At 69.1% G+C, this 57,355-nt stretch carries 52 protein-coding genes (1 of these 52 cut by a window edge); 11 read left to right on the top strand and 41 right to left on the bottom strand.

Going from position 1 to position 57,355, the window contains the following annotated elements; translation table 11 throughout:
- The 3 genes from WA967_RS04500 to WA967_RS04490 form a co-directional block, all read left to right on the top strand.
- Positions 1–759, top strand: partial view of a Rieske 2Fe-2S domain-containing protein gene (locus tag WA967_RS04500; RefSeq protein ID WP_424419696.1) — the 3' portion only. The gene continues 318 nt to the left of window position 1, outside the view; 759 of the gene's 1,077 nt are visible here — the last part of the coding sequence; its start codon lies beyond the left edge, outside the window; the stop codon is at positions 757–759.
- Positions 756–2,561, top strand: coding sequence for a cytochrome b (locus tag WA967_RS04495; RefSeq protein WP_424419695.1), 1,806 nt, complete (start codon positions 756–758; stop codon positions 2,559–2,561). The genes WA967_RS04500 and WA967_RS04495 overlap by 4 nt, the downstream gene beginning before the upstream one ends.
- 251 nt (positions 2,562–2,812) lie before the next feature.
- Positions 2,813–3,229, top strand: a complete 417-nt coding sequence (locus WA967_RS04490; protein ID WP_424419694.1) for a rhodanese-like domain-containing protein — start codon at positions 2,813–2,815, stop codon at positions 3,227–3,229.
- A 172-nt stretch (positions 3,230–3,401) separates the two neighbouring features.
- Here the strand turns inward: WA967_RS04490 and WA967_RS04485 are convergent, their stop codons facing one another.
- The 5 genes from WA967_RS04485 to WA967_RS04465 all read right to left on the bottom strand — a co-directional run bounded on the left by WA967_RS04485 (position 3,402) and on the right by WA967_RS04465 (position 8,433).
- On the bottom strand, positions 3,402–3,824 hold the full coding sequence (locus WA967_RS04485; protein ID WP_424419693.1) for a cytochrome c oxidase subunit 4: 423 nt from the start codon (positions 3,822–3,824) through the stop codon (positions 3,402–3,404).
- 4 nt (positions 3,825–3,828) lie between these two features.
- Entirely contained in the window at positions 3,829–5,559 is a 1,731-nt protein-coding gene (gene ctaD, locus WA967_RS04480) for a cytochrome c oxidase subunit I (RefSeq protein WP_424419692.1), read from the bottom strand.
- 3 nt (positions 5,560–5,562) lie between these two features.
- The gene (locus tag WA967_RS04475) at positions 5,563–6,462 is read right to left on the bottom strand and encodes a cytochrome c oxidase subunit II (protein WP_298860898.1); all 900 of its coding nucleotides are present in this window, start codon (positions 6,460–6,462) and stop codon (positions 5,563–5,565) included.
- 90 nt (positions 6,463–6,552) lie between these two features.
- Positions 6,553–6,915, bottom strand: a complete 363-nt coding sequence (gene erpA / locus WA967_RS04470) for an iron-sulfur cluster insertion protein ErpA (RefSeq protein ID WP_424419691.1) — start codon at positions 6,913–6,915, stop codon at positions 6,553–6,555.
- 102 nt (positions 6,916–7,017) lie between these two features.
- Positions 7,018–8,433, bottom strand: a complete 1,416-nt coding sequence (locus WA967_RS04465; RefSeq protein WP_424419690.1) for a dipeptidase — start codon at positions 8,431–8,433, stop codon at positions 7,018–7,020.
- Positions 8,434–8,477: 44 nt separating this feature from the next.
- Here WA967_RS04465 and WA967_RS04460 point away from each other — a divergent pair, with 44 nt between their 5' ends.
- Positions 8,478–9,041 carry a DUF3043 domain-containing protein gene (locus tag WA967_RS04460; protein WP_424419689.1) on the top strand — a complete coding sequence of 188 codons (564 nt, stop codon included), beginning with the start codon at positions 8,478–8,480 and terminating at the stop codon, positions 9,039–9,041.
- A 30-nt stretch (positions 9,042–9,071) separates the two neighbouring features.
- Here WA967_RS04460 and WA967_RS04455 read toward each other — a convergent pair whose 3' ends face one another.
- The 8 genes from WA967_RS04455 to WA967_RS04420 form a co-directional block, all read right to left on the bottom strand.
- A complete protein-coding gene (locus tag WA967_RS04455; protein ID WP_424419688.1) occupies positions 9,072–10,094 on the bottom strand; it encodes a quinone-dependent dihydroorotate dehydrogenase in 1,023 nt (340 codons plus the stop codon).
- A 22-nt stretch (positions 10,095–10,116) separates the two neighbouring features.
- On the bottom strand, positions 10,117–10,581 hold the full coding sequence (gene nrdR, locus WA967_RS04450; RefSeq protein WP_424419687.1) for a transcriptional regulator NrdR: 465 nt from the start codon (positions 10,579–10,581) through the stop codon (positions 10,117–10,119).
- Between the two features lie 11 nt (positions 10,582–10,592).
- Complete coding sequence (gene hisD, locus WA967_RS04445; RefSeq protein WP_424419686.1) at positions 10,593–11,984, bottom strand: histidinol dehydrogenase; 1,392 nt, start codon at positions 11,982–11,984, stop codon at positions 10,593–10,595.
- Positions 11,929–13,362 (bottom strand): hypothetical protein, encoded by a 1,434-nt coding sequence (locus WA967_RS04440; protein WP_424419685.1) that lies wholly within the window; start codon positions 13,360–13,362, stop codon positions 11,929–11,931. The genes hisD and WA967_RS04440 overlap by 56 nt, the downstream gene beginning before the upstream one ends.
- A 100-nt stretch (positions 13,363–13,462) precedes the next feature.
- On the bottom strand, positions 13,463–16,981 hold the full coding sequence (gene dnaE, locus WA967_RS04435; protein ID WP_424419684.1) for a DNA polymerase III subunit alpha: 3,519 nt from the start codon (positions 16,979–16,981) through the stop codon (positions 13,463–13,465).
- Positions 16,982–17,031: 50 nt separating this feature from the next.
- A complete protein-coding gene (locus tag WA967_RS04430) occupies positions 17,032–17,778 on the bottom strand; it encodes a hypothetical protein (RefSeq protein ID WP_424419683.1) in 747 nt (248 codons plus the stop codon).
- Positions 17,775–18,221: a DUF6114 domain-containing protein gene (locus WA967_RS04425; protein ID WP_424419682.1), complete on the bottom strand. Its 447-nt coding sequence runs from the start codon at positions 18,219–18,221 to the stop codon at positions 17,775–17,777. Before WA967_RS04425 ends, WA967_RS04430 begins: the two co-directional genes overlap by 4 nt.
- On the bottom strand, positions 18,212–18,829 hold the full coding sequence (locus tag WA967_RS04420; RefSeq protein ID WP_424419681.1) for a DUF6230 family protein: 618 nt from the start codon (positions 18,827–18,829) through the stop codon (positions 18,212–18,214). The genes WA967_RS04425 and WA967_RS04420 overlap by 10 nt, the downstream gene beginning before the upstream one ends.
- Positions 18,830–18,923: 94 nt before the next feature.
- Between WA967_RS04420 and WA967_RS04415 the strand changes: the two genes are divergently transcribed.
- Complete coding sequence (locus tag WA967_RS04415; protein ID WP_424419680.1) at positions 18,924–19,523, top strand: TetR/AcrR family transcriptional regulator; 600 nt, start codon at positions 18,924–18,926, stop codon at positions 19,521–19,523.
- Between the two features lie 3 nt (positions 19,524–19,526).
- Here the strand turns inward: WA967_RS04415 and WA967_RS04410 are convergent, their stop codons facing one another.
- From WA967_RS04410 to WA967_RS04320, 19 genes are all read right to left on the bottom strand, one after another.
- The gene (locus WA967_RS04410; RefSeq protein WP_424419679.1) at positions 19,527–20,465 is read right to left on the bottom strand and encodes an RluA family pseudouridine synthase; all 939 of its coding nucleotides are present in this window, start codon (positions 20,463–20,465) and stop codon (positions 19,527–19,529) included.
- 2 nt (positions 20,466–20,467) lie between these two features.
- Entirely contained in the window at positions 20,468–20,989 is a 522-nt protein-coding gene (gene lspA, locus WA967_RS04405; RefSeq protein ID WP_424419678.1) for a signal peptidase II, read from the bottom strand.
- A 67-nt stretch (positions 20,990–21,056) separates the two neighbouring features.
- Positions 21,057–21,647: a DivIVA domain-containing protein gene (locus WA967_RS04400; RefSeq protein ID WP_424419677.1), complete on the bottom strand. Its 591-nt coding sequence runs from the start codon at positions 21,645–21,647 to the stop codon at positions 21,057–21,059.
- 147 nt (positions 21,648–21,794) lie between these two features.
- On the bottom strand, positions 21,795–22,091 hold the full coding sequence (locus tag WA967_RS04395; RefSeq protein ID WP_424419676.1) for a YggT family protein: 297 nt from the start codon (positions 22,089–22,091) through the stop codon (positions 21,795–21,797).
- Positions 22,092–22,093: 2 nt separating this feature from the next.
- A complete protein-coding gene (locus WA967_RS04390; RefSeq protein WP_424419675.1) occupies positions 22,094–22,561 on the bottom strand; it encodes a cell division protein SepF in 468 nt (155 codons plus the stop codon).
- A gap of 44 nt (positions 22,562–22,605) precedes the next feature.
- Positions 22,606–23,286, bottom strand: a complete 681-nt coding sequence (locus tag WA967_RS04385; protein WP_424419674.1) for a YggS family pyridoxal phosphate-dependent enzyme — start codon at positions 23,284–23,286, stop codon at positions 22,606–22,608.
- On the bottom strand, positions 23,283–24,434 hold the full coding sequence (gene ftsZ / locus WA967_RS04380) for a cell division protein FtsZ (RefSeq protein WP_424419673.1): 1,152 nt from the start codon (positions 24,432–24,434) through the stop codon (positions 23,283–23,285). The genes WA967_RS04385 and ftsZ overlap by 4 nt, the downstream gene beginning before the upstream one ends.
- 163 nt (positions 24,435–24,597) lie before the next feature.
- The gene (locus tag WA967_RS04375; RefSeq protein ID WP_424419672.1) at positions 24,598–25,446 is read right to left on the bottom strand and encodes an FtsQ-type POTRA domain-containing protein; all 849 of its coding nucleotides are present in this window, start codon (positions 25,444–25,446) and stop codon (positions 24,598–24,600) included.
- Positions 25,447–25,533: 87 nt separating this feature from the next.
- Complete coding sequence (murC, locus tag WA967_RS04370; RefSeq protein WP_424419671.1) at positions 25,534–26,934, bottom strand: UDP-N-acetylmuramate--L-alanine ligase; 1,401 nt, start codon at positions 26,932–26,934, stop codon at positions 25,534–25,536.
- A gap of 12 nt (positions 26,935–26,946) precedes the next feature.
- A complete protein-coding gene (locus tag WA967_RS04365; RefSeq protein WP_424419670.1) occupies positions 26,947–28,020 on the bottom strand; it encodes a UDP-N-acetylglucosamine--N-acetylmuramyl-(pentapeptide) pyrophosphoryl-undecaprenol N-acetylglucosamine transferase in 1,074 nt (357 codons plus the stop codon).
- On the bottom strand, positions 28,017–29,231 hold the full coding sequence (locus WA967_RS04360) for an FtsW/RodA/SpoVE family cell cycle protein (RefSeq protein WP_424419669.1): 1,215 nt from the start codon (positions 29,229–29,231) through the stop codon (positions 28,017–28,019). The genes WA967_RS04365 and WA967_RS04360 overlap by 4 nt, the downstream gene beginning before the upstream one ends.
- On the bottom strand, positions 29,200–30,738 hold the full coding sequence (gene murD, locus WA967_RS04355; protein WP_424419668.1) for a UDP-N-acetylmuramoyl-L-alanine--D-glutamate ligase: 1,539 nt from the start codon (positions 30,736–30,738) through the stop codon (positions 29,200–29,202). Before murD ends, WA967_RS04360 begins: the two co-directional genes overlap by 32 nt.
- A 3-nt stretch (positions 30,739–30,741) precedes the next feature.
- Positions 30,742–31,851 (bottom strand): phospho-N-acetylmuramoyl-pentapeptide-transferase, encoded by a 1,110-nt coding sequence (gene mraY / locus WA967_RS04350; protein ID WP_424419667.1) that lies wholly within the window; start codon positions 31,849–31,851, stop codon positions 30,742–30,744.
- A complete protein-coding gene (locus tag WA967_RS04345; protein ID WP_424419666.1) occupies positions 31,848–33,260 on the bottom strand; it encodes a UDP-N-acetylmuramoyl-tripeptide--D-alanyl-D-alanine ligase in 1,413 nt (470 codons plus the stop codon). The genes mraY and WA967_RS04345 overlap by 4 nt, the downstream gene beginning before the upstream one ends.
- Positions 33,261–33,291: 31 nt before the next feature.
- A complete protein-coding gene (locus tag WA967_RS04340) occupies positions 33,292–35,076 on the bottom strand; it encodes a peptidoglycan D,D-transpeptidase FtsI family protein (protein WP_424419665.1) in 1,785 nt (594 codons plus the stop codon).
- A gap of 24 nt (positions 35,077–35,100) precedes the next feature.
- Positions 35,101–35,697, bottom strand: coding sequence for a hypothetical protein (locus tag WA967_RS04335; RefSeq protein WP_424419664.1), 597 nt, complete (start codon positions 35,695–35,697; stop codon positions 35,101–35,103).
- Positions 35,694–36,632 carry a 16S rRNA (cytosine(1402)-N(4))-methyltransferase RsmH gene (gene rsmH / locus WA967_RS04330; protein WP_424419663.1) on the bottom strand — a complete coding sequence of 313 codons (939 nt, stop codon included), beginning with the start codon at positions 36,630–36,632 and terminating at the stop codon, positions 35,694–35,696. Before rsmH ends, WA967_RS04335 begins: the two co-directional genes overlap by 4 nt.
- Positions 36,633–36,730: 98 nt before the next feature.
- Positions 36,731–37,162, bottom strand: a complete 432-nt coding sequence (mraZ, locus tag WA967_RS04325; RefSeq protein ID WP_424419662.1) for a division/cell wall cluster transcriptional repressor MraZ — start codon at positions 37,160–37,162, stop codon at positions 36,731–36,733.
- Positions 37,163–37,436: 274 nt separating this feature from the next.
- Positions 37,437–37,829 carry a DUF3040 domain-containing protein gene (locus WA967_RS04320; protein WP_424419661.1) on the bottom strand — a complete coding sequence of 131 codons (393 nt, stop codon included), beginning with the start codon at positions 37,827–37,829 and terminating at the stop codon, positions 37,437–37,439.
- Between the two features lie 95 nt (positions 37,830–37,924).
- On the opposite strand from WA967_RS04320, the gene WA967_RS04315 reads away from it, so the two are divergent.
- Positions 37,925–38,998 carry a polyprenyl synthetase family protein gene (locus WA967_RS04315; protein WP_424419660.1) on the top strand — a complete coding sequence of 358 codons (1,074 nt, stop codon included), beginning with the start codon at positions 37,925–37,927 and terminating at the stop codon, positions 38,996–38,998.
- Between the two features lie 2 nt (positions 38,999–39,000).
- Here WA967_RS04315 and WA967_RS04310 read toward each other — a convergent pair whose 3' ends face one another.
- Positions 39,001–39,339, bottom strand: coding sequence for an Rv2175c family DNA-binding protein (locus WA967_RS04310; RefSeq protein WP_424419659.1), 339 nt, complete (start codon positions 39,337–39,339; stop codon positions 39,001–39,003).
- Positions 39,340–39,484: 145 nt separating this feature from the next.
- Between WA967_RS04310 and WA967_RS04305 the strand changes: the two genes are divergently transcribed.
- A complete protein-coding gene (locus WA967_RS04305; RefSeq protein ID WP_424419658.1) occupies positions 39,485–40,645 on the top strand; it encodes a LysM peptidoglycan-binding domain-containing protein in 1,161 nt (386 codons plus the stop codon).
- An 81-nt stretch (positions 40,646–40,726) separates the two neighbouring features.
- Entirely contained in the window at positions 40,727–42,670 is a 1,944-nt protein-coding gene (pknB, locus tag WA967_RS04300; protein ID WP_424419657.1) for a Stk1 family PASTA domain-containing Ser/Thr kinase, read from the top strand.
- Between the two features lie 19 nt (positions 42,671–42,689).
- Here pknB and WA967_RS04295 read toward each other — a convergent pair whose 3' ends face one another.
- Positions 42,690–44,027 (bottom strand): class II 3-deoxy-7-phosphoheptulonate synthase, encoded by a 1,338-nt coding sequence (locus WA967_RS04295; RefSeq protein ID WP_424419656.1) that lies wholly within the window; start codon positions 44,025–44,027, stop codon positions 42,690–42,692.
- 65 nt (positions 44,028–44,092) lie between these two features.
- On the bottom strand, positions 44,093–44,791 hold the full coding sequence (locus WA967_RS04290) for a lysophospholipid acyltransferase family protein (protein ID WP_424419655.1): 699 nt from the start codon (positions 44,789–44,791) through the stop codon (positions 44,093–44,095).
- Between the two features lie 117 nt (positions 44,792–44,908).
- Between WA967_RS04290 and WA967_RS04285 the strand changes: the two genes are divergently transcribed.
- Positions 44,909–46,735: an AMP-dependent synthetase/ligase gene (locus WA967_RS04285; RefSeq protein WP_424419654.1), complete on the top strand. Its 1,827-nt coding sequence runs from the start codon at positions 44,909–44,911 to the stop codon at positions 46,733–46,735.
- A 163-nt stretch (positions 46,736–46,898) separates the two neighbouring features.
- Here WA967_RS04285 and def read toward each other — a convergent pair whose 3' ends face one another.
- Genes def through WA967_RS04270 form a run of 3 tightly spaced genes read right to left on the bottom strand, consistent with a single transcriptional unit; the run spans position 46,899 to position 52,893 of the window.
- A complete protein-coding gene (gene def, locus WA967_RS04280; protein WP_424419653.1) occupies positions 46,899–47,390 on the bottom strand; it encodes a peptide deformylase in 492 nt (163 codons plus the stop codon).
- Positions 47,390–49,441 (bottom strand): MinD/ParA family protein, encoded by a 2,052-nt coding sequence (locus WA967_RS04275; RefSeq protein WP_424419652.1) that lies wholly within the window; start codon positions 49,439–49,441, stop codon positions 47,390–47,392. The genes def and WA967_RS04275 overlap by 1 nt, the downstream gene beginning before the upstream one ends.
- 44 nt (positions 49,442–49,485) lie before the next feature.
- Positions 49,486–52,893: a pyruvate carboxylase gene (locus WA967_RS04270; protein WP_424419651.1), complete on the bottom strand. Its 3,408-nt coding sequence runs from the start codon at positions 52,891–52,893 to the stop codon at positions 49,486–49,488.
- A 157-nt stretch (positions 52,894–53,050) separates the two neighbouring features.
- Between WA967_RS04270 and WA967_RS04265 the strand changes: the two genes are divergently transcribed.
- A complete protein-coding gene (locus WA967_RS04265) occupies positions 53,051–53,863 on the top strand; it encodes a ParA family protein (RefSeq protein WP_424419650.1) in 813 nt (270 codons plus the stop codon).
- Between the two features lie 129 nt (positions 53,864–53,992).
- Here WA967_RS04265 and WA967_RS04260 read toward each other — a convergent pair whose 3' ends face one another.
- From WA967_RS04260 to WA967_RS04250, 3 genes are all read right to left on the bottom strand, one after another.
- Entirely contained in the window at positions 53,993–54,538 is a 546-nt protein-coding gene (locus WA967_RS04260) for a MerR family transcriptional regulator (RefSeq protein WP_424419649.1), read from the bottom strand.
- A 100-nt stretch (positions 54,539–54,638) separates the two neighbouring features.
- A complete protein-coding gene (locus tag WA967_RS04255; protein ID WP_424419648.1) occupies positions 54,639–55,328 on the bottom strand; it encodes a MerR family transcriptional regulator in 690 nt (229 codons plus the stop codon).
- Positions 55,328–55,795 carry an FHA domain-containing protein gene (locus tag WA967_RS04250; protein WP_424419803.1) on the bottom strand — a complete coding sequence of 156 codons (468 nt, stop codon included), beginning with the start codon at positions 55,793–55,795 and terminating at the stop codon, positions 55,328–55,330. Before WA967_RS04250 ends, WA967_RS04255 begins: the two co-directional genes overlap by 1 nt.
- Before the next feature lie 141 nt (positions 55,796–55,936).
- Between WA967_RS04250 and lpdA the strand changes: the two genes are divergently transcribed.
- Positions 55,937–57,334, top strand: coding sequence for a dihydrolipoyl dehydrogenase (gene lpdA / locus WA967_RS04245; RefSeq protein ID WP_424419647.1), 1,398 nt, complete (start codon positions 55,937–55,939; stop codon positions 57,332–57,334).
- The last annotated feature ends 21 nt before the right edge of the window (positions 57,335–57,355 follow it).

Here is a 57,355-nt window from a genome sequence, read left to right as displayed (position 1 = left end):
GGCGCGATCCACTGGTCCAAGTCGCTCATGAGCGACAAGGAGCACGTGGAGTTCCGCCATCCCACCCGTGGTCGCGACACGACGCGCGAGGCGGCGGTCCAGGCCTTCGCCGAGGCCAACGAGGAGTCCGGTTTCGGACGCCGCACGATGATCCGCAACTCGCTGATCGCCGCCGTCGTCGCCTCCATCGTCCCCGGCGTGACACTGTTCCGTGGCCTGGCGCCCTTCGCCACGCCGGATGACCCGAACGCGGGCAACCCCGTCGAGCTCCTGCAGCACACCATGTGGAAGAAGGGCACCCGGCTGGTCCACGACCCCGAGGGCACCCCGATCCGCGCCGCGGATGTGACGCTGGGATCGGCCGTGCACGTGATTCCCGAGGGGCTGAACGAGCTCGGCCACGAGGGCGGCATGCTCGAGCAGAAGGCCAAGGCCATCGTGCTGCTCATGCGCCTGCGCCCCGAGCAGCTCATCGAGACCGAGGAGCGCAAGACCTGGTCGTACAACGGCATCGTCGCGTACTCCAAGGTCTGCACGCACGTCGGATGCCCCGTCGCCCTGTACGAGCAGCAGACGCACCACCTGCTGTGCCCCTGCCACCAGTCGCAGTTCGACGTCACCGATCACGCCAAGGTCATCTTCGGCCCGGCTGCGCGCCCGTTGCCGCAGCTGCCGATCGCCGTCGACGACGAGGGCTACCTGGTCGCGCAGAGCGACTTCACCGAACCTGTCGGCCCGAGCTTCTGGGAGCGTCATTGAGCACCGCAACTCTTCACGAGGACACCAAGCCCGCAGAGGCCAGGGAGAAGCCGCTCGGCGGCCGATTCCTCGCGGGCACGGCCAACTACATCGATGAGCGCACCAGTCTCTCGGGCTTCGTCAAGGAGCTGGGTCGCAAGATCTTCCCCGATCACTGGTCGTTCATGCTCGGCGAGATCGCGCTGTGGAGCTTCGTCGTGGTGTTCCTGTCCGGCACCTTCCTGACGTTCTTCTTCCAGGCATCCATGGTCCCCACGCACTACACCGGTGCGTACCAGCCCATGCGCGGCATCGAGATGTCCGCAGCGCTGGAGTCCACGCTGCACATCTCCTTCGACCTGCGCGGCGGTCTCCTTGTCCGTCAGATCCACCACTGGGCCGCTCTGGTGTTCGTGGCCGGCATCGGCGTGCACATGCTCCGCGTGTTCTTCACCGGTGCGTTCCGCAAGCCCCGCGAGCTCAACTGGGTGATCGGCTTCGTGCTGTTCATCCTGGCCATGGCCGAGGGCTTCACGGGCTACTCGCTCCCCGATGACCTGCTCTCCGGCAACGGCCTGCGCATCATCGACGGCATGGTCAAGGGGCTCCCCCTGATCGGCACCTGGACGTCGTTCCTGATCTTCGGCGGCGAGTTCCCCGGCAGCGACATCGTGGGCCGCCTGTACACGCTGCACATCCTGCTGCTCCCGCTGCTGGTGATCGCGTTCGTCGTGCTGCACCTCATGCTGATGGTGATCAACAAGCACACCCAGTTCGCCGGCCCCGGCCGCACCAACAAGAACGTCGTCGGCTATCCGATGATGCCGGTGTACATGTCGAAGATGGGCGGCTTCCTGTTCATCGTCTTCGGCACCATCGTGCTGATCGCGACGTTCTTCCAGATCAACCCGATCTGGAACTACGGTCCCTACGACCCGTCCCCCGTCTCGGCCGGAACTCAGCCCGACTGGTACATCGGCTTCGCCGACGGCGCCCTGCGCCTGGCTCCGCCGCACCTGGACGTGCCACTGGGCAACTTCACGCTGTCGCTGGGCATCCTGATCCCGGTCCTGGTCCTGGGCCTCTTCATCGTCGTCGTCGCCATCTACCCCTTCATCGAGGCGTGGGTGACCGGTGACAAGCGCGAGCACCACATCGCCGATCGCCCCCGCAACGCCGCCACACGCACTGCGATCGGCGTCGCCGGCATGATCTTCTACGCAGTCCTGTGGGCGGCAGCATCCTCCGACCTCATGGCCACGCACTTCATGCTCACCATGGAGGGCGTCATCCACACCCTGCAGGCGCTGCTGTTCCTGGGGCCGATCATCGGATACTTCATCACCAAGCGCATCTGCCTCGCGCTGCAGAAGAAGGATCGCGAGATCGTCCTGCACGGCTACGAGTCGGGCCGCATCGTCCGTCTCCCCGGTGGCGAGTTCATCGAGGTGCACCAGCCGGTCGACGTGTACGACCGCTGGAAGCTCATCGACTATGAGACCTACCAGCCGCTGGTGGTCCGTCCCAACGCCAAGGGACGCATCCCCTGGCACGAGAACCTGCGTTCATCGCTCTCGCGCTGGTTCTTCGAGGACCGCCTGCAGCCGCTCACGCAGGCTCAGATCGACGCGGCCGACGCCCACCAGCAGCACGCGCTGGCGCACGACGCCGAGATCGAGCACGACGAGATCGCCGGGGCGCACGCCCGCGCCGGTGTCATCGACGAGAGCCAGGTCGAGAAGGCCGATGAGCACGGCGCCAGCACCTCCAGCTCTGTGATCGCCAAGGATCGCGAGAAGAAGTCGAAGGACGACGGCGAGTAACTCGCCGCTGCCCGGACTGAGGGCCCCATCCGCTCGGATGGGGCCCTCAGTCGTTCTCGGCCTGGCCGCGATTCCGGTCTGCGCCTGCTGCTGCTCCTGCCCCGTGCCGAACACCGGGTGCCTGCGCGGACTCGCCGGAATCGTGCGCCCACCAAGGTCGAGATTGCCTCAGCCGCTGTCCAGATGACAGAACCACTCCCCCGGCCCGACATCTTCAGACCCGGCCGAGAGCAACGGCGTAATCTGTTGCCATGGACCGCGCCGCCTACTTCGAAGCCAAGCTCGCTCACGAGACCGACGGCAGCGACCTGTACGCCGCTCAGAAGGCCGGAGAGGACGTCGTCGTCATCGACGTGCGTTCCGACGAGGCGTGGGCCCAGGCGCGCATCGCAGGCGCCGTGCACATGCACTACCGCGAGATCGCCGAGCGTGCCCCGAAGGAGATCCCCCCGGGCACCCAGGTGGTCGTCTACTGCTGGAGTCCCGGATGCAATGCCGGCGCCAAGGGAGCGCTGGAGTTCGCCAAGTTGGGCTATCCGGTGCGCGAGCTCATCGGCGGCTTCGAGTACTGGGTGCGCGAGGGCTACCCCGTCGAGGATCACGACGGCGTCCACCGTCGCCCCATCGATCCGCTCACCGGCGTCCCCCGCATCCGCACGCGCGTCTGAGGCACCCTGACGTGAGGCCGCAACCGCCGGTCCGCGGACTCCCCGGATCGCGTATGGCTGCGTCGATCGTGCCGAGCGCACCATCCGGGCCCCGCGAAGGAAGACACGCCATCTCGGCGCATAGCGAAGGGGCCCTCCGGAAGAATCCGGAAGGCCCCTTGCGCGAATCAGGTCAGCGGGCGAAATGTCCGCGGTAGTACTCGTACACCCAGCCGACGATCGCGACGACGAAGACGGCGAGGCCGACGGGCAGCAGGAAGTGTCCCACCGCCAGCCCGATCATGAAGATCGCCGCGGAACCGGCCAGCACGATGGGCCACCAGGACCACGGGCTGAACTCGCCGAGCTCCGGATCGCCGTCGTCGATGTCGGCCGTCAGCACGTCCTCGGGCAGCTCTCCACCCTGCGCGCGGTACGTCTTGCGCAGGTAGATCGCGATCATCGAGCTCATGAGGCCGATGAATAGCAGCCCGATCGTTCCGGTCCACTCGACATACCCGTGGTTGGGGTCGAGAAGGTTCCAGATCGTGTAGACGGTGGACATCACGTAGAAGAAGCCAGCGGTGACCCACCAGACGACGATAGTGCTGCGCATGGGTTTACTTGGCCTCTCCAGCTGCGGCGCCGGCAGGAACGGGCTGCTCGGCCCCCTCGGGGTGGTTCAGGTCGAACGCGGGACGCTCGCTGCGGATGCGCGGGATCGACGTGAAGTTGTGACGCGGCGGCGGGCAGGAGGTCGCCCACTCGAGCGAGGTGCCGTAGCCCCACGGGTCGTCCACGGTGACCTTCGGCGCCTTGCGAGCGGTGATCCAGACGTTCAGGAAGAACGGGATCATCGATGCGCCGAGGATGACGGAGCCGATCGTGGAGACCTGGTTCCCCCACTCCCAGCCGTCGTACGCGGAGTAGTCGGCGTAGCGGCGCGGCATGCCGTCGACGCCCAGCCAGTGCTGCACGAGGAAGGTCATGTGGAAGCCGATGAACAGCATCCAGAAGTGGATGTAGCCGAGACGCTCGTTGAGCATCCGCCCCGTCCACTTCGGCCACCAGAAGTAGAAGCCGGAGAACATGGCGAACACGACCGTGCCGAACACCACGTAGTGGAAGTGCGCGACGACGAAGTACGAGTCGGTGACGTGGAAGTCCAGCGGCGGGGCCGCCAGGATGACGCCGGTCAGACCGCCGAACACGAACGAGGTCAAGAACCCGAGCGCGAACACCATGGGTGTCTCGAACGTCAGCGATCCTCGCCACATGGTGCCGATCCAGTTGAAGATCTTCACACCCGTCGGAACGGCGATGAGCATGGTCATCAGCGAGAAGAACGGCAGCAGCACACCGCCGGTGGCGTACATGTGGTGGGCCCACACGGCCACGGACAGCGAGGCGATCGAGATCGTCGCGTAGACCAGCGTCTTGTAGCCGAAGACCGGCTTGCGGCTGAACACCGGGAACACCTCGGAGACGATGCCGAAGAACGGCAGCGCGATGATGTACACCTCGGGGTGGCCGAAGAACCAGAACAGGTGCTGCCAGAGCAGGACGCCGCCGTTCTGAGGGTCGTAGATGTGGGCTCCGAGCACACGGTCGGCCGCGGCGGCCAGGATCGCGGCTGCCAGCACCGGGAAGACCATCAGGATCAGCAGGCTCGTGATCAGCGTGTTCCACGAGAAGATCGGCATGCGCCACATGGTCATGCCCGGCGCGCGCATCGTGATGACGGTGGTGATGAAGTTCACCGCGCCGAGGATCGTCCCGAATCCGGAGAGGCCCAGTCCGAGCATCCAGAGGTTTCCTCCGGCGCCGGGCGTGAACGTCTCGCTGGCCAGCGGCTGATACGCGAACCAGCCGAACGAGGCCGCACCCTGCGGGGTGAGGAAGCCTGCGACGGCGATGGTCGACCCGAAGGCGAACAGCCAGAAGGCGAACGCGTTCAGGCGCGGGAACGCGACATCCGGAGCACCCAGCTGCAGCGGCAGGATCGCGTTGGCGAATCCGGCGAACAGCGGCGTCGCGAACATCAGCAGCATGATCGTGCCGTGCATCGTGAACAGCTGGTTGTACTGCTCCTTCGTCGGCACGATCTGCATGCCGGGCGCGAACAGCTCGGCGCGGATGATCAGCGCCATCACGCCGCCGAGGAGGAAGAAGAGCACCGACGTGATCAGGTACATGTACCCGATCGTCTTGTGGTCGGTGGAGGTTATCCACTTGACGACGATGTTGCCCTTCTGCTCCACGCGCGTCGCGGTGAGCAGCGAGGCCTGCCGCGGCGGAATCGTGGTCGGGCGAACGCCCTGCAGCGTGTGGGGATCAGCTGTGGTTGTCATGACCTACTTCCCTTCCTCTTCGCCCGTGCTCGCGCCGGTGCCCGGAAGATTGCTGAGTCGGGCGTAGGCATCGACGATGTCGCCCGTGTTGCCCTCGGCCTGGAGGGCCTGAAGGTGAGCGTCGTAGTCGGCCTGCGAGACGACCTTGACGTTGAAGAGCATCATCGAGTGGTACTCGCCGCAGAGCTCTGCGCACTTTCCGTCGTACTCGCCGATGCGGGTCGGGATGAAGGACCAGCTGTTGTCCTTGCCGATGTACATGTCCTTCTTGTACAGGAAGTCGATGATCCAGAACGAGTGCACCACGTCACGCGACGTGAGGTCGATCTTGACCTTCTTGTCGACCGGCAGCCACAGCGTCGGCAGCTTGCTGCGGTCGATGTTGCCGTTGGCGTCGGGGTCGGCCTGCACGCCCATGCTCCACACGGCGTCGGAGTTGTCGGCTTCCTTGCCGTCGTACTGGAAGTCCCACGACCACTGCTTGGCGATCGCGGTGATCTCCACGTCGGGGTTCTTCCACTGCGTCTCGATCGACGCCTGGTCGCGAGCCGAGAAGAAGAACATTCCCATGATCATGATCAGCGGCACGACCGTGTAGAGGATCTCGATCGGCATGTTGTAGCGCAGCTGCACCGGCAGACCGGTCTGGCCGGCACGACGGCGGTACATGACGACCGCCCAGCCCATCAGGCCCCAGGTGATGACGCCGACGATCAGCAGGATCACCCAGGAGGTGACCCACAGGCCGGCGACCCGGCCGGTCTGGTTGGTCGCGTCGGGTGCGCCTTCCACGAAGCCGGGGAGGAACCCGTGGAGTTCATTGGCAGAACAGCCTGCCAGAACCACGGCTGCCACTACTCCCAGGGGGAGAGCGGCCCAACGAAGGCGGCGTTTCGAGGGCACGGTGCACCTTTCAGATCTCGGACAAGGGCACCCACAAGTCTAGGGCAACCTCTCACCCGATTCATGCCAACCACGCAGGTTGGCGGGAGGTCAGTGGAAGCTGTCGCCGCAGGCGCAGCTGCCGGCGGCGTTGGGGTTGTCGATCGTGAAGCCCTGCTCGGAGATGGTGTCCTTGAAGTCGATCGAGGCGCCCTCGAGGTACGGGACGCTCATGTTGTCGATGATGACCTCGACGCCGTTGAAGTCGACAGTCTCGTCGCCCTCCAGGAAGCGCTCGTCGAAGTAGAGCTGGTAGATCAGGCCGGAGCATCCGCCGGGCTGGACGGCGACGCGCAGACGCAGGTCGTCGCGACCCTCCTGCTCGAGCAGGCTCTTCACCTTCAGCGCCGCCGCGTCCGTCAGCGAGATGCTGTGGGCGGCCGTGGTCTCTTCGGTCAGTGTGATGTCGCTCATGTCACTCCTTGCAGACGTGCAGCACGGTGTTGCTGCGCCTACCCGATCCTACCGCCGGGACGCGCCCGGAGGTCCCGGATCCCGGGCGGTTCCGCACGAGGTTCAGGATGCTGCGGTGCGGGCGTTCATGCGGGTCAGCAGCAGCGCCTCGGCGCGCACGGCGTTGCCGAACGTCTCCAGGTGCAGGGACTCGTTGGGGCTGTGCGCACGGGAGTGCGGGTCCTCCACGCCGGTCACCAGGATCTGCGCGCCCGGGAAGGTGCGCACGAGGTCGGCGATGAAGGGGATGGATCCGCCCACGCCGAGGTCCACGGGCGGCACGCCGTAGCCATCGGCCATGGCGCCCCTGGTCAGCTCGACCGCCCAGCCGCTGGTGTCCACGAGGAAGCCGTCGCCGAGATCCACGTCGGAGAATGTCAGCTCGGCGCCGAACGGCGCGTGCGCCACGAGGTGGTCGTGCACGGCCGTGTAGGCGTCCCTGGAGTCCTGGCCCGGCGCGACGCGCGCGCTGATGACGACGGTCACCTCGGGCAGCAGGGTGTTGGAGGCCTGCGCGACGCTGGTCGCGTCGATCCCGGTGACGGTGATGGACGGCTTGTTCCAGATGCGGCCGAGGATGTCGTCGCGTCCGACCGGCGAGACGCCCGGGAGCAGCCCGGTCTCCGCGCGCAGCGTGTCCTCCGTGTATGCGGGCGTCTCGCCGCCGCGAGCGGTCATCCCCTCGACGGCGACGGCGCCGTCGGCATCCCACAGCGTCGACAGCAGCCTGGTCGCGGCCATCATGGCGTCCGGCACCGCTCCCCCGAACATGCCGGAGTGCGAGGCGTGGTCCAGGGTGCGGATGCGCAGTGCGAAGCGCGCGTTGCCGCGGAGCGAGACGGTCAGGCCGGGGGTGTGCGAGTCGAGGTTGCCGGAATCGGCCACCACGATCGCATCCGCGCGCAGCGCGTCGACGTTGTCGCGCAGGAAGCGCGCGAAGGAGCGGGAGCCGTACTCCTCCTCCCCCTCGATGAACAGCACGACGCCCAGGTCGAGGTCGTCGCCGAGCACTTCGGCGACGGCGCGCAGCGAGGCGATGTGGGCCATGATGCCGGCCTTGTCATCGGCCGCGCCGCGTCCGTACAGCCGGCCGTCGCGCACGGTGGGCTCGAACGGCGGGGTCTCCCACAGCTCGTCGGCGCCCTGGGGCTGCACGTCGTGGTGCGCGTACAGCAGGATCGTGGGCCTGCCGCCTCGCGCGGCGCGCGTGGCGAGCACCGCCGGCTGCCCGAGCTCCTCGGTGTCGTCGACGTGCGCGCGCAGGACCCGCACCTCATCGAAGACGCCGGTGCTGCGCGCGAGGTCGGCGACTGCGGCGGCGCTGCGCTCCAGCTGGGTCTGATCGAACGCGGGCCAGGCGATGCCCGGAATCCGCACCAGCGATCCGAGGTCGGACAGGGCGGCCGGGATGCCGAGGGCGACCGCCTCGAGGACGGCGGATTCGGATGCCGGCGAAGCCGACGATGAAGACGAGGTCATGCGAGTAATCTTAAGGCGAACCCGATTCCGAACTGAGGTCGAACGTGCCCAAGCCCACCCCCTCCGCCAACGACGACGCCCCCGAGACGCCCACCGCGGGGAAGGGACGTGCGACGCCGACGCGCGCCGAGCGTGAGGCCGCCAACCGGCGCCCGCTGGTCGCCAACACCAAGGAGGCCCGCGCCGCTGCCAAGGCCGATCTGCAGGCACGCCGTGAGCGCGCGCGGATCGGGATGGAGCGCGGCGAGGACAAGTACCTTCCCGCGCGCGACAAGGGGCCGCAGCGCCGCTGGGTGCGCGACTACGTGGATGCCGGCTGGCACATCTCCGAGTGGCTGATGGCCGCCATGCTGGCGGTCATCCTGCTGAACCTCACTCCGATCCCCAGCGTGCAGATCTGGGCCATGATCGGGCTGTGGGTGTACGTGCTGCTGGCCGTCATGGACATGGTGCTGCTGAGCATGCGCGTCAAGCGCAAGGCATCCGACAAGTTCGGCGCAGCGCGGCGTGAGAAGGGCCTGGGCTGGTACGCCGCCATGCGCTCCATGCAGATGCGCTTCATGCGGCTGCCGAAGCCGCAGGCCAAGCGCGGCCAGTACCCGGACTGAGCCGCTCCGCCCGCTCGTCGGGCGCGTCGCTCAGCGGCCGCGCAGGCCTCGGTTGATCTCGCGCGCCCAGAACGGCCCGCGATACAGGAACGCCGTGTAGCCCTGCACGAGGGTGGCACCGGCATCCAGTCTCTTCCGCACATCCTCCGCGGTCTCCACGCCGCCGACGGCGATGACGCAGAACTCCGCGGGGACGACCGAGCGCACCAGGGCCAGCATCTCGAGCGAGCGCTCCTTCAGCGGCGCCCCGGAGAGCCCTCCGGCGCCGGCGGCCTCGACGACCGCCGGATCGGTCTTCAGCCCCTCGCGTCCGATGGTCGTGTTGTGCGTGATGATGCCGGCCAGACCCTCGGCGACCGCCAGACGCGCGATCCCCGTGATCTCCTCATCCGACAGGTCGGGGGCGATCTTCACCAGCAGGGGCGTGTCCCCGGCCGCGGCCTTCACGGCTCGCAGCAGCGGTGCGAGCGTCTCCACGGCCTGCAGGCCGCGCAGACCCGGCGTGTTCGGGGACGAGACGTTGACGGCCAGGTAGTCCGCGAGCGGGGCGATGATCGTGGCGGAGGCCACGTAGTCGTCGATGGCGTCATCCACGGCCACCACGCGGCTCTTGCCGATGTTGGCGCCGATCACCGCCTGCGGCGCACGGCGCCGCAGCTCAGCCAGCCGGCGCGCGGCGGCTCCGGCGCCGTCGTTGTTGAAGCCCATCCGGTTGATGACCGCACGGTCGGGTACCAGTCGGAACAGCCGCGGCTTGGGATTGCCGTCCTGCGGGATGGCGGTCACGGTGCCCACCTCGACGTGGCCGAAGCCCAGGGCGTCCAGGCCGCGCACGCCGACGGCGTTCTTGTCGAAGCCCGCGGCCACCCCGAACGGCGACGGGAACGTCAGACCGAGCGCCTGCACCTGCAGCTCCGGCGACGGAGCGGTCAGTGCGCGCGTGGCCCAGCAGAACGGACGCGCGCCGAGCACGCGGATCACCGTCATAGCGGCGTGATGCGCGAATTCGGGATCGAGGTGCGAGAGGACGTGGCGGAAGAGCAGCGGATACATCACTGCCAGAGTACCGGTCGGATCACTCGGCCTTCGACGCGACGTGATCGGCGCGCAGCTCGCTGATCGAGCGCTCGAAGTCCTCCAGCGAGTCGAACTCCTGGTACACGCTGGCGAAGCGCAGGTATGCCACCTCGTCGAGCTCACGCAGGGGGCCGAGGATGGCCAGCCCGATCTCGTTGGTGTCCAGCTGAGACACCCCGGTCTGGCGCACGGCCTCCTCGACCTTCTGGGCGAGGACGGCCAGGTCGGCCTCGGTGACCGGCCTGCCCTGGCAGGCCTTGCGGACGCCGGAGATCACCTTGTCGCGGCTGAACGACTCCAGCACACCGGACCGCTTGATGACCATCAGGCTGGCCGTCTCGGTCGTGGAGAAGCGTCCGCCGCACTCGGGGCATTGCCGCCTGCGGCGGATCGACAGGCCGTCATCGCTGGTGCGGGAGTCGATAACCCGGGAGTCCGGATGTCTGCAGAACGGGCAGTGCATGATCCCTCAGCCTACTCGGCAGCCTGTGCGCCCTCTGAGTGCGCGGCGAACCGGGCCTCGACGGCCTCGCCGTGCGCGGGCAGGATCTCCGCACCGGACAGCGCGACGACCCCCGCGCGCACCTGGGCGAGCGCGGCGTGGTCGTACCGGATCACCTGCTGCGGACGCAGGAAGGTGTAGGCGCCCAGGCCCGACGCGTACCTCGCCTGTCCCCCGGTCGGGAGCACGTGGTTGCTGCCGGCCATGTAGTCGCCGAGGCTGACCGGGGTCTGATCGCCGACGAACACGGCGCCGGCGCTGGTGAACCGCTCGGCGGCCTGCTCGGCGTCCTCCAGGTGCAGTTCGAGGTGCTCGGGCGCGTAGGCGTTGCTGAACGCGCAGGCCTGCGCGCCGTCATCGACCAGCACGATCGCGGATTGCGGGCCGGCGAGTGCGGCCGCCACGCGCTCGGCGTGACGAGTGCTCCCCGCTCGCGCGACGACGCGCTCCGCGACCCGCTCCGCAAGGCCTGCGGAGTCCGTGACCAGCACGGCCGAGGCCTGCTCGTCGTGCTCGGCCTGACTGACCAGGTCGGCGGCGACGAGGTCGGGGTCGGCGTGCCCATCCGCGACCACGAGGATCTCGGTGGCCCCCGCCTCCGAGTCGGTGCCGACCACGCCGGCGACCGCGCGCTTGGCGGAGGCCACGTAGTTGTTCCCCGGGCCGGAGACCACGTCCACCGGATCCAGCCCGATCTCGGGCACGCCGTACGCCAGGGCGCCGATGGCGCCGGCGCCGCCGATGGCGTAGACCTCCTCGATGCCCAGGAGGGCTGCGGCGGCGAGGATCGTCGGGTGCACTCGGCCATCGAAGGCGGCCTGCGGCGGGGAGGCGAGGGCGATGCTGGAGACGCCGGCCACCTGCGCCGGCACGACGTTCATGACCACGCTGGATGCCAGCGGCGCCTTGCCGCCGGGGATGTAGACGCCCGCGCGGTGCACGGGCTGCCACCGCTGCACGATGCGGGCACCGGGGCCGAGCTCGGTGGTCTGCGGGGCGGGCACCTGCGCGGCGGAGCCGCGTCGGACCCGTGCGATGGCGGTCTCCAGCGCAGTGCGCACCTCGGGGTCCACGGTCGCGATCGCCTCGGAGAGGTGCTCGGCGGGCACGCGGAGGGCATGACCCGTCACGTGATCGAATCGATCGGCCTGTTCTCGCAGCGCGGCCTCGCCGTGCGTGCGCACGTCCTCGACGATCTGCGTGGCGGCGGCGAGAGCCGCGGCGCGCGCCTTCGAGGCGCGGGGGACGGCGGCGAGCATGTCCGCGGGAGTGAGTGTTCTGCCGCGGAGATCGATGGTGCGCAACGTGTCAGCCCTTCGTGATGTCGGTGAGGTCGTGCAGATAGCCGATGCGGCCGTCGTCATGTCGGACCACGAACGCGCCGCCGCGATCCTCGATCACGAGAGTCCAGGCGTCGGGTCCGATGCGGAACAGCGGATGCCCCTGCTCGTCCAGCACGTCGCGCTCCGTGCCGGCCAGCACCCAGAACGGGGCGCCGGCAGTCGGCGTCGCGCTCCCCGCGCTGTCCGCCTGCGCGGCGCGCGCCTGCTCGTTGCGCGTGCGGCGCAACGGCAGTTCGTCTGCCGCGGAGCTGCCGGCCTCGTACTCGGCGCCATCGACATCGGCGCCGTCGGCCTCGGCTGCGTCGAAGATGTCGTTCAGCGCGCCGATCGGGTCGGTGTAGGCGACGTCGGGGTCACGGTGAGAGTCCGCGATACCGGGAGCTCGGTCGTCATGTGCCGGCTGAGGCGGTGCCGGAGGCTCGACGGCGACCGGAGTGCTGTCCACCGGAGTGCTGTCCGCCGGGGTGCTGTCGAGCACAGGCAGGTCGAGCACTCGGGTCGAGTCATCCTCGACTGCTCCGGCTGCGGCCTCCTCGACGGCGGGTTCCATCGGCGATGCCCAGGGCGAGGCATCCGTCCCGGGCACGGCATCCGCCAGCACCACAGTCAGCGCGTCCTCCTGCTCGGCGGCTGCCGCGGGCGCGTCCTCGAGAGCGGGCACGTCCTCGAGAGCGGGCGCATCCACGAGAGCGGGTGCGTCCTCAGCGGCGGACGAGGCCTCGTCCCCGGCAGCCGCCTGCCCGGACTCGCCCGCATCCGACGCAGTGACCGGCGCAGGGCGCGGGCGGGAGATGACGGGCCGGATGGGGTTCGCGCTGCGATGCGCGAGGGTCTCCATCCGCCCCTCGAAGTCGTCGCGCAGCCGCGGGATCAGCGGAGCCGCGACGGTCGCGGCGACCAGGGCCAGCGCGGCGATGCAGGCGACGATGGGCACCCAGCCGATCAGGAACGCGCCGATCTCGATGGTGGCGGCGACCTGCTTCCATACCAGGCCGGCCCAGACCATGGCCGCGACCGAGGCCGCGACCGAGGCGAACTGGTCGATGCCCAGCGATCCGACCCGGCGGATCCCCTGCGGGGAGAAGCGGCGCAGCACGATCAGGAACACGGCGACCGTCGGCACGCCGATGGCCAGCACCCAGTCGATCCCGAGCGTCCAGATCGATCCGCCGCCCGAGACGATGGGGAAGAACGAGACCACGAACGCCACCGTCCATGCGCCGACGATGATCAGCTCGCGCAGTGTGACGCCGAGGATGCCGTATTCCGGCGTCACCTGCTCCTCGTAGTACACCGCGTCATCATCGGCGCCATCCACGTCGTCAGCGCCATCCACGTCGTCGGCCGCCAGGAGGTCAGCGTCGACCTCGGGTCCGTCATCGGCGTACTCGAGGCTCATCGAATGCTTTCCTTTCGTCGCGGTCACGGGTTCCCGCGCGTCCCGATCCTACTCAGCAGGGCCTGGGCAACCTGGGAGAGGTTTCACTCCACGACGCCGGTCACCCGAGGCAGGTGGGCCCGAGCAGAGACTTCAGATCGCCGAACAGGTCGGCGGAGACCTTCACCGGCATCGGCACCTCGAACACTTTCGCGGAGCCGCCGCGGTGCACCCGCAGCAGAACCTCGGTCTCCCCGTTGTGGCGACGCAGGATCTCCGCCAGGTCCGTCATGGTGCGCTCGGTGGCGCGCTGCTCCGCCACCTGCAGCGCGAGCGGGCCCGCCGCGTCGAACGAGCCGATGTCGGGTGCGAACGCCGACTGGCCGTGCAGATTCAGGCCGTCGTCGCGGCGCGAGATGCGTCCGCGCACAGCGAGGATCGAGTCCTGCTGCAGCAGATGCTGGTACTCGGTGTAGGTCTTGCCCATGAACATGACCGTCACCTCGCCGTTGAAGTCCTCGACGGTGATCATGCCGTACGGGTTGCCGCTGGACTTGGCGATGCGATGCTGCACACTGGTGACCAGTCCCGCGATGGTCACCTGGTCGCCGTCCTGCAGATCCTCGGAGGTGAGCAGGTCGTGGATGGAGATCGAGGCGTGCTTGGCCAGCGGCACCTCCAGGCCCGCCAGCGGGTGGTCGGACACGTACAGGCCGAGCATCTCGCGCTCGAAGGCCAGCTTGTCCTTCTTGATCCACTCCGGGCGCTCTGGCACCTTCGCGGGAGCGGCCTCCTCCATGTCGTCGTACAGGCTGTCGAAGTCGAAGCCGATGGCGCCCTGGGCCTCGTTGCGCTTGCGGTCCACGGCCGCCTCGACCGCGTCCTCGTGGATCTCCAGCAGCGCACGCCGCGTGTCGCCCATCGAGTCGAAGGCACCGGCCTTGATCAGCGATTCCACGGTGCGCTTGTTCGAGACGTGCAGGGGCACGCGGTGCAGGAAATCGTGGAAGGACGTGTACTTGCCGTCCTTGCGGGCCTGCACGATGCCGTCGACGACGTTGCTGCCGACGTTGCGCACGGCGCCGAGGCCGAAGCGGATGTCCTCTCCGACTGCGGCGAAGAAGTTGATCGACTCGGACACGTCCGGCGGCAGTACCCGGATGCCCATGCGGCGGCACTCGTTCAAGTACAGCGCCATCTTGTCCTTGGAGTCCCCGACGCTGGTCAGCAGCGCCGCCATGTACTCGGCCGGGTAGTGCTCCTTCAGATACGCGGTCCAGTACGAGACGAGACCGTAGGCGGCGGAGTGGGCTTTGTTGAAGGCGTAGTCCGAGAACGGCAGCAGGATGTCCCAGAGCGCCTTGATGGCGGCCTCGCTGAATCCTCGGTCGATCATGCCCTGGTGGAAGCCGGCGTACTGCTTGTCCAGCTCGGACTTCTTCTTCTTGCCCATCGCGCGGCGCAGGATGTCTGCCTGGCCGAGGCTGAACCCGGCCACCTTCTGCGCGATGGCCATCACCTGCTCCTGGTAGATGATCAGGCCGTACGTGCCCTCCAGGATCTCGCGCAGCGGCTCCTCGAGTTCGGGATGGATCGGGGTGATCTCCTGCAGGCCGTTCTTGCGCAGCGCGTAGTTGGTGTGCGAGTTGGCGCCCATCGGTCCCGGGCGGTACAGCGCGATGACGGCCGAGATGTCCTCGAAGTTGTCCGGCTTCATCAGGCGCAGCAGGGCGCGCATGGCTCCGCCGTCGAGCTGGAAGACGCCCAGCGTGTCGCCGCGGGTCAGCAGGTCGTAGGCGGCATGGTCCTCGATGGTGAGGTGCTCGAGGTCGAGCTCCTCACCGCGGTTGGTGCGGATGTTGTCCAGGGCGTCGGAGATGATCGTGAGGTTGCGCAGCCCCAGGAAGTCCATCTTGATCAGACCGAGCGTCTCGCAGGACGGGTAGTCGAACTGCGTGACGATCTGCCCGTCCTGCTCGCGCTTCATGATCGGCACGATGTCCAGCAGCGTGTGCGAGGACATGATCACACCGGCGGCGTGCACGCCCCACTGCCGCTTCAGACCCTCCAGCCCCAGCGCCCGATCGAAGACCGTCTTGGCTTCCGGATCGGTGTCGATGAGTGCGCGGAACTCGCTGGCCTCCTTGTAGCGCGGATGCTCGGGATCGAACATTCCGCTCAGCGGCATGTCCTTGCCCATCACTGCCGGGGGCATGGCCTTGGTCAGCCTGTCCCCCATGCTGAACGGGAAGCCCAGCACGCGACCGGCGTCCTTCAGCGCCTGCTTGGACTTGATGGTGCCGTAGGTGACGATCTGCGACACGCGGTCGGCGCCGTACTTCTCGGTGACGTAGTCGATCACCTCGGTGCGGCGGCGATCGTCGAAGTCGACGTCGAAGTCCGGCATCGAGACACGGTCGGGGTTCAGGAAGCGCTCGAAGATGAGTCCGTGCTTCAGTGGGTCGAGGTCGGTGATCCTCATGGCGTACGCCACCATCGACCCTGCGCCGGAGCCGCGGCCCGGGCCGACGCGCACGCCGTGGTCCTTGGCCCAGTTGATGAAGTCGGCGACCACGAGGAAGTAGCCGGGGAACTTCATCTGCAGGATGATGCCCAGTTCGTACTCGGCGCGCTCGCGCACCTCGTGCGGGATGCCGTCGGGGTAGCGGTAGTTCAGGCCGCGCTCGACCTCCTTGACCAGCCAGGTCTCCTCGGTCTCGCCCTCGGGCACCGGGTAGTCCGGCATGTAGTTGGCCTCGGTGTCGAACTCCACCTCGCAGCGCTCGGCGATCAGCAGCGTGTTGTCGCACGCCTCGGGGTGGTCGCGGAACAGCTGGCGCATCTCCTGCGCGGTCTTGATGTAGTACCCGTCGCCGTCGAACTTGAAGCGATTCGGGTCGTCCATGGTGGAGCCGGACTGCACGCACAGCAGCGCCTCGTGCGCGTCGGCTTCGTGCTGGTGCGTGTAGTGCGAATCGTTGGTGGCCACCAGGGGGATGCCGAGATCCTTCGACAGCTTCAGCAGATCGCCGGTCACGCGGCGCTCGATGGCGAGGCCGTGGTCCATGATCTCGCAGAAGTAGTTCTCCTTGCCGAAGATGTCCTGGAACTCCGCGGCTGCCGCGCGCGCGGCATCGTACTGCCCCAGCCGCAGGCGGGTCTGGATCTCCCCCGACGGGCATCCCGTCGTGGCGATCAGGCCCTTGTGGTAGTTCTGCAGCAGCTCGCGGTCCATGCGCGGCTTGAAGTAGTAGCCCTCGATGCTGGAGAGCGAGCTGAGCCGGAACAGGTTGTGCATGCCCTGCGTGTTCTCGCTCCACAGCGTCATGTGCGTGTACGCACCGGAACCGGAGACGTCATCGCTCTTCTGATCCGGTGATCCCCAGGCCACGCGGGACTTGTCACTGCGGTGCGTGCCCGGGGTGACGTACGCCTCCAGCCCGATGATCGGCTTGACGCCGGCGGCATTGGCCGCCTTGTAGAACTCGAAGGCCGCGAACGTGTTGCCGTGGTCGGTGACGGCGATGGCCGGCATCCCGTACTCGGCTGCGGCCTGGGTCATCGCACCGATCTTCGCGGCACCGTCCAGCATGGAGTACTCGCTGTGGACATGCAGGTGCACGAAGGAGTCGGAGGCCATGGAACGAGCCTACCCGGGGCGTCCGACGAGGGAGCCGGATGCCGGGCGGGTCACTTCGCCGCGACCATCCTCTGGTCGGTGCCGGTGTAGCTGATCGAGTCGGCGATGGTGCCCACGAGGCCCATGTTCACGTGCAACAGACCGGGCTCCACGTCGTCCAGTGACGGCGGGGTGTCGGCGCCGAGCTGCACGAGCGTCTGCCCGTCCGCGCCCGTGGCCGTCAGCGATCCGAGATACACCGAGACGTGGCCCTTCAGCGACATGGTGTCGGCGTCGGTGACGAGCCCGTCCTTCTCAGGCGGGCGCACCGAGAGCGAGAACCCGGTGATGGTGATGGTGTCAGCGCTGATCTTCAGCACCGTGATGCGGCTGCCGTCGATCGTGGGGACGGTGACCAGCGAGATGGACTTCAGTCCCGTGAACGACAGCCCCTTCGAGGACATCTGCGCGGGCGTCTTCGTGAACACCGGAGCACTGTCGTCGGGCACGGCCGGCGTCGGAGCCGGGGTCGGCGTCGCCTCGCCCGGAGTCTGCACGTCCGGCGGCGCGCCGTCGGGCGATTCCACCGGGGGCGTGGTCGTGCCGGGAAGCGGGATGCCCGGGATCGGACTCCCGGATGCCGGAGCGGAAGGCGTCGGCGTCGGCGTCGGGCTCGGCTTCGGACACCAGATGAGCGGGATGCACAGCGCGGGGCGGACGGCTGCCGGTGCGGCCGACGCCGCGCCCACCATCAGCGGCGTGCACAGCATGCACACGGCCGCTGCTGCGACCGTGCTCCAGCGCGACGATCGCTTCACGACGCCTGCTCCGCACGCCGTCGGTCACGACGGGTGACGCGCCCCGGCATCCAGGCGACGACGATGATCCCGCCGATGCAGCCCAGCAGCATCCCGATGATGAATCCGCCGAGGTTCACGCCCACCAGGGAGTACAGCGCGACGGCCAGGGCGATCACGCCGTAGAAGACGTGATGAGCGGGCATCAGAACGGCCAGCACGCCCAGCAGCACGAGCAGGATGGGGATGATCGTGGCCTGCAGGCCCTCGATGCCGAGCTGGATGTGCAGTTCGCCGAAGTCCAGCTGTCCCGAGAAGAACATCTCGATGCCGCTGATCACCAGCAGCGCGCCGCCGATCAGCGGTCGCCGGCGGCTCCAGGCGCGGAAGCCCGGCGTACCGCTCTGCTCGGCATCCGTCATCGTCGTCTCCGAGGTCTGCTCGATCTCGTCGCTCAGAAGCATCCCTGCGATCCGTCCGTGAGCTCCAGCGTCATCCCGGTGAGGGTGAAGACGGATGCCTGGGTGCTCCACGCGGTCTGCTGCAGGTTCTTGATGCTGACGGTGTCGGCATCCTGGGCGAAGTCGCCGGCGGAGCCCTTGGCACTGGTGTTGACCGTCGACGCGTCCACGCCGATGCGGATGGCGCCGAACGACGCGTCACCCTTCAGGCCCGTCATGCCGATCTGCAGGTCGGAGGCACTGGCGGGATTCCCGCCTCCGCCGGCCTTGATCAGCACGCCGACCTTGCCGAGCGGGGTCTCGGAGACGACCGACTGGCACAGGTCTGCGAGCGTCGCGCTCTTGATGTTCGCGATGGCCACGGAGTGCTCGCCGCCCTCGGTGTCCTTCGTGACGCCGGCGTACTGCGAGAACCCGGTCCCCTCCAGCTGGCTGGCGCTGATCTGGAACTGACTGCCAGACACGGCGAACGACACGGGCACCTGCCCCTGCGCGACACCGCCCATCAGCACGGCGGCGACGATGCCGACCGGGACGGCTGCGAGCGTGATGCGGCCCGCGTGGGTGCTGGTGGCCTTCGTGATCAGTTTCTTCGGGCTGCGGAACTTCATCGATCCTCCTGGTCGGTCGCGTCGACATCGACGCTCGTGCCAGAATACCGCTCATTGACTACGAGTCAATACCACTCGCCGATAGGATCGGCTCATGCCTGCAGAGCGCCGCGCCCGACTCACCCCGGACCAGCGCCGAGCCCAGCTCATCGCCGCGGGCGTGAACTTTCTCGCCGATCACACCCTCGACGAGCTGACGATGGAGGCGCTGGCCCGGCAGGCCGGCGTGTCCCGTCCGCTGGTGTTCCACTACTTCGACACGCGCCAGGGCATGCATCTCGCCGTGATCGCCACCGCCAGGGACAGCCTCCTGCAGGCCACCGAGCCCCGTCCCGACCTCCCACCGCACGAGCGGCTCCGCGACACGCTGTTGCGCATCGCCGAATTCGTGCAGCAGCACCAGGGCACGTTCCATTCGCTGGTGCGGGGCATCGCCAGCGGGGATTCCACCGTGCGAGCCGTGGTGGACGAATCGCGCGTGCGCAACGCCGAGCGTCTCGTGGAGGCGTTCACCGAGCTCGGCGCCCCGGACTCCCCCGCGCTGCGCATGGCGCTGCGCGCCTGGGTGGCGTTCACCGAGGAGTCCCTGATCAGCCTGCTCGTCGAGCGCGACACGCCGCCTGCTGACGTCGTGCGCTTCCTGGTGGGCACGCTCGACGGTGTGGTCGCCTCAGCCGGAGAGCTCGACCTCTGAGGCTCACTGCGCCGAGGAGCGCCCGGGATCGAGCACCTCGAGGGCGTGCACGAAGTCCGCGGGATACGGGGACTCGAAGCTCACCCACTCCCCGTTCGCCGGGTGCGTGAACGACAGCCGATGCGCGTGCAGCCACTGCCTGGTCAGCCCCAGCCGCGCAGACAGCGTCGGGTCGGCGCCGTACAGCGGGTCGCCGACGCACGGATGCCGGTGGGCTGCCATGTGCACGCGGATCTGATGCGTCCGCCCGGTCTCCAGGTGGATCTCCAGCAGCGACGCGCGCGGGAACGCCTCGAGCGTCTCGTAATGGGTCACCGAGGGCTTGCCGTCCGCCACGACCGCGAACTTCCAGTGGTGGTGCGGATGCCGCCCGATCGGCGCGTCGATGGTGCCGGCCAGCGGATCGGGATGCCCCTGCACGACGGCGTGATAGATCTTCTGCACCGTGCGCTCCTTGAAGGCGCGCTTGAGCACGGTGTACGCCTGCTCCGTCTTCGCGACCACCATCAGGCCGCTGGTGCCGACGTCCAGCCGATGCACCACGCCCGCTCGCTCGGCGGCGCCGCTGGTGGCGACGCGGAACCCGGCCGCGGCCAGGGCTCCGACCACCGTGGGGCCCTCCCAGCCGACCGACGGATGCGCGGCGACGCCGGTGGGCTTGTCCACCACCACGATGTCGTCGTCGTCGTAGACGATCCCCAGTTCGGGGACGGCGATGGGCACGACCTGCGGCTCCTGCTTCGGCGTCCAGGTGACCTCGAGCCAGCCGCCGGCGCGCAGCCGATCGGACTTGCCGAGCACCGCACCGTCCAGCACGACGCCGCCCGCCTCCGCCACCTCGGCGGCGAAGGTGCGGGAGAAGCCCAGCATCTTCGCCAGGGCGGCGTCGACGCGGGAGCCTTCCAGCCCGTCGGGGACGGGCAGGCTGCGCGAGGAGACCATGCTCAGCCCTCTGTCGCGGCCGATGTCGCGGCCTGGCCCGCGGCATCCGCGTCAGCCGTGTCCTTCGCATGGTCGCGCTCGCGCGTGCCGTCCAGGCGAAGGCCGACCACCACCAGCAGCGCCACGGAGATCATGCCGGTGACGATGAACATGTCGGCGACGTTGAAGATCGCGGGGATCATCCACGGCATCGAGATCATGTCCACGACATGCCCGACGGCGAAGCCGGGTTCGCGGAGAAGCCGATCGGTCAGGTTTCCCAGCACGCCGCCCAGCAGACAGCCCAGCACCACGGCCCACAGTCGGGAGCGCACGCCCAGCGTCTTCCACACGATGACGACGGCCACCGCAGAGAGGGCGATCGTGAAGATCCAGGTCATGTCCGCGCCGATGGAGAACGCGGCGCCGGAGTTGCGGATGTAGAACAGCTGGAGGAACTCCCCCAGCACGGGCACCGCCTTCTCAGACGGGAGGTGCTCGATGGTGAGATGCTTCACGAACTGATCGGCGGCCAGGACGACCATCGCGAGAATCGCGACGATCGCTCCGGCCGCCGACCGTCGAAGGGGACGACGTCCTGCCAAGAGTGACCTACAGGCCGATGGCCGAGACGGGAGTCGAGTCGGAGCCCGACTTCTGGTCCAGGTCGCGCAGCTGGCCCTCGATCATGGTGCGGAGCTTGCTGCGGTAATCGCGCTCGAACTCGCGCAGCTCCGTGATGCGGCTCTCGAGGGTGTTGCGCTCGCGCTCGAGTCGTGCGGACTCCTCGCGCTGCTTGGCCTCGGCCTGGGTGCGAATGCGGGAGACCTCGGCCTCGGCCTCGGCGATGAGCTGCTTGCGCTTGGCCTCGCCCTCGGCGACGTGCTCGTCGTGCAGGCGCTGAGCCAGCTCGATGATGCCCGCGGAGGTGCCGGTGGCAGATGCGCCGCTGACGGGCGCGGGAGTGGGTGCGGCCGGCGCGGCGGGAGCCGAGACGGCAGGGGTCTCGGCGACCGGCTGCGAGCTCTGGCCGGCCTCGAGGGCGGCGAGCTTCGACTTCAGCTCGTTGTTCTCCTCGATGGTCTTGCGCCATTCAACGACGATCTCGTCGAGGTAGTCGTCGACCTCTTCGGGGTCGAAGCCGTCCTTGAATCGGACGTGCTGGAACTCCTTGTGGACGACGTCATCCGGGGTAAGTGCCATGGGTGGCTCCTCTTTCGATGAGTTCTTCTCGCCAGTCGTTGAAGATGGCGTGGTGTTCTGCCGACGCGTACCCGCGGCGCGCGTCTGGGAGCCAAGCATAGCCCCCCAGTCTGTGCGGCGCGATGTCCGGGAGTCAGCCTCGAGGGGTCACAGGGCGCCGGCGATCGTCATCAGGATCAGCACCACGATCATCGTGAGCGCGAAGCCGAAATCCAGCGAGATCGTGCCCATCCGCATGGGCGGGACCAGGCGCCGGAAGAACCGGATGGGCGGGTCTGTGATCGTGAAGACCACCTCGGCCGCGACCAGACCCGCGCCCTTCGGACGCCACCCGCGCACGAACAGCGGGATGTACTCCAGCACCAGCCGCACGATGAGCACGAGCAGGTACAGCGTCAGCACCAGTTCGGCGATGCCGCCGATGGTGCCGAGGACGGTCGACAAGGTCAGGAGTCGAACGAGGCGGAGCTCGCCTGGGCGATGCCGCCCTGACCCGACACCGCGATGTTCTCCGGCGAGAGCAGGAACACCTTGCTGGTGACCCGTTCGATGCGCCCGTACAGCCCGAGCGACAGTCCACTGGCGAAGTCGATCAGGCGTCGCGCCTCGGCATCGCTCATCTGCGACAGGTTGATGATCACCGGGATGCCGTCACGGAAGTTCTCGGCGATGACCTGCGCGTCGCGGTACTGCTTGGGGTGCACGGTGAGGATCTCGTTGACCGCGCCCGCGGCGGGCTGGCGCACGGCGGTCGGACGGCGCAGCGGGGTGACGGGCGCAGGGGCCTGCTCCTCGCGCTCGTGCTCGCGCTCACGCGATGCGCGGACAGGAGCCTGCACGGCCTCGTCCTCGTATCCCTCTTCCTCGTCGGCGAGGCCGAGATACACCATGGTCTTCTTCAACGGGTTACCCATCGTGTCCTCCGGTTCGAACGGTTCGGGCTGGTCTGGCATTCAGATTAACCCCGGTCGGGGCGCGGTCCGGTGATTGCGGAACCGATCCGCAGGTGTGTCGCGCCGGCCTCGACGGCCTGCACGAAGTCGTTGGTCATCCCCGCCGAGATCCACGTCGCCTCCGGGGCGAGGAGGCGGATGCGGTCGGCGACCGCGCGCAGCCGCGCGAAGGCCGATGACGGATCCTCGTCGAGCGGGGCGACGGCCATCACGCCGCGCAGACGCAGCGTGTCCAGGCCCAGCACGTGCTCGGCCAGCGCCTCGGCCTCAGCCGTCGAGGTGCCGCCTCGACCGGCATCGTCGGTGAGATTGACCTGCACCAGCACGTCCAGCACGCGATCGTCGTCTGCGGCGCGATGCAGGGCATCCGCGAGCCGCACCCGGTCGACCGAGTGCACGACGTCGGATGCCCGGCGGATCGCGGCGGCCTTGTTGGTCTGCGCCTGCCCGATGAAGTGCCAGCGGATGTCCTGGACATCAGCGAGGGACTCGCGCTTGGCCGTCAGCTCCTGCTGGCGGTTCTCACCCAGCTCGCGCACGCCGAGCGCGTGCAGGTCGCGCACGAGCCGGGCGGTGTGGAACTTGGTGACCACGATCCGGGTGATCTCCCCGGGGTCGCGGCCGAACCGCCGCGCGGCCTCGGCGATGCGCTCGTCGATCGCCGAGAGCCGCGCGGCGAGTGTCATTTCAGGAACTCGGGCACGTCGAGGTCGTCGTCGCTCCCGAATCCGGGCTCGAAACCGGATGCGACGGGCGCCGGCTTCGGAGAGACGGTGCGCGTGGACTCGATGTCCGTCTCCTCGACGGCACCGGGCAGCTCGACCTCGGGCAGCGTCTGCGACGCGGGGCGCTTCACGTCCACCAGCAGCTCGGGCTTCGGCAGCGGCTCGCCGCCGTCGAATCCGGCCGCGATCACGGTCACGCGCACCTCATCGCCGAGCGTGTCGTCGATGACCGTGCCGAAGATGATGTTGGCCTCGGGATGCGCGGCCTCCTTGACGAGCTCGGCCGCGTCGTGGATCTCGAAGATGCCCAGGTTCGAACCGCCCTGGATCGACAGCAGCACGCCGTGCGCACCTTCGATCGACGCCTCCAGCAGCGGGGATTCGACGGCCAGTTCCGCGGCCTTGATGGCCCGGTCGGCGCCGCGCGCCGAGCCGATGCCCATCAGCGCGGAGCCCGCACCCTGCATGACCGACTTGACGTCGGCGAAGTCGAGGTTGATCAGTCCCGGCGTGGTGATGAGGTCGGTGATGCCCTGCACACCGGCGAGGAGCACCTGGTCGGCCGTGGCGAACGCCTCGATCATCGAGATGCCGCGGTCGCTGATCTCGAGGAGGCGGTCGTTGGGCACCACGATGAGGGTGTCCACCTCCTCCTTCAGCTTGGCCACTCCGGCCTCCGCCTGGCTCTGACGACGGCGACCCTCGAACGAGAACGGCTTGGTGACGACGCCGATGGTCAGGGCGCCGATCGACTTGGCGATGCGCGCCACGACCGGAGCGCCGCCGGTGCCGGTGCCGCCGCCCTCGCCGGCGGTGACGAAGACCATGTCGGCACCCGTCAGCGCCTGCTCGATCTCCTCGAGGTGATCCTCGGCGGCGCGGCGGCCGACTTCGGGATCCGCGCCCGCACCGAGACCGCGGGTGAGTTCGCGGCCCACGTCGAGCTTGACGTCGGCGTCGCTCATGAGCAGCGCCTGCGCATCCGTGTTCACGGCGATGAACTCGACCCCGCGGAGCCCGAGTTCGATCATGCGGTTGACGGCGTTGACGCCGCCACCGCCGACGCCGACGACCTTGATCACGGCGAGGTAGTTCTGGTTCTGGCTCATGGCCGGCCTCCGTTATTCGAGCCTGACGAGGGACAAACCTTAAACCTCAAGGAGAGGGTTAAACTGTTTCCCGGTATTGCGTTCTCGTCATCGACGGTAAGCGCAAGCCGCGCGCGCGCCCGCACCGACACGGCGTGTCGTCGCTATCTGGTGTCGCACGCCGTCACCGCACGACCGGGACGGTGGGCGCGGACACGTCGTAGGTGTGCCCGCCGGGTGCGCCCTTCATGAGTGCCACCAGCACGATCGCCTTCTGCGCCGACTCATCAGCACTCCCCCAGACGATGATCCGGCCGTCCTGCAGGGTGAGCGTGACGTCGTCGCCCGACGTCGCGCCGACCTGCTTCAGCTGGCTGCGCAGATCGGCGGGCAGCGAGCGGACCACGAGGCCCGCGCTGCGGAATGCCGCACCACCGGGGCCGCCGTCGATGCTCAGCACCGGCTGCCCGTCGGGCTTCTTCTCGGTGGTGGCCAGCACGACCCCGGCCGCATCGACCAGCGAGTAGCCGGCATCCGAGGGGATCACGCCGACCGGCGTGCGCTCGACGATGCGCACCAGCAGCTCATGCGGAGGGCGGGCCTCCAGCGCATACGACTCGATCATCGGGAACGGGGTCAGCGCGGACTTGACGGCGCTCTGGTCGATGAGCGCCAGCGGCGAGCCGATCTGCCCCCGCAGCGCCTGCTGCACCGCGGCGGCGTCCACCCCGCGCGCGCCGGCGACCGTGATCCTCTCGACCGCGAACAGCGGGCTGTACGCGGCGACGACGCTGCCGAGGATCAGGGCGAGGACTGCGCCGATCGAGCACCACCAGACCAGCCTCCGACGACGCGAGCGCTGGGTGAACCGCCGGATCTCCGCCCGCAGCGCCCTGCGCCTGGCACGAGCCGCGCGCCACACGTCGCTGCTGCGCACGGGGGCATCGACGCCGGCATCCGCCGAGTCGGCCTCCTCGGATGCGGCCTCCGCGGCATCCGCGTCCGTCCTCGCATCCGGCTCCTGCTCGCTCACCCGGGTGCGCCTTCCCGGCCGCGCCTGAGGCACGACCTCGGCCGGTTCCTGCGCAGGAGCCGGGAGCGGAGCCGGACGACGCATGTCTCAGACCTCGGGCGTCTTCCGGAGCGAGTCGAGCACCTGCGGGATGATCTGGTACACGTTGCCGCAGCCGAGCGTCACCACGACGTCGCCGTCGCGGGCGATCCGGGCGGTGTAGTCGGCGGCCTCCTGCCAGTCCGGAACGTAGTGCACGTGCGAGGCGTGGGCGAACGCGCCGCTGACCAGCTCGCCGGTCACGCCGGGCACCGGGTCCTCGCGCGCGCCGTACACGTCGAGCATGACCGTGTGGTCGGCCAGCTCCTCGAGCACCTGGGCGAACTCGCGGTACATCTGCTGCGTGCGGGAGTAGGTGTGCGGCTGCTGGATGGCGATGACCCGTCCTGCGCCCGCGATGCCGCGGATGGCCTCCAGCGCCGCGCGCACCTCGGTGGGGTGGTGCGAGTAGTCGTCGTAGACGTGCACGCCTCGGGCCTCGCCGTGCAGCTCGAGACGGCGCACCGTGCCCGCGAAGCCGCTGAGCGCCTGCGCGGACTCGGCCAGGCCGTAGCCCAGGGTCATCAGCACCGCCACGGCGCCGGCGGCGTTGATCGCGTTGTGCGCGCCGGGCACCGCCAACTGCATCCGCACGCTCTCGCCGCCGCGCGTGAGGGTCGCCGCGACCGGTCCCGTGGTGTCGATGTCGGTGATGCGCAGGTCGGAGCCCTCCGCGCGGCCGAAGGTGATCACGGTGTCGTGCGCGAGACTCGCGTGCACGCGCAGCGCGCCCGGGTCGTCGCTGGAGATCACGACGGCCTCGGAGGCCTCGTTCCCGAAGCGCACGAACGCGTCGTAGAACGCGTCCTCGTCGGCGTAGAAGTCCAGATGGTCGGGGTCGACGTTGGTGATCAGCGCCACCGATGTGCGATACAGCAGGAACGTGCCGTCGGACTCGTCGGCCTCGATGACGAACAGCTCGTCGGCGCCGGAGGAGCTGGAGACGCCCAGCTGCTCGATGACGCCGCCGTTGACGAAGTTCGGGTCCGCACCCAGCGCCTGCAGCGCGGTCACGATCATCCCGGTGGAGGTGGTCTTGCCATGGGCGCCGGCGATCGACACCAGCCGGTGCGCTCCGATCAGCCAGTGCAGCGCCTGCGAGCGGTGGATCACATGCAGGCCGCGCTCCTTGGCGGCCAGGAACTCGGGGTTCTCGGGCCAGATCGCGCCGGTGTGCACGACCGTGTCGGCATCCCCCAGGTAGGCGGCGTCGTGTCCGATGTGCACAGTGGCACCGGCGGCCGCCAGAGCGCGCAGGTTGGCGCTGTCGGCGCGGTCGGAGCCGGAGACGCGGATGCCGGCATCCAGGAACATCCTGGCCAGTCCGCTCATCCCGGAACCGCCGATGCCGATGAAGTGCGCTGCGGTGATGGTCTCGGGGATGGGGAGGGTGAGGTCGGGTCTGATCATGTCGGAACCAGTCTACTTTTCCGCCAGCGCACGATCGATGAGGGCCACGACGTTCTCCGCGCCCGTGCGGGTGCCCACCCGGGCGGCGGCCCGGGCCATCCGTGCGATGCGCGCGCGATCGTGCAGCAGCGGGATCACGTGCTCGCGCACGACGTCGCCGCTGAACGTCTCGTCGTCCAGCAGCTCGGCGGCGCCGGCCCCGACGGCGGATGCCGCATTGAGCCGCTGCTCGCCGTTGCCGACGGAGTACGGCACGTACAGCGCGGGCATCCCCAGCGCGCTGATCTCGCTGACCGTGGCCGAGCCCGAGCGCGACACGATGAGATCCGCCAGCGCGAACGCCAGCTCCATCCGGTCGACGTAGCGGCGCATGGCGTAGCCGGGCACCTGCGGATCCACCAGCTCGCTGCGCTCTCCCGTGACGTGCAGCAGCTGCCAGCCGGCATCCAGCACGTCCCGCCAGGAGTCCGCGAAGGCGCGGTTCAGGCGCACGGCGCCCAGCGAGCCGCCGAACACCAGCAGCACCGGGCGATCGGGATCCAGTCCGAACTCCGCCGCCGCCTCGGCGCGCAGAGCCGCGCGATCCAGCTCGACGATCTCGCGGCGCAGCGGCATGCCGACCGTCTCGCCCCGGCGCAGCGGGGTGCCCTCGAAGGCCACGCCGACGGCGGCCGCACGACGCGCGCCCAGGACGTTGGCGAGGCCCGGTCTGGCGTTGGCCTCGTGCACGACGTAGGGAATGCGCTCCCGACGCGCGGCGATGTACGCGGGAGCCGACGCGTATCCGCCGAAGCCGACGACCACATCCACACGATGCTCGCGGATGTGCGCGCGGACCTGTGCCACGGCACGGCGGAACCGCCAGGGGAACGCGAGCGCCGCGCGATTCGGACGCCGCGGGAAGGGCACCTTGTCGACGATCAGCAGTTCATAGCCGCGGGCAGGGACCAGCCTGGACTCCAGGCCCTCTTCGGTGCCCAGCACGAGCACGGAGTCGCCTGAGCGCTCGCGCAGCAGATCGGCGACGGCGAGCAGCGGATTGACATGGCCGGCGGTGCCACCGCCGGCCAGGAGGTACGTGGTCACCTCGCGACCCTACCCGTTCGAGCTGCGGGGGCGCCCTTGCGCGTGGCGGGGATCGTGCGCGCGAACGCCAGCAGCACGCCGCACGCCATCATCACCGACAGCAGCGAGGTGCCGCCCTGCGACATGAACGGCAGCGGGACGCCCATCACCGGGAAGATGCGCAGGACCACGCCGATGTTGAACAGCGCCTGCCCGATGATCCACACCACGATGCCGCCGGCGGCGATGCGGATGAACGGGTCGTCGGTCTTGCGGATCACGTGGAAGACGCCCACCGCGAACACGGCGAACAGCACGAGCACCAGCAGGCAGCCCAGCAGTCCGAGCTCCTCGCCGATGATGGCGAAGATGAAGTCGTTGGAGGCGGCGGGCAGCCAGTACTTCTCCTGCGAGTTGCCGAGCCCCACGCCGAAGATCCCGCCGTTGGCCATCCCCCACATGCCGTGCACTGCCTGGTAGCACCCGTTGGACGGGTCGCATGCGGCCGGGTTGAAGGCGGACAGGATCCGGCTCATCCGGTTCTTGCTGGTGAACGCGAAGCCCGCCACGAGCACCACGCCCAGCAGCAGCGGGAGGATGAACATCCGCAGCTTGGCGCCCGAGAAGAACAGGCACCCCATCACGACCATCACCAGCACCATCACGGTGCCCAGGTCATCGCCGGCGATCACCGTGCCGATGGCGAGGCCCGCGACCGGCACCACGGGGATGAAGACCTGGTGCCAGGTGCCGAGCTTGGCCTGCTTGCGCATGAGGACGAACGCGATCCACAAGGCCAGGGCGAGCTTGAGGAACTCGGAGGGCTGCAGCTGCACGCCGCCGATCCTCACCCAGTTCGTGTTGCCGTACGAGGACACGCTCAGGGCCGGGATGAACACCAGCAGCTGGAATGCGATGGCGCCCAGCAGCACCGGCCAGGCCATCCTCTGGAAGAACCGCACCGGCAGTCTGCTGATCACGTACATCAGCGGGATGCCGATGACGGCGAACGTCCCCTGCCGCAGCGCCGCGTCCAGCGGACCCTTCGGGTTGGCGCTGGTCGCGGAGAGCACCATCACCACACCGAAGATGGTCAGCAGCACCGCCGTGGAGGCGATCATCACGAACTCGGTCGACGGGACCGTGAACAGGCGGCCCAACGAGACACGCGCGGCGAGTCCGCCGCCCGACGCGGCGCCGTCAGTGCGTGGCGGGCGAGCCGTCTGCGTCATCAGCGCTCCCCCGTTCGATCCATGCGCGCACCGCCGCGGCGAAGCGCTCTCCCCGGTCCGCGTAGCTGCGGAACTGGTCGAAGGATGCCGCGGCGGGGGCCAGCAGGACCGTGCCCTCGCCATCGACCATCCCTGCGGCGAGCTCCACCACGCGATCCATGACCTCTCCAGTGTCGGCGGGGACGACCTCTGCGACCGGCACGTGCGGCGCGTGTCGCCGGAATGCCGCGAGCACGGGCTCGCGGTCCGCGCCGATCACCACGGCGGCGCTCGCAGTGGAGCCTGCATGCTCGACCAGGTCGCCGAGGGCGACGCCCTTGAGATCACCGCCGACGATCCAGACCGCACCGGGGTACGCCCGCAGCGACGAGGCTGCGGCGTGCGGGTTGGTGGCCTTGGAGTCGTCCACCCAGCGGATGCCGCCGTGCTCGGCCACGATCTGGATGCGGTGCGCGTCCATGGTGAACGTCTGCAGTGCGTCGTGGATGTCGGCGGGCTCGACGCCCAGCGAGCGCGCCAGTGCCGAGGCCGCCAGGATGTTCTGCACGGTGTGCGGGGCCGACAGGCCCACGGAGGCCAGCTCGGCGACGGTGGTCAGCTCGAGCGCGCTGTGCCGCCGGTCGTCGTGGAACGCGCGGTCGACGAGGATGCCGTCGACCACGCCCACGTCGCTGGGCCCCGGCGTGCCGAGGTCGAACCCGATGGCGCGCGCGCCCTCGACGACGTCGGCCTCCTCGACCATGCGCAGCGTGGCCGGGTCGGACTTGTTGTACACGCAGGCGACCCTGGTGTTGCGGTACACGAACGCCTTGGCGGCCCGGTAGGCCTCGGCGCTGCCGTGCCAGATCAGGTGATCGTCGGCGAGGTTCAGGCAGGTGGCTGCGTGAGGGATCAGCTGCCCCGCCGGTGCGGACCGCCCCAGGTACCAGAGCTGGTGGCTGGAGAGCTCGACGACCAGCACGTCGAAGCCGCCGGGGTCGCGCACCGCGTCCAGCACGGGGATGCCGATGTTGCCGCACGGCGCCGCACGCAGCCCGCCGGAGTTCAGCAGCGTGGCGGTCAGCTGCGTGGTGGTGGTCTTGCCGTTGGTTCCGGTGATCAGGATCCATTCGGCGGGCCTGCCGTCGGCGCGCAGAACCTTGTCGCGCACGCGCCAGGCCAGCTCCACATCGCCCCAGAGCGCGATGCCCTGCTGCATCGTCCACTCGATCAGCGGATGCGTGGGCGGGAAGCCAGGCGAGGCGATGACCACCTCGGGCGCGAATTCGCGGAGCGCTTCCGGCACCTCCGTCAGCGAGCCCAGCTCGAGGCGCGCGCCGATCACGGGGATCAGCCGCGCGTACTCCTCCTTGGCGCTCTCGGAGAGCACCAGCACCTCGGCGCCCAGCTCGGTGAGCGTGTCCGCGGTGGAGAAGCCGGTCACGGACAGCCCCAGCACGGCGACGCGCAGGCCCTTCCAGTCCGCGTGCCAGCTGGTCAGCGCGTCGAGTCGTTCAGCGATCTCCATGGCTCAGCTCGCCGTCGCCTGAGCGAACCAGTCGACGTAGAACAGCCCGACCGCGGATGCCGCCAGCAGGCCTGCGATGATCCACAGCCTCACCACGATGGTGACCTCGGCCCAGCCGCGCATCTCCAGATGGTGGTGGAAGGGGCTCATCAGGAACAGCCGCTTGCCGCCGGTGATCTTGAAATACGCCCGCTGCAGGATGACCGAGCCGGAGGACAGCACGAAGATGCCTGCGATGATCAGCAGCAGCAGCTCGGTGCGGGTCAGCACGGCCAGAGCCGTGATCACGCCGCCGATGGCCATCGAGCCGACGTCGCCCATGAACACCTTGGCCTTGGGCGCGTTCCACCACAGGAAGCCGATCAGGCCGCCGACGAACGCCGCGGCCACGATCGCGAGGTTGAGGGGCTCGCGCACCTCGTAGCAGCCGACGGCGTGGGCGCCCTCGCCCACGCAGAGCTGCTTGAACTGCCAGAACGCGATGAGCCCGTAGGAGCCCACCACGAAGATGCCGGAGCCCGCGGCCAGTCCGTCCAGGCCGTCGGTGAGGTTGACGCTGTTGGAGGTCGCCACGCCGATCACGGCGATCCAGATCAGGTACAGGATCCAGCCGAGCACGGCGCCGAAGGCGAACAGGTTCAGCCAGGAGATGTCGCGGAACAGCGATACGGAGCCGCTGGCCGGGAACTGGCCGAACTCGTTGGGGAAGTTCAATCCGACCACGGCGAAGGGCACCAGCACGAGAAGCTGCCCGACGACCTTGCGCCAGCCGGACAGGCCCAGGCTGCGCTGGCTGCGCACCTTCATGTAATCGTCGATGAAGCCCACCGCGCCGAAGCCCACCATCAGCCACAGCACGAGGATGGCCGACAGTCCTGGCGTCATGCCGCCGAAGAACGTGCCGGCGAAGTAGCCGACGATCGTGCCCAGGATGAAGATCACGCCGCCCATCGTGGGTGTGCCGCGCTTGGCCGCGTGACTGGGATTGGCGATGTTCTCGGGCGTGCGGATCACCTGGCCCCACCCGATGCGCCGGAAGCCCTTCAGGAACACCGGCGTCAGGAAGAGCGAGAAGGCGAGCGACACCGCCGTCGCCATAAGAAGGGACCTCACGAGAACAATTCTCCCAGACGATCGCCGAGATGCCTGAGCCCGACGGAGTTCGACGATTTCACGAGCACGCGGTCGCCGTCGCGCAGCTCGCCGCGCAGGTATTCGAAGGCGGCATCCTGATCGAGGATGTGCACGGCCTCGCTGTCCCAGGAGCCCTCGCCGACGACGGCGAGGTAGAGCCTGCGGGCCTCCGCCCCCACGACGACGATGCGCTGGATGTTCAGGCGCACGGCCAGCAGGCCGATCTTGTCGTGCTCCTCGCCCGAGGCCTCGCCCAGCTCGCTCATCGCGCCGAGGACGGCGACGGTGCGCTCCCCCGGACCCGTGATCTGCGCGAGCGTGCGCAGGGCGGCGGCCATGGAGTCGGGGCTGGCGTTGTACGCGTCGTTGATGATGCGCACGTGCTCGTTGCCCATCGGCTGCATGCGCCAGCGCTCGGCGATCTGGACGGTCTCGAGCCGCGCGATCGATGACGCGACGGGCACGCCCAGCACGCTCGCGGCGGAGATGGCCGCCAGCGCGTTGGAGACGTGGTGCGCGCCCAGCACCTGCAGGTGCAGCGAGAGCCGCTCCGCTCCGTGCACGATGGTGCTCGTGGTGCCGGAGGCCGACACCGTGAGATCTTCGGCGCGCACGTCGGCGATGGGCGACTGCCCGAAGCCCACCACGTCCAGCCCTCGTTCCGCGGCCAGCTCGCGCATGGCCCACACGCGAGGATCGTCGGTGTTCAGCACGGCTGCGCCACCGGCCCGAGCGACCTGCACGAGCTCGGACTTCGCCTTGGCGGTGGCCTCGATTCCGCCGAAGCCACCGGCGTGCGCCATGCCCACCATCAGCACGACCGCCACATCGGGCTCGACGAGGCCCGCGAGGCGCGCGATGCTGCCCGGCCCCGCCGCACCGAACTCGCTGACGAGATAGCGGGTGGAGTCGGTCACCCGCAGCATGGTCAGCGGTGCGCCGACCTCGTTGTTGTAGGAGCGGATGGGCGCGACGGTCTCACCCTCGTCCTGCAGGATGCGCGCCAGCATGTTCTTCGTGGTGGTCTTGCCATTGGAGCCGGTGATCCCCACGATCCTCAGCCGTCCGGCATCCCGCACGCGTGCGACCACCGCACGGGCGAGGTCGGCGAGAGCCTGCACGGCATCCGCGACGACGATCTGGGAGACGGCCGCGTCGACGACGTGCTCGACGATCGCCAGGGTCGCGCCGTTCGCGACGGCGGCGTCCACGAACAGGTGCCCGTCGGTGGTCTCACCCGGCTTCGCCACGAAGATCGATCCGGCCGCCATCTCCCTGGAGTCGGTGTCCACCGAACCCGAGACGACGGTCTGCGGCGAATCCGCACCGGCGAGGTGCAGCTCACCGCCGAGGATCTCGGCGACCTGTGCGAGCGACAGCGCGATCATAGATCAGTCTTCCTGCGCGGCCCGGGGCCGGCTAGTCGAATTTCGGGAGCAGCGCGCCCATGGGCTGCGTGGACGGCGCGACGCGGTAGGTCTTCAGCACCTGCGTCATCGCCTTCTGGAAGGCGTCCGCGGTCGCTGCCGAAGATCTGATTCTAGTCGGCTCATCCATCGTGACCACGACGACGTACTGCGGATCCTCGATCGGGGCGATGCCGACCATGTTCGTGAAGTACACGCCCTGCTTGAGGCCGCCGTGCCCGTCGGACTTCTGCGCGGTGCCGGTCTTCACGCCGATCCGGTAACCGGGGATGGCGATGGCCTTGGCGGTCGACCCCTGCACCGCCACGTTCTCCAGCATCTGCCGGACCTCGGCTGCGGTCTCGGGCTTGATGATCTGCTCACTCCCCGGCCTGTCGACCTGCGTGACGGTCCCGTCCGCCGCTGTGCAGGACTCCACCAGCGACAGATCCACCTTCTTCCCGTCATTCGCGAACGCCTGGTACGCGCCGGCGATCTGCGCGGGTGTGACGGTGAAGTGCTGACCGAAGGTCGTGGTGTACAGCGACTGGTTGTCCCACTTGGAGGGCTCGTCCAGCAGCCCCTTCATCTCGCCGGGGAACCCGACTGACGTCTTCTCGCCCACGCCGAACTTCCTCAGGTAGTCGTAGCGGCTCTGCGGCGTGACCATCGAGCCGAACTTCGACAGGGAGACGTTGGACGAGTCGATGAGAGCGCCGGCCAGCGTGTACTCGTACACGGGGTGCTTGAACGGATCATTCACCACCGCGCCGTTGGGGAACTCCTGCCGCGACGGCGCTGTCACGTGCGAGAGCGGAGTGGCCTTTCCCTGGTCGATGACGGACGCCGCGGTGATGGCCTTGAACGTCGACCCGGGCTCGTAGGCGCCGAAGAACACGTGCGACATCCAGAACGTCGGCGCGACGCCGTTGATGTTGTTCGGGTCGACGGCGGGGTACTCGGCCGCCGCCCGGATCTTGCCGGTCTTCGCCTCGACGACGGTGACCGTGCCGGACTTCGCGCCCTGACCGATCGTCTCCTCGGCGATCATCTGCTGCAGGTACCACTGCAGATCGCCGTCGATGGTCAGCGTGACGGTGCCGCCGTCGGTGGCGGGGACGGTGCGCTCGCTGCCGGGGATGCGCACCCCGCCCTGGCCGCGCTGATACGAGATGGACCCGTTGGTCGCCGCCAGGCACTTCTGGTCCAGACTCTCCACGCCGTACTGCGGCGCGCCTGCACCGTTGAGGAATCCGACGAGGTTGCCGGCCACTGCGCCGTTGGGGTACACCCGCACGGACCGGGGCTTGTCGTAGACGTACGCCAGCTTCAGATCTCTCAGCGCAAGGTGCTGCTCGGTGCTCAGGCCCTTCTTGATCGGCGCGTACTGCGAGAACCGGTTCTTCGCCAGCGCGGATGCCACGATGCCGCGCACCTCGTCGCCGGTCATGCCGACGATCTCGGCGATCCTGTCGCTGGCCTCGGCCCAGGACAGCGTCGGTTTCTTCTTCGGATCGGGTTCGTCCTCGTAGTCCTGGATGACCTTCGGGTCCAGCTGCAGGTCGTAGACCGTCGTGTCGGATGCCAGCACGGTGCCGTTCTCGTCGACGATGTCGCCGCGGGCGCCCGGGACCACGGTCTTGGTGCCGAGCTTCTCCAGCGACTGCGCGACGTTGTCGTCGGCGTGCACGATCTGGATGTCGACCAGCCGCAGGACGAAGGCGGACAGCACGGCGAGGATCACCGCGAGGGCGACGACGGTGCGTCGTCGCGTGCCGCGGGTGGCGCGTGTGGTCATGCGGCGGGCTCCGTCCTGGGTGGGCTAGCGAGTGGTCGGTGACGGAAGTCCGTCGGAGATGGTGGGCGGCAGCGCGGGTTCGACGGGGGTCGTCTCCGCAGCTGCGCCGTCTGCCGGTGCTCCGTCGGCGGGCGCGTCGCCCGCCGGGGCCTGGTCGGCGGATGCGGGCGGCGGCAGCAGCGCGTTGCCCACCTGGGTCGCGCCGTTGGGTGCCACGGTGGAGATCCACGACGCGCCGTCACCCGCGCCGTGCACGGCGCCGTCGCTGAGCCGCAGGTACGACGCGGAGCCCGCGATGACCAGGCCCAGGGCATCCGCCTTGCTCGCCAGCGCCTGCGGCGAGCTGAGCGCGACCATCTCGTCGTTCAGCGCGCGCTTCTGCAGGTTCAGCTCGTGCTGCGTGTTGTTGAGGTTCGCCAGCGTGAACGCGTCCTGCGTGGAGGCCAGCGACACGCCCATCTGCGCGACGCCGATCGCGAGCGCTCCCCCGACGGCGAGGGCCGCATAGGCGATGCGAGGCCTGCGGCGCGAGCTCGCGGGAGCGTCGACCGGGCGCAGTGCGCGGTCGGGTCTCGGAGACGTGCGCGGCTGGATGCGGGGCTGTGCGTTCAGCAGGCTCATGCGCGCTCCCGCAGCTTCTCGGCGGCGCGCAGGCGCACCGGGATGGCCCGGGGGTTGCGGGCGCGCTCCTCGTCGCCCGCGAGCTCGGCGCCCTTGGTGAGGATCCTGAAGCGCGGAGCATGCTCGGGGAGCTCGACGGGGAGACCGGCGGGAGCCGTCGAGGCCGCAGCCGCCGCGAACGCCTGCTTGATCAGACGGTCCTCCAGCGACTGGTACGCCATCACCGCGATGCGCCCGCCCACGTTCAGCGCGTCCATGGCGGAGGGGATGGCGTCGGCCAGCACGCTCAGTTCCGAGTTGACCTCGATCCGCAGCGCCTGGAACACCCTCTTGGCCGGGTGCCCTGCGCGCTGGACGGCTGCCGGGGTGGCGGCGATGAGCAGGTCGACGAGTTCGCCGGAGCGGATCAGCGGATGCTGCTCGCGAGCCTCCACGATGAAGCGCGCGTATCGGCCTGCGAGCTTCTCCTCGCCGTAGCGCTCGAAGATGCGGCGCAGCTGCCCCTCGCTGTACTCCGCGAGGATCGTGGCAGCCGTGCGCCCCTTGGTCTGGTCCATCCGCATGTCCAGCGGCGCGTCCTTGGAGTAGGCGAAGCCGCGATCGGCCTCGTCCAGCTGCAGCGAGGAGACGCCCAGGTCGAAGAGGATGGCCGAGGCGTCCTGCGCGTGCAGGCCGATCTCGTCGTAGACGCTGTGCACGAGAGTGATGCGGTCGGCGAACGGCGCCAGCCGCTCCCCCGCGATGCGCAGCGCGTCGGTGTCGCGGTCCAGGCCGATCAGCCGGATGTTCGGAAACCGCTCCAGGAACGCCTCGGAGTGGCCGCCCATGCCGAGCGTGGCGTCGACGAGCACGGCGCCGTCGTGCGCGAGCGCGGGCGCCAGCAGCTCGATGCAGCGCTCGAGGAGCACCGGTGTGTGGATGTCGCGGAGGCTCATGGTCTTCTATCCCGTGACCTCCGGCTCTGATTCCTCTCCGCTCGACCCGGCACCGGGGAAGTGTGTCGGGGCGGAGCGGCGAGGCATCACAGCCGTGGTCAGAACAGTCCGGGAATCACCTCCTGTTCCAGATCTGCGTAGGTCTCCTCATTGCTCTCCAGGTACGCCTCCCATGCGGCTGCGTCCCAGATCTCGGCATGGGCGCCGACTCCCGTGACCACCAGCTCCTTCTCCAGGCCCGCGTACTTGCGCAGGTGGGCAGGGATCGTGATGCGGTTCTGGCTGTCGGGCATCTCCTGGCTCGCTCCCGAGAGGAACATGCGCATGAAGCTGCGGGCCAGCTTGTCGGTCAGCGATGCCTGTCGGATCACCTCGTGCTGAGCCTCGAACTCGGCCGTGCTGAAGACGTACAGGCAGTGCTCCTGTCCGCGGGTCACGACGATGCCGCCGGCGAGATCCTCGCGGAACTTCGCGGGCAGGATCACGCGTCCCTTGTCATCCAGCTTCGGAGTGTGCGTACCCAGCAGCATCGACCTTCACCCCCTCTGCATCCGGCCAATTCGAGGTGCGCACCACTTTACTCCACAACCCTCCACTTTCCTACAACAAATAGAGCGCGTTCTCGGGAGCTCGTACCGGTCACATGAAAGAACCCCCGGAATCACGCGGATTCACGGGGGCAGAACAAGGTGGAGGGAAAGTGGGAGGCGGGTGGAGGGCCGGTGGAGGAGCACCGCGGTTCACCGGCTCCAGAACATGAGAAAGCCCGGATGCCAGGCATCCGGGCTCCACAGACGGATCAGATCAGTGCTCGTCCTGACGACGGTCCCACCGGTCGTTCATGCGATCCATGAAGGAGGCGTCACGCGAACGCGCGGCCCGCGGCTTCGCATCCTCCGGCGCGAGGGATTCGGCAGTGCGGCGCACGGGAGTGAAGGCCAGCATCGCGCCGCCCAGCATGGCCAGGAACGCCACCACGCCGATGATGATGCTGCCCACCGGACCGAGACCCGTGCTGGCGACGACGGCGGCGACCAGGCCCCCGACGCCCACGAGCAGCAGGAGCGCTCCATAGACGAGATTGCGGTAGCTGAGCGAGCGATCGCCGGACGGCGCCGTCACGACGTCTGCATCGTGCTTGAGAAGATGGCGTTCCATCTCGTCGAGCATGCGCTGCTCTTGTTCGGAAAGAGGCATCTCCGACCCCCTTGGTTCGTTCCTTCCACTCTACCCGTGCCGGGGTCGAGCGGCTAGCGGACCGTCGCCCGATTCCTGCATCTAGGCTGGGAATCGTGCCTTCTTCTCCTGTGTCGGATGCCGTCGCCTCCCGCATCGACGCCTTCCTGGCCCGAATGAGATCGGCCGGCGGCGAGTACGGTCCGGATGCCGTGCTGTTCCTCGACGCCGCGGCGGCCACGCTGGCCGGCGGGAAGCGCCTGCGTGCCCGGTTCTGCCACGCCGGCTGGAGCGCCGCCGCAGGATCGCCGGACGGATCGGAGGCACTGTGGGCGCTGTGCGCAGCGCTGGAGATCTTCCAGTCGGCCGCCCTCGTGCACGATGATCTCATCGACAACTCCGACACGCGCCGGGGCCGACCCGCCTCGCACCGCGCTCTTCAGGCCGCACACCGCGATGCCGGCTGGCACGGCGACGCCGAGGCGTTCGGCCGATCCTCGGCCGTGCTGCTGGGCGACCTGCTGGTGGCCTGGAGCGACGATGTGCTCGAGGACGCGCTGCTCGGGCATCCGCACGCCGCAGCCGTCCGCGCGGAGTACGCCCGGATGCGCCGGGACGTGACCGTGGGGCAGATGCTGGACATCGCCGAGGAGTCCGCCTGGAGCGTGAGCGATCCCGGCACCCTGCTCGAGCGCGCGCTGCGCGTGGCATCACTGAAGTCCGCGCGCTACAGCGTGGTCGAGCCGATCCTGCTGGGTGCGACGCTGGCGGGAGCGGATGCCGGTCTGCTGGCCTCGCTGCGCGACTTCGGCCACCCCGTCGGCATGGCCTTCCAGCTGCGCGACGACATGCTGGGCGTCTTCGGCGATCCGGCCCTCACCGGCAAGCCCGCCGGCGACGATCTGCGCGAGGGCAAGCGCACCGCGCTGATCGCGATGGCGCGCGAGGAGCTCCCGGATGCCGATCGCGCGCGCCTGGACGCCGCACTGGGTGATCGGAGCCTGTCCGATCAGGCGATCTCCGAGTTGCAGGAGCTGATCCGCGGAACCGGGGCGGTGGAGCGCATGGAGCGCATGATCTCCGGATTCACGGACGACGCCGAGCGGACTCTGGCGAACCCCGGGATCGCCGACGACGCGGCCGAAGCGCTGCGCGCACTGGGAGCCGCAGCCATCACGCGGACGGCCTGAACTCACGCGAGCGTGCGCGCGATGCGCCGCACCTCGCTCTTGTGCCCGTCCCGGAGCGCGGCGATGGGCGTGCGTCCGAGGGTCTCCTCCTCGGTGAACAGCCAGTCGATGACCTCGTCATCGCTGAACGCGACATCCTGCAGCACGATGATCGTGCCGCGCAGCGACGGCAGCGGGCGCCCGTCGACGACGAACGCCGCGGGGACTGCGAAGGCGCCATTGCGACGGGAGCCGATCAGGAAGTGCTCGTCGAGAAGCCTGCGCACGCGTCCCGGCGTCTCGTCCAGAGCATCGGCGAGGTCGGGGATCGTCAGCCAGTCGGCGATATCGGGAGCGTTCACGTGTCAACTATCTCATCCTCCCCACTCCTCCGGCGTTCAGTAACTCCAGTCACACCAGCCACTTCTGTTGACAACCGTTTACATCCGTGTCAGCGTGGCTGGAGGAAACCAGGGGGTTCTCATGCACACTCGCTTGACCCGGTCGATGGCGATCACACTCGGAGCGCCGGCGGCCGTCATCGGCACCCTCGCGGCCGTGATCGCCGCGACGCCTGCGAACGCCGCAGAGCCGGTCCGCGCTCAGCAGGCGCCGGCCCGCACGCTCCCCGCGGTCATGCCCCGTCCCGCCGGCACCACGCACCTCTCGACCACCCGGGCGTCGACGTACGTCGTGCGGCCCGGCGACACCGTGTCCGCCATCGCGATCCGCAACGGGCTGCGCCCCGCAGACGTCCTGGCGTGGAACGGGCTGGGGTGGCGGTCGATCATCCAGCCCGGTCAGACCCTGCGCCTGACCGCACCGGTTGCTCCTGCCCCTGCTGCGACCCCGGCGCCGCCCGTCGCGCCGTCGGCGGGAACGCACCTCGTCGCCCGCGGCGACACCGTGTACGCGATCGCGAAGCGGTACGGGACCACGGTCGCCGCGATCATGTCGGCCAACGGTCTCGGGCGCTCCGCCATGATCGTCCCGGGACAGAGGCTGACCATCCCCGCGGTATCCGCCCCGGCTCCGGTTCTGGCCTCCTCGACCGAGCCGGCAGCCTCCCCGGCGCCTGCATCAGCGGGGGCACCCCGCACCCACGTCGTCGCCAAGGGCGACACGCTGTTCGGCATCGCGCGCGCCCACGGCACCTCGGTGGCCGTGCTCCTGCAGGCCAATGGACTGGGCACCGGCAGCATCATCTACCCGGGGCAGACCCTGAACCTCACTCCCCCGGCTCCGGCTCAGCGCACCGCGACACTGGATGCCGAACAGCGGGCGCATGCACTGCGCATCATCGCGATCGGCCGCGAGCTGGGCGTCTCCGACCGCGGCATCGCCATCGCCCTCGCCACCGCCATGGTGGAGTCGACGATGCGCAATCTCGACCACGGCGACCGCGACTCGCTGGGGCTGTTCCAGCAGCGTCCCAGTCAGGGCTGGGGCACGCCGGCGCAGATCCTGGACGCCGAGCGCAGCATCCGGGTGTTCTACGGCGGCGCGCACGACCCCAACGGCGCCGCCAGCAATGGTCTGCTGGACATCGCCGGGTGGCAGGCCAGGTCGTTCTCCGCTGCCGCGCAGGCCGTGCAGATCTCCGCCTTCCCGGAGCGCTACGGGCTGTGGGAGCAGCAGGCGATGCAGTGGGTGGCCGGGCTGCGATGACGGTCCAGTCGTCATCGGATCGAAACCTCTGCGGGTGAGCCGTTCCCAGGCCTCACAGCCGGTTCTTCATAGACTCTTCCTGTGAACACTGCACAGGCCGATCCCCTCATCGGGCGGCTTGTCGACGGCCGCTACCGGGTCCGCGCGCGCATCGCGCGCGGCGGCATGGCGACCGTGTACGTCGCGACCGACATGAGGCTCGAGCGGCGCATCGCCCTGAAGGTGATGCACGCGCATCTCAGCGACGACTCCGCCTTCCAGAGCAGGTTCATCCAGGAGGCCCGCTCGGCGGCGCGGCTGGCGGACCCGCACGTCGTGAACGTGTTCGACCAGGGCCAGGACGGCGAGATCGCGTACCTGGTCATGGAGTACCTGCCCGGGATCACACTGCGCGAGCTGATGCGCGAGCAGAAGCGCCTCACCGTGACGCAGACCGTCACCATCATGGACGCCATCCTCTCCGGCCTCGCCGCCGCCCACCGCGCCGGCATCGTGCATCGCGACGTCAAGCCCGAGAACGTGCTGCTGGCTGAGGACGGCCGCATCAAGATCGGCGACTTCGGCCTGGCACGCGCCACCACCGCGAACACCGCCAGCGGCGCCCAGCTGCTGGGCACCATCGCCTACCTCGCCCCCGAGCTGGTGACCCGCGGCACGGCGGATGCCCGCAGCGACATCTACGCGCTGGGCATCATGCTCTACGAGATGCTCGTCGGCGAGCAGCCGTACAAGGGCGAGCAGCCCATGCAGATCGCCTTCCAGCACGCCACCGAGCAGGTGCCGCGCCCCAGCGTGCGCAACCCCGGCGTGCCGGATCAGCTCGACGAGCTGGTGCTGTGGGCGACGGACAAGTCGCCCGACGAGCGTCCGCTGAATGCACAGGCGATGCTGGAGCGGCTGCGGGAGATCGAGCGCGAGCTGGGGATCTCCCCCGTTCCCACGGCCAGCACCGCTGCACCAGTGCGGCATGACTCCGGCGCGGTGACGAAGATCCTTCCGAGCGGAACCGCGGTGCTGCCCGAGGTCGTCTCTCCGGCGCCCTCCGACACCGACAACGGCGCCAGGCTGCGTCAGCGCACGGCACGGCGACGTGCCCGCGGCACGCTGCTGCTGTCTCTGGTGCTGCTGCTGGCCGTGGCCGCCGGCGGCGCGGGCTGGTGGTTCGGCTCCGGACCGGGATCGCTCATCGCGGTGCCGAAGGTCGCGGGGATGACGCTGGCCCAGGCCGAGCAGGCCGTCAAGGCCGAGGGCCTCACCACGAAGACGACCCCGCAGTCGTCGATCACCGTCGCCAAGGGGAGCGTCATCGGCTCCGAGCCCGGCGAGGGCGAGCGCGTCGAGAAGGAGAGCACCGTCACGCTCATCGTGTCCTCGGGCCCCGCCGAGCACACGATCGAGAAGCTCTCCGGCAGGACGGCCGACGAGGTGCGGCAGATCCTCCAGACCAACCGGGTGAAGGTCTCGGGCACCGCCGAGGAGTACTTCGACAAGCTGGGCAGCGGCCTGGTGCTGAACGTGCGCATCACTCCGCGCGCGGGCGGCGACGACTACGCCTGCGGCGATGGCTGCCAGGTGTTCGAGGACGATTCCGCGGTCATCCAGGTCTCGCTCGGGCCGGTTCCCGACGTGGTCGGGATGAAGCTCGACGACGCGAAGCGGACACTGCAGGATGCCCGCCTGAAGGTCGCCGACGGCACGCCCGAGGAGTGGAGCGACACGGTCGACAAGGGCTCCGTGATCTCCCAGTCCGCCGAGCGCCCCGGCGGCGGCAGCTGGCGCCCGGACGACACCGTCACGCTCACGGTGTCGAAGGGCCCGCAGCCCATCACCGTCCCGAACGTCGTCGGCATGACGCTCACGCAGGCCAAGGCCAAGCTCGAGGGCCTGGGGCTGAGGGCCAAGTACCAGGGCTGGGGAGACCTTCCCGGCTTCGGCGACATGGCGACCGTCATCGAGCAGAAGCCCGCCGACGGCACGCTGCCCAAGGGCGGCACGGTCACGCTCACCCTCAAGCTGCAGGGCTGAGGCGCACCGCCGCGCCGACTCAGCGCTTCTCGAGCTCCTCGGCCACGAGGAACGCCAGTTCCAGGCTCTGCATGTGGTTCAGACGCGGGTCGCAGAGGCTCTCGTACCGCGTGGCGAGCGTGGCCTCGTCGATGTGCTCGGATCCGCCCAGGCACTCCGTGACGTCATCACCGGTGAGCTCCACGTGGATGCCACCCGGGAACGTCCCCGCGGCGCGATGCGCCTCGAAGAAGCCGCGCACCTCGTCGACCACGTCGTCGAAGCGACGCGTCTTGTAGCCGGTGGAGGTCGTGATGCCGTTCCCGTGCATGGGGTCGGTCACCCACAGCGGGGTGGCGCCGGCATCCCGCACCGCCTCCAGCAGCGGAGGCAGGGCGTCGCGGATCTTCTCCGATCCCATCCGGGTGATGAAGGTCAGGCGGCCCGGCTCGCGCTCCGGGTCGAGCTTCTCGATCAGCTCGAGCGCCGTCTCAGGCGACGTCGTCGGCCCGAGCTTGACGCCGATGGGGTTGCGGATGCGCGAGAAGTAGTCCACGTGCGCGTCGTCGAGGCCGCGCGTGCGCTCCCCGATCCAGATGAAGTGCGCCGAGGTGTTGTACGGATTGCCCGTGCGCGAGTCGATGCGGGTCATGGGCCGCTCGTAGTCCATCAGCAGACCCTCGTGGCCCGTGAAGAACTCCACGCGCTTGAGCTCGTCGAAGTCGGCGCCGGCGGCCTCCATGAACTTGATGGCGCGATCGATCTCCGCAGCCATCCGCTCGTAGCGCTGGTTGGCGGGGTTCTGGGCGAAGCCCCTGTTCCAGGAGTGCACCTCCCTCAGGTCGGCGAACCCGCCCTGCGTGAAAGCGCGGATGAGGTTCAGCGTCGAGGAGGCCATGTGGTAGCCCTGCAGCAGGCGGCCGGCATCCGGCTGCCGGGACTTCTCCGTGAAGTCGTAGCCGTTGACGATGTCTCCGCGGTACGCGGGAAGGGTGACGTCGCCCCGGGTCTCGGTGTCGCTGGAGCGCGGCTTGGCGAACTGCCCCGCCATGCGCCCCATCTTCACCACCGGCATGGACGCGCCGTAGGTGAGCACGACGGCCATCTGCAGCACGGTCTTGATGCGATCGCGGATCTGGTCGGCGGTGGCGCCGGCGAAGGTCTCGGCGCAGTCGCCGCCCTGCAGCAGGAACGCCTTGCCGGCCGCCGCGCGCCCGAGCTTCTCGCGCAGCGCATCCACCTCGCCGGCGAACACCAGCGGCGGCAGCGAGGCGATCTGCGCGGAGACCTCGGCGACGCGCTCGGCGTCGGGCCACTGCGGCTGCTGCTTTATGGGAAGGGATCGCCACGCGTCGAGTTCAGGGTGCGAGGGAAGCATCCACCCAGCTTAGTGTCCGCGCGACTCGCGCGATCGCGCTGTGACCCCGTCCGGATCCCGCTCGTTCAGCGGCGCTTCGACGCAGCCTGCGGCAGGCGGTCCTTGACCGTGGAGGCGTACACGTCGTCGTACTCCTGCGCGCCCAGGCGCTGCAGCGCGATCATGATCTCGTCCGTCACCGAGCGCAGGATGTAGCGATCGTTCTCCATGCCCTCGTATCGTGAGAAGTCCAGCGGCTCGCCGACCAGCACGCCCACGCGCCCGATGCGAGGGACGCTGTGCCCGATGGGCATGACCACATCGGTGTCGACCATCACCACCGGGATGACGGGGACCTTGGCCTCCAGCGCCATACGGGCCAGCCCCGTGCGTCCGCGGTACAGCCTGCCGTCGGGGCTGCGGGTGCCCTCGGGGTAGATGCCCAGCAGATCGCCGCGACCGAGGATCTGCAGACCGGTGTTGAGCGAGGCCTCGGAGGCCTTGCCACCGGAGCGGTCGATGGGGATCTGCCCGGTGCCCTTCATGAACACCTTGGTGGCCCATCCCTTCAGCCCGCGCCCGGTGAAGTAGTCGCTCTTCGCCAGGAACGACATGGGACGGTCCAGCAGCAGCGGGAGGAAGATCGAGTCGGCGAAGGAGAGATGATTGCTCGCCAGGATGGCCGCGCCGGAGGCCGGCACGCGCTCGCGCCCCACGATCCAGGGTCGGAAGACCGCCTTGACCAGCGGTCCGATCACGACGTACTTCATCAGCCAGTAGAACATCGTCCTGAAGTCTATCTCCGCACCCACTGCGCGACCGAGTGTCAGATTGCCTGCGACTGGATGTCATGACCTAGACTCGGGGGTATCACCCGTCAATCCGGTACCGAAGGAGCTGCCGTGACCCAGTTCGAAGTCCCCGCCATCGTCCCCGCCGACCCCGAGGCGAACACTTCCGACCTGCTGCGGATCCGCGTGCAGAAGACGCCCGATCTGGCACTCTTCTCCGTGCCGGACGGCGCGGGCTGGCGCGATATCACGGCGAAGGACTTCGAGACGGCGGTGATCGCGCTGGCCAAGGGCTTCGTCGCCTCCGGCATCCAGCCCGGCGAGAAGGTCGGCTTCATCGCGCAGACCACCTACGAGTGGTCCCTCGTCGACTTCGCCCTGTTCTACGCCGGCGCGGTGATGGTGCCGATCTACGAGACCAGCTCGCCCGCCCAGATCCGCTGGATCATGGAGGACTCCTCCGCCATCGCGCTGATCGTGGAGTCGCCCGAGCACTTCGCCCGCGTGGACGAGGTGCGCGGCGACCTTCCGCTGGTGCGCGAGGTCTGGCAGATGCACCTCGGCGCCATCGACACGCTCACCGCCAAGGGCGTGGACGTGGAGGATGCCGAGATCGAGCGCCGCCGGAACCTCGCCGTCGGATCCGACATCGCGACTCTCATCTACACCTCCGGCTCCACGGGGCGCCCGAAGGGCTGCGTGCTCACGCACAGCAACTTCGTCGAGCTGGCCCGCAACTCGGCCAAGGCCCTCGACGACGTGGTCTCCACGCCCAACGCCTCCACGCTGCTGTTCATCACGACCGCCCACGTGTTCGCCCGATTCATCTCGATCCTCGACATCCACGCCGGCGTGCGCACCGGTCATCAGCCCGACACCAAGCACCTGCTGCCCGCGCTGGGCTCGTTCAAGCCGACCTTCCTGCTGGCCGTGCCCCGCGTGTTCGAGAAGGTGTACAACTCCGCCGAGCAGAAGGCCGAGGCCGGCGGCAAGGGCAAGATCTTCCGCGCCGCCGCAGCGGTCGCGGTCGAGCACTCCACCCTTCTCGAGGAGGGGAAGAAGCTGCCGCTGGGCCTGAAGCTGAAGTTCAAGCTCTTCGACAAGCTCGTCTACGGCAAGCTGCGCGAGGCCATGGGCGGGAACGTCGCCTACGCCGTCTCCGGCTCCGCTCCCCTGGGCGCGCGCCTGGGCCACTTCTTCCACAGCCTGGGCGTGGTGATCCTGGAGGGCTACGGCCTCACCGAGACCACAGCGCCCGCCACGGTCAACCTCGCCGACAAGTCCAAGATCGGCACCGTCGGCCCCGTGCTCCCCGGTGTGGGCATCCGGCTGGACGACGACGGCGAGATCGAGGTCCGCGGCATCAACGTGTTCAAGGAGTACTGGAACAACCCCGAGGCCACCGCCGCGGCGTTCCACGACGGCTGGTTCCGCACCGGCGACCTGGGCAGCTTCGACTCCGAGGGCTTCCTGACCATCACCGGTCGCAAGAAGGAGATCATCGTCACGGCCGGCGGCAAGAACGTCTCCCCCGCGCAGCTCGAGGACCCGATCCGCGCGAACCCGATCGTCAGCCAGGTCGTGGTGCTGGGCGACCAGAAGCCCTTCATCTCGGCGCTGATCACGCTGGACCCGGAGATGCTGCCGGCCTGGCTGTCCAACAACGGACTGCCCGCCGACATGTCACTCAAGGATGCCAGCACCAACGCCGCCGTCCGCGACGAGGTGCAGCGCGCCATCGACCGTGCGAACAAGACGGTCTCGCGCGCCGAGTCGATCCGCAAGTTCACGATCCTGCCCGTGGAGTGGACCGAGGCGAGCGGCCACCTCACCCCGAAGATGTCGATCAAGCGCAACGAGATCCTGAAGGACTTCGCCGCCGAGATCACCGAGATCTACTCGACGACCACGCACACCACGACGACCCCGATGGGCTGAGAAGCCCCCGGATGCAGATTGAGGCCCTCCGCATTGCGGAGGGCCTCAGTCGTTCAACGCGGCTTCTCGAAGCCGCTCACGACATTTCGACTCGCTGGCGCTCGCTCAATGTTGACACGATGCCGCGTCACCGCCGCTTCGCGGCATTGACCCGGCCCGTGTGTCAAAACCAGTCGCTCTCGCGGACCTCGCGCATGGCCTGCTTGCGGGTCTCGCCCTGCAGGCGTCCCAGGTAGACCATGCCGTCCAGGTGATCGGTCTCGTGCTGCAGGGCCTGGGCGAGCAGCCCCTCGCCCTCCAGCACGACGGGGTTCCCGTCGAGGTCGATGCCCTCCACGCGCGCCCACGGATGCCGGGGCGTGTCGTGCCACAGTCCGGGCACCGACAGGCATCCTTCGCCGATCTCGACGGCCTCGCCCCGCACCTCGGTGAGGACGGGATTGATGACGTAGCCGATGTCGCCGTCGATGTTGTAGCTGAACGCCCGCAGCGCCACGCCGATCTGGTTGGCGGCGACGCCGGCGCGGCCGGGCACCTCGACGGTCTCGACGAGGTCGGCGATGAGAGCGCGGACGCCGTCGTCGATGGTCTCGACGGGCGCGCACTTCTGGCGCAGCACGGGGTCGCCGTAGAGGCGGATCTCGCGGACGGTCATCAGGCGGCCTTCGCCCGCAGGCCCTCGACCAGCACGGCGGCGATCTCGCGCACGGCCCGGCGGGTCTGCGGCTGGAGGCCGGCGAAGTCGATGGCGCCGCCGCCGGCGATCTGCGGGTCGTACGGCAGGCGCAGCACGTGCGCAGCGCGGGTGGAGAAGTGCGATTCGAGCTCGCCCAGGCGCACCAGGGGCGCGCCAGGCGTGGACTGGTTGAGCACGACGATGGCCTCGCGGGCCAGCTGCGCGTACCCGTTGGTCTCCAGCCAGGTGAGCGTCTCGGACGCCAGCCGCGCCTCGTCGACGGAGAGCCCCGAGACCACGACGATCCGGTCGGCGAGATCGAGCGTGGCGCCCATCACGGAGTGCACGATGCCGGTGCCGGAATCCGTGAGCACCAGGGAGTAGTACTGCGCGGCGAGGGTCGCGACATCGCGGTAGTCCGCGTCGCCGAACGCCTCGGACACGTGCGGGTCGGCATCCGATGCCAGCACGTCCAGGCGGGTCTGATCCCGCGCCACGAGTGCGGACAGATCGTGGAAGCCGCGGATCTCGTGCTGCATGCGCACCAGGTCGCGAACGGACTTGGTGTGGCCGCCCACGACCCGCTCGGCCAGCGTGCCGCGATCGGGGTTGGCGTCGACGGCGATGACGCGGTCCTCGCGTGCGTCGGCCAGCGCCATCCCCAGCAGCGCCGTGATGGTGGTCTTGCCCACTCCGCCCTTGCGGGACAGCACGGGCACGAACCGCGCGTCGCCCGACATGGGTGCGGCGATGCGGGCGCGCAGCGCCTTGCGCTCGCGCGCCTTGCGCCCGTCGCCGATGTTGATGCGACCGCCGGATGCCGCGTACAGCAGGTGGCTCCAGGTGCCCTCGGGCTCCGGCCTGATCATGCGCGCAGGATCCAACAGCCGGTCGGCGGTGAGCAGATCCGCGCTCTCGCGGCCGGAGTCCCCCAGGTCGTCGATGCGCTTGGAGACGAGGGCCGCCCCTGCGGGATGCTCGTGGTCCGCGGTGCGATGCGCGAGCTCGGCGGCGGGGCGGGATGCGGGTGCGCGGTCATCAGGGGCCACGGTGGTCTTCTCCTCTGAAGTGGGAGCCCTGTCGGGCTCGGCTTCCTCGAACGCGGTGCGAGACGCGGGCGACATGGCCTCGCGCAGCCGCGCCTTCGCCTCTGCGACGGCGGACTCCAGTTCGGTCAGCCCGGCGGCCGCGCCCGACGTCTCCGAGACGGTCGGCGTCTCGGAGACGGGCTGCGTCTCCGAGACAGTCGGCGTCTCGGAGACGGTCGGCGTCTCGGAGACTGCGGCAACCGGGTCGTGCGGCGACGGCGCGGCGGACCCCCCGGGCACCGCGGACCGCGCAGGTGCAGCGGGCTCCTCCGGCGCGACAGTCGCCGATGAGGCAGGCACCGGCGAGGCGGCCAGCGGCGAGGCAGGCGACGGCGACGCAGTAGGCTCCGCAGCCGCCGCCTTCTTCTTCGCAGCACGCTTCTTCGTCGCCTGGCCGGGTCTCCTGGCTGTGCTCTTCACCAGGGCATCCGATTCGGACGCATCGGCGGCAGGCCCGTGGACGGCGCTGCCGTGCCCTGCGGGGGCATCCTTCTCGTCCGCGGTCACCGCGCCGGTCGCCGGCACGACGACGGCATCCTCGACATCGGCATCCGCGGCGGGCTCCGCCGCGGATGTCTCCCGCTCCTCGACGATCTCGGCGACGGCGACCGCAGGCCCCGCCGCCCTCTCCGCGGCCTCAGCCTTCACCGGGGTCTCCTCGGCCGGGAGCTCGATGATGATCTCCGGCTTCTCCTGGCTGATCCGGGCGAGCACCTCGTCGTCGGCGACGGCCGAGGTGTCGATGATGAGATCCGAGACGACCTCACCGCCCACGACCCCGTCGTCGACCAGATCGTCGTCATCGCCGCCGGTGGGCAGCGTCACGCTGACCTGGGCGGTGCCGTCGTGCGGGCCTATCGCGATCGTGTCCGACGACGCGGTGTCATCGAGCACGCCCAGCGAATCATCCCCGTCGGGATCGACGATGTTCTTCGGCGTCACGGTACCAACTCCCTGCTCCGGCGCAGATGCGCGCCCGCCCAAGGTTAGTGCGCCGGACGGACCACGACCAAAAGATCACCCGCGTCCACCTGCGCGGTGTGGGCGATCGCGAGCCGCTCAACGACCCCGTCGACGGGACTCGTGATGGCTGCCTCCATCTTCATCGCCTCGATGGATGCCACCGGATCGCCGGCCCCCACGACCGCACCTTCCTCGACCTTCAGCGTCACCGCTCCGGAGAAGGGAGCCGCGACCTGACCGGGCTTGGACGTGTCGGCCTTCTCCGCTTCGCGGACGTCGACGACGATCGACCGATCGCGCACCGACACCGGCCGCAACTGGCCGTTGAGGGTGGTCATGACCGTGCGCATGCCCTTGGGATCGGCTGCGCCGATGGCCTCCAGGCCGACGTACAGTCGTACCCCGCGCTCGATCTGCACCGCGTGCTCGGCACCCGGGACCAGCCCGTAGAGATAGTCGGGAGTGTCCAGCACGGACAGGTCGCCGTACTCCTCACGGTTCTGCCGGAACGTCTTGGTGGGTCCGGGGAAGAGCAGCTCGTTGAGCATGGCGCGCCGCTCAGCGGACGTGCCGTCCAGCGCGGTCTGCTGTGCGTCGGTGATCGGGGTGATGCCGCGCTTCGCAGCCCTTCCCGCGAGCACCTTGCTGCGGAACGGCTCCGGCCACCCGCCGGGCAGGTCTCCCAGCTCGCCGGCCATGAAGCCGACGACGGAGTCGGGGATGTCGTAGTGCTCGGGGTTCGCGGCGAAGTCGGCGGGATCCGCCTTCACCGCGGCGAGGTGCAGGGCCAGATCGCCGACGACCTTGGAGGAGGGCGTCACCTTGGGTACGCGTCCGAGGATGTCGTCGGCCGCGGCGTACATGTCCTCGATGAGCTCGAAGTCATCGGCGAGGCCCAGCGCGATGGCCTGCTGGCGCAGGTTGGAGAGCTGACCGCCCGGGATCTCGTGGTGGTACACACGGCCGGTGGGGCTGCTGAGCCCCGACTCGAACGGCTTGTACAGCCGGCGCAGCGCCTCCCAGTACGGTTCGAGGTCGGAGACCGCCTGCAGATCGATGCCGGTGTCGCGCTCGGTGTGCGCGAGAGCCGCGACCAGCGCCGACAGCGAGGGCTGGCTGGTGGTGCCCGACATCGGCGCAGAGGCCGCGTCGACGGCATCCGCTCCTGCCGCACCGGCCGCCAGCAGCGTCGCGAGCTGACCGCCCGCGGTGTCGTGCGTGTGCACGTGCACCGGCTGATCGAAGCGCTCGCGCAGCGCCGCGACGAGCTTCGCCGCGGCGGCCGGGCGCAGCAGACCCGCCATGTCCTTGATGCCGATCACGTGCGCTCCGGCATCCACGATCTGCTCGGCCACGTGCAGGTAGTAGTCCAGCGTGTACAGGTCCTCGGCGGGGTTCAGCAGGTCGCCTGTGTAGCACAGGGCCGCCTCGGCGATAGCGGTGCCGGTGCCCAGCACCGCGTCGATGGCCGGTCGCATCTGCGAGACGTCGTTGAGCGCGTCGAAGATGCGGAAGATGTCCACGCCGGTCGCGGCGGCTTCGCGCACGAACGCGTCGGTCACCGCAGTGGGGTACGGCGTGTAGCCGACCGTGTTGCGTCCGCGCAGCAGCATCTGGATCGCGACGTTGGGCAGCGCCTCGCGCATGGCCGCCAGCCGGTCCCACGGGTCCTCTCCCAGGAAGCGCAGCGCCACGTCGTAGGTCGCGCCGCCCCATGCCTCCACCGACAGCAGCTGCGGGGTCATCCGTGCGACATACGGCGCCACAGCGACCAGGTCGCTGGTGCGCACGCGGGTGGCCAGCAGGGACTGATGCGCATCGCGGAAGGTGGTCTCGGTGACGGCGAGGGCCGTCTGGGCACGGAGCGCCTCGGCGAAGGCCGCAGGCCCCTTCTCCTGCAGCAGCTGGCGCGAGCCCGCCGGGGCGGGCGCGCTCAGGTCGAGCACCGGGAGCTTGTGCGCGGGCGGCAGCGCCAGGGGGTTCTCGCCGTGCGGCTTGTTGACCGTGGCGTCCACCAGCCAGCGCAGGATCTTCGTGCCGCGGTCCTTCGACACGCGGCCGCGCAGCAGCTCGGGGCGCTCCTCGATGAACGAGGTCGACAGGTCGCCCGCCTCGAAGGACGGGTCGTCGAGCACGGCCTGCAGGAAGGGGATGTTGGTCGAGACGCCGCGGATGCGGAACTCCGCCAGGGCACGGCGGGCACGCGAGACGGCGCTGTGGAACGAGCGCCCGCGGCAGGTGAGCTTGGCCAGCATCGAGTCGAAGTACGGGCTCACCTGGGATCCCGCTGCCGTGGTGCCGCCGTCCAGACGGATGCCCGCTCCGCCCGGCGAGCGGTAGGTGGTGATCTTGCCGGTGTCGGGGCGGAAGCCCTGCGTGGGGTCCTCGGTGGTGATGCGGCACTGCATGGCTGCGCCGCGCAGCCGGATGTCGTCCTGCCGCAGGTCGAGCTCGGCGAGGGTCGCGCCGTCGGCGATCTGCATCTGCGCGCGCACCAGGTCGACGTCGGTGACCTCTTCGGTCACGGTGTGCTCGACCTGGATGCGCGGGTTCATCTCGATGAAGACGACCTCGCCGGCGCGCGGGCCGGTGGTCTCCAGGAGGAACTCCACGGTGCCGGCGTTCTGGTAGCCGATCGAACGGGCGAACGCGATGGCGTGCCGGTGCAGGTCCGCGCGGATCGACTCGTCGAGGTTCGGCGCCGGGGCGATCTCGATGACCTTCTGATGCCGCCGCTGCACCGAGCAGTCGCGTTCGAACAGGTGCACGGTCTCGCCCTGCGCGTCGGCGAGGATCTGCACCTCGATGTGCCGGGGGCGCAGGACGGCCTGCTCGAGGAACATCCGGGAGTCGCCGAACGCCGCACCGGCCTCGCGCATGGCCTCGGCCAGTGCGGGCGCCAGCTCGCCCTTGCTCTCCACGCGCCGCATGCCGCGCCCGCCGCCACCGGCGACGGCCTTCGCGAACAGCGGGAAGCCGATCTCGTCGGACTGCGCGACGAGGACATCGATGTCGTCGGATGCCTCGGTCGAGCGCAGCACGGGCACGCCGGCCTCGACCGCGTGGTGCTTGGCCTCGACCTTGTTGCCCGCCATCTCCAGCACGTGGGCGGGCGGGCCGATGAACGTGATACCCGCGGCCGCGGCCTTCTCGGCCAGCTCCGGGTTCTCGGAGAGGAATCCGTAGCCCGGGTAGATGGCATCCGCCCCGGAATCCAGTGCGACGCGGATGATGCCGTCCACGTCCAGGTAGGCCTGCACGGGGTGACCGCGCTCGCCGATCTCGTATGCCTCATCGGCCTTCAGCCGATGGAGGGACCCGCGGTCCTCGTAGGGGAAGACCGCGACGGTGCGCGCCCCCACTTCGTATGCCGCACGGAATGCGCGGATCGCGATCTCACCGCGGTTGGCCACCAGGATCTTCTGGAACATGCACACCTCTTCAGAGGTCGATGCGCGCAGGGTCTGCACGCAGAGCGGGGGCTGAGTGTGTCCCCAGACTAACGGCAGTCCGGGTGCTCTCCCGACCGCGTGACTCGCCCGAGGCGTGCGGAGGTGACTCACGGGAAGGGCACGGTAACGTGTAGGAGTGCACGTACTCAGCGTCAGCTCCCTCAAGGGAGGCGTCGGCAAGACGACCGTGACCCTCGGTCTGGCTTCCGCCGCCTTCGCCCGTGGCATCCGCACCCTGGTGGTCGACCTCGACCCGCAGTCGGATGTGTCCACCGGCATGGACATCCAGATCGCCGGCCGACTCAACATCGCCGACGTGCTGGAGAACCCGAAGGAGAAGGTGGTCCGTCAGGCGATCACCACCAGCGGGTGGGCTAAGGTGCACCCCGGTACGATCGACCTGCTGATCGGCAGCCCGTCCGCCATCAACTTCGACGGCCCGCACCCCAGCGTGCGCGACGTGTGGAAGCTCGAGGAGGCCCTGGCCACCGTCGAGAGCGAGTACGACCTCGTGCTCATCGACTGCGCTCCGTCGCTGAACGCCCTCACCCGCACAGCCTGGGCCGCCAGCGACCGGGTAATGGTCGTCACCGAGCCCGGCCTGTTCTCCGTGGCCGCCGCTGATCGCGCGCTGCGCGCCATCGAGGAGATCCGTCGCGGACTCTCCCCTCGCCTTCAGCCGCTGGGCATCGTCGTCAACCGCGTGCGCCCGCAGTCCATCGAGCACCAGTTCCGCATCAAGGAGCTGCGCGACATGTTCGGCCCGCTGGTGCTGGCCCCTCAGCTGCCCGAGCGCACCTCGCTGCAGCAGGCGCAGGGCGCGGCCAAGCCCCTGCACATCTGGCCCGGCGACTCCGCGCAGGAGCTCGCCAGCGACTTCGACCAGCTGCTGGACCGCGTCATCCGCACGGGCCGGGTGCCGGTCCCCGAGAACGGCCCGTTGGCCTGAGGCGCACTGCTCCGGCTCACGCAGCCGACGCTTCGACGAGCTCAGCGACCCATCAGCGAACAGACTCGGCGCCGTGGACTCCCGAGCCCGTCGCCCGTCCTGGGCGAGCGCAATGAGTCGAGGCGAGGGTCAGGCCGTGCGCTTCTTGCGGCGCGCGGCCAGCTCGTCGACCGGGTCGGGTGCCGTGGGGTCGAATTCCACGAGCGTGGACTCCACCTCGCGCAGCACCTTGCCGACGGCGATGCCGAAGACGCCCTGGCCGCGGCTGACCAGGTCGATGACCTCATCGTTCGACGTGCACAGGTAGACGGAGGCCCCGTCGCTCATGAGCGTGGTCCCTGCCAGATCCCGGATGCCGGCGGCACGGAGCTGTTCGACCGCGGTGCGGATCTGCTGCAACGAGATGCCCGTGTCCAGCAGGCGCTTGACGAGCTTGAGCACAAGGATGTCGCGGAAGCCGTACAGGCGCTGCGAGCCGGAGCCCGTGGCGCTGCGCACGGTGGGCTCCACGAGCTCAGTGCGGGCCCAGTAGTCCAGTTGCCGGTAGGTGATGCCGGCAGCGCGTGCGGCGACGGCACCGCGATAGCCGACCTCGTCGTCCATGGCGGGGAGCCCGTCCGTGAAGAGGAGTTCGGTCACGAACCGCGGGTTGCCTGTCAGCTCATCCGCATTCATACTTCTGTCCTCTCCTGAACGAATACCTCAACGCTAGAGCAGCACCTCACCCGCGGCAACGACATCAGCATCGCGCTGAAGGTGTGTCGCAACCGGTTCGTTACGAAAGCGCGCGAGTCAGCGCCTGTCGCACCATCAGGCTCCGCACGGAGTCGATGTGCGTGGCCAGCTCCGGAGCCAGCTCGGCCGCACGGCCGCGCGATGCGGCATCCGTCCTGCGCAGCAGAGTGGACAGCGCCGACTCGATCAGCGCGGCCTCCCGTTCGGCATTCTGCCGCAGGCTGCGCAGGTGGCGCGGTTCGATGCCGTGCCTGGCCAGCACCACCAGTCCAGCCAGCAGCGAGGCCGCCTGATCGGTGTAGGTCTCGGACGCTGCGACCAGGCCGGCGCTGATGGCCTCGTTCAGCAGTTGGGGCGTGGCGCCCGTGCGTGCCAGCAGGTCCTCGCGACGGTGACGGCGCGCGGGCGGTGCGATGGACGGCGGGACGAGGTCGGCCCAGGGCTGCCCCTTGGCCTCGGCCTCATCGAGCTGCTCGCGGATCACGCTCAGCGGCAGGTAGTGGTCGCGCTGCAGGATCAGCGCGGTGCGCAGGCGCTGCACGTCGTGTGCCGAGAACTTGCGGTAGCCGGACTCGGTGCGCGACGGGCTGACGATGCCCTGCACCTCGAGGAAGCGGAGCTTGCTGGAGGTCAGCTGAGAGAACTCCGGCACCAGACGCGCCAGAACCTGGCCGATGCTGAGAAGCGTGCCCGCTGGAGTGCGCTCCTGTGCGGCTCCGGCCGCCGTCATCAGTCGTTCGCCGTCGCGAGATCGATCGGGGAGACGAAGAAGTTCATCCGGAACTTGCCGATGCGCAGCTCGTAACCGTTGGACAGCTCGCTGCGATCGACCCGCTCACCGTTGACGTACGTGCCGTTCAGAGAGCGCTGGTCGATGATCTCGAACACGCCTCCGGTGCGGGTGATCTCCGCGTGACGGCGCGAGACGGTCACGTCATCGAAGAAGATGTCCGCCTCGGGATGGCGACCCACGGTGGTCACGTCGGCGTCGAGCAGGTAGCGCGCGCCCGCCAGCGCGCCGGAGCGCACGAGCAGAAGCGCGGAGCCGGCCGGGAGTGCCGCGATGGCCGCACCCTCCGCCTCGGTGAGGTCCGCGCCGAACGGCACGAAGGAGAGATCGGACTCATGGCCGAACGTCTGCGTCACATCGTGCCGCGGCTCGCCGCTTCGGTGGATCGCGCCTCCGGCGCCGATCATGCTGTCGTCTGTCACGGGTCTCCCTCCTCCGGTCTCCCAGCCTATCGGATGCGATCGGGTGACCGGGAGGGGGGGGATCCGCCGTCTTCCTGCGGAACGGATGCTCATCCCGCGCGCGGCGCAGACGATAGGCTTGTGGGCATGCCACATTACGACGTCGTCATCCTCGGCGCGGGCCCTGGCGGCTATGTCGCCGCAGTCCGCAGCGCTCAGCTCGGACTGTCCACCGCGATCATCGAGGAGAAGTACTGGGGCGGTGTGTGCCTGAACGTCGGGTGCATCCCCTCCAAGTCCCTCCTGAAGAACGCGGAGGTCGCCCACACCTTCACCCAGAAGGCCGACTTCTTCGGCATCTCGGGTGATGTGCACTTCGACTTCGGTGCGGCGTTCGACCGCAGCCGCAAGGTCTCGGAGACCCACGTCAAGGGCATCCACTTCCTGATGAAGAAGAACAAGGTGACCGAGTACGACGGTCGCGGCACGTTCACGGGCCCCCAGGCGATCTCGGTGGCGAAGTCGGACGGCACCTCCGAGGAGGTGACCTTCGACAACGCCATCATCGCCACCGGATCCACCGTGCGCCTGCTGCCGGGCGTGCAGCTCAGCGACAACGTCGTCACCTACGAGGAGCAGATCCTCAGCCGCGAGCTGCCCGAGTCCATCGCGATCGTCGGCGCCGGCGCGATCGGCATGGAGTTCGGCTACGTGCTGGCCAACTACGGCGTGAAGGTCACGATCATCGAGTTCCTCGACCGCGCGCTGCCCAACGAGGACGCCGAGGTCTCCAAGGAGATCCAGCGGCAGTACAAGAAGCTCGGCATCGAGATCCTCACCTCCACCGCGGTGAAGACCGTGACCGACAACGGCTCGTCCGTGCATGTCACCTACGAGACCCGCGACGGCGTGCCCGGCGAGATCGACGCGGGCAAGGTGCTCATGTCCGTGGGCTTCGCTCCGAACGTGGACGGCTACGGCCTGGAGGCCACCGGCGTCGCACTGACCGAGCGCGGTGCGATCGCCATCGACGACTACATGCGCACCAACGTCCCCGGCATCTACGCCATCGGCGACGTGACCGCCAAGCTGCAGCTCGCCCACGTGGCCGAGGCGCAGGCCGTGGTCGCCGCCGAGACCATCGCCGGCGCCGAGACCCAGACGCTGGGCGACTACCGGATGATGCCGCGCGCGACGTTCTGCCAGCCGCAGGTCGCCAGCTTCGGCCTCACCGAGGAGCAGGCCCGCGCGACCGGTCGCGAGATCAAGGTCGCGAAGTTCCCGTTCAGCGCCAACGGCAAGGCCAACGGCCTGGGCGAGCCGGTCGGCTTCGTGAAGCTGATCGCGGATGCCGAGCACCTCGAGCTGCTCGGCGGCCACCTCATCGGCCCCGACGTGTCCGAGCTTCTGCCCGAGCTGACGCTCGCGCAGAAGTGGGACCTCACCGCCCTGGAGGCGGCCCGCAACGTGCACACGCACCCGACGCTCTCGGAGGCGCTGCAGGAGGGCTTCCACGGCCTCGCAGGCCACATGATCAATCTCTGAGTCGCTCTCGCAGCGCGGAAG

Source organism: Microbacterium sp. (assembly GCF_049650565.1).
Classification (GTDB): Bacteria; Actinomycetota; Actinomycetes; order Actinomycetales; family Microbacteriaceae; genus Microbacterium.
Note: the sequence above shows the minus strand (reverse complement) of the source record. Positions and strands in the feature narration are given on the sequence as shown.

Coding starts and splice junctions, on each gene's coding strand:
- ftsZ (WP_424419673.1), bottom strand. CDS start 24,434: ATGAGCCAGAACCAGAACTACCTCGCCGTGATCAAGGTCGTCGGCGTC.
- WA967_RS04490 (WP_424419694.1), top strand. CDS start 2,813: ATGGACCGCGCCGCCTACTTCGAAGCCAAGCTCGCTCACGAGACCGAC.
- WA967_RS04335 (WP_424419664.1), bottom strand. CDS start 35,697: ATGAGCCTGCTGAACGCACAGCCCCGCATCCAGCCGCGCACGTCTCCG.
- WA967_RS04305 (WP_424419658.1), top strand. CDS start 39,485: ATGGCGATCACACTCGGAGCGCCGGCGGCCGTCATCGGCACCCTCGCG.
- WA967_RS04425 (WP_424419682.1), bottom strand. CDS start 18,221: ATGCTTCTGAGCGACGAGATCGAGCAGACCTCGGAGACGACGATGACG.
- WA967_RS04410 (WP_424419679.1), bottom strand. CDS start 20,465: ATGGTCTCCTCGCGCAGCCTGCCCGTCCCCGACGGGCTGGAAGGCTCC.
- erpA (WP_424419691.1), bottom strand. CDS start 6,915: ATGAGCGACATCACACTGACCGAAGAGACCACGGCCGCCCACAGCATC.
- WA967_RS04440 (WP_424419685.1), bottom strand. CDS start 13,362: ATGAGCCTCGAGTACGCCGATGACGGACCCGAGGTCGACGCTGACCTC.
- WA967_RS04290 (WP_424419655.1), bottom strand. CDS start 44,791: ATGTTCTACTGGCTGATGAAGTACGTCGTGATCGGACCGCTGGTCAAG.
- WA967_RS04255 (WP_424419648.1), bottom strand. CDS start 55,328: ATGACGGCGGCCGGAGCCGCACAGGAGCGCACTCCAGCGGGCACGCTT.
- WA967_RS04260 (WP_424419649.1), bottom strand. CDS start 54,538: ATGAATGCGGATGAGCTGACAGGCAACCCGCGGTTCGTGACCGAACTC.
- murD (WP_424419668.1), bottom strand. CDS start 30,738: ATGGAGATCGCTGAACGACTCGACGCGCTGACCAGCTGGCACGCGGAC.
- WA967_RS04400 (WP_424419677.1), bottom strand. CDS start 21,647: ATGGCACTTACCCCGGATGACGTCGTCCACAAGGAGTTCCAGCACGTC.
- WA967_RS04345 (WP_424419666.1), bottom strand. CDS start 33,260: ATGATCGCGCTGTCGCTCGCACAGGTCGCCGAGATCCTCGGCGGTGAG.
- nrdR (WP_424419687.1), bottom strand. CDS start 10,581: ATGCACTGCCCGTTCTGCAGACATCCGGACTCCCGGGTTATCGACTCC.
- WA967_RS04340 (WP_424419665.1), bottom strand. CDS start 35,076: ATGACCACACGCGCCACCCGCGGCACGCGACGACGCACCGTCGTCGCC.
- rsmH (WP_424419663.1), bottom strand. CDS start 36,632: ATGAGCCTCCGCGACATCCACACACCGGTGCTCCTCGAGCGCTGCATC.
- dnaE (WP_424419684.1), bottom strand. CDS start 16,981: ATGGCCTCCGACTCCTTCGTGCACCTGCATGTCCACAGCGAGTACTCC.
- hisD (WP_424419686.1), bottom strand. CDS start 11,984: ATGACGACGGCCGCATCGGCTATCTGCACGACCTCACCGACATCACGA.
- def (WP_424419653.1), bottom strand. CDS start 47,390: ATGACCGTCCGCGAGATCCGCCTCTACGGCGACCCCGTGCTGCGCCAG.
- WA967_RS04390 (WP_424419675.1), bottom strand. CDS start 22,561: ATGGGTAACCCGTTGAAGAAGACCATGGTGTATCTCGGCCTCGCCGAC.
- WA967_RS04465 (WP_424419690.1), bottom strand. CDS start 8,433: ATGACCTCGTCTTCATCGTCGGCTTCGCCGGCATCCGAATCCGCCGTC.
- murC (WP_424419671.1), bottom strand. CDS start 26,934: ATGATCAGACCCGACCTCACCCTCCCCATCCCCGAGACCATCACCGCA.
- mraZ (WP_424419662.1), bottom strand. CDS start 37,162: ATGCTGCTGGGTACGCACACTCCGAAGCTGGATGACAAGGGACGCGTG.
- WA967_RS04420 (WP_424419681.1), bottom strand. CDS start 18,829: ATGAAGTTCCGCAGCCCGAAGAAACTGATCACGAAGGCCACCAGCACC.
- WA967_RS04415 (WP_424419680.1), top strand. CDS start 18,924: ATGCCTGCAGAGCGCCGCGCCCGACTCACCCCGGACCAGCGCCGAGCC.
- WA967_RS04250 (WP_424419803.1), bottom strand. CDS start 55,795: ATGATCGGCGCCGGAGGCGCGATCCACCGAAGCGGCGAGCCGCGGCAC.
- lspA (WP_424419678.1), bottom strand. CDS start 20,989: ATGGTCGTCCTGGCCGCCGATCAGTTCGTGAAGCATCTCACCATCGAG.
- WA967_RS04320 (WP_424419661.1), bottom strand. CDS start 37,829: ATGCCTCTTTCCGAACAAGAGCAGCGCATGCTCGACGAGATGGAACGC.
- WA967_RS04360 (WP_424419669.1), bottom strand. CDS start 29,231: ATGACGCAGACGGCTCGCCCGCCACGCACTGACGGCGCCGCGTCGGGC.
- WA967_RS04455 (WP_424419688.1), bottom strand. CDS start 10,094: ATGTATCCGCTGCTCTTCCGCCACGTCCTCTCGCACCTCGATCCCGAA.
- ctaD (WP_424419692.1), bottom strand. CDS start 5,559: ATGACAACCACAGCTGATCCCCACACGCTGCAGGGCGTTCGCCCGACC.
- lpdA (WP_424419647.1), top strand. CDS start 55,937: ATGCCACATTACGACGTCGTCATCCTCGGCGCGGGCCCTGGCGGCTAT.
- WA967_RS04485 (WP_424419693.1), bottom strand. CDS start 3,824: ATGCGCAGCACTATCGTCGTCTGGTGGGTCACCGCTGGCTTCTTCTAC.
- WA967_RS04385 (WP_424419674.1), bottom strand. CDS start 23,286: ATGACACTCGCCGCGCGGCTCTCGGCGATCGACGAGCGCATCGCCGAG.
- WA967_RS04270 (WP_424419651.1), bottom strand. CDS start 52,893: ATGTTCCAGAAGATCCTGGTGGCCAACCGCGGTGAGATCGCGATCCGC.
- WA967_RS04295 (WP_424419656.1), bottom strand. CDS start 44,027: ATGCTTCCCTCGCACCCTGAACTCGACGCGTGGCGATCCCTTCCCATA.